We start from the raw sequence: 47772 nt of genomic DNA on the forward strand, positions 1-47772 counted from the left end.
GTTTACGAGAAGAGGGAAATCATTATCATTTGCAAAGAAATGGATGGAAAAATTCCATCCTCAAATTAAAAGTGTAATTAGTTGAGGCAAGAACTATAATTTTGTTCTAATTGATCGAGAAAAGCTGCCTCAAAACTCAAACATAGGCAATAATTACTTCAAATCCAAACAGGTGATTTTTCTGAAACTTAATTAAAATTTAATCCTTTAGTAGAACATTTTATTCCAATTGTAGAATCAAATGTAGTTTTGAGACCGTCTGAAGATAGAATTTTTCTTTAAAAAATTATCAATCTCAAAAAGTATTCTAAAGTATATGTAAACCTTACATATACTTTAGACAGTATTAGCTACAATGGTATAAATTTTTTTCTACTGTATAACCAAAGTTCAACAAACAATAAAAATAACTGGTTAGTTTCAAAATTTAAGCTTATAATTTTTTGAAGAAAAAACCTCAGCAGCTATTTAGCTCTATTATTGCTTTTAGCCCGGGCAGATGTGCTTTTATAAATCCAAACAAATTGGATATTATAATAGAGAATCGACTAGAAAAAATCAAGAATTCTGCAAGTAAAACCAGATAATTCTAAATTTTTAAAATTATTTCAAAGTTTGTAAAGCCAAAAAAAAAGCCCGCCCTGAGGCGAGCTATGGGTATTGAAATCACCCGAAGAGGGCGCCGAGACCGGCCATTCCATCTTCTTCGGAGGTGTCTTCTTCTTCTGGTTCCTCAACAGCGGCTTCTGCTGCTGCAGGGGCTGCTGCTGCTGGAGCTGCTGCTGCTGCGGGGGCTGCGAATGCGGCCTTTGCGATTGCTTCTTCGATGTCCACGCCGTCAAGGGCTGCGACAAGGGCTTTTGCCCTGGCTTCGTTTACTTCTACACCAGCTGCCTGAAGAACGGCAGTGATTGCTTCTTCGGAAATTGCTTTACCTGCGTTGTGCAATAAGAGAGCTGCATATATGTATTCCATCGTTGATCACCTAATTTTATATTATCGTAAATTGTAAATCGTAAATCTGTTTATCCGAAAAGGGCGCCGAGTCCGGCCATTCCGTCTTCTTCGGCATGGTCTTCTTCTTCCTCTTCAGGTTCTTCTTCCTTCTTTTCTTCTGCTGCTACCGGAGCTACTGCTGCTGCTGCGCTTGCGGCTGCTCCGAGAACTTCCCTCAGATCTTCATCCACAGCATCTGCGTCCTTATCTGCAGCTTCGGATGCAACAGAGGTCATCTGGACATGTGCTTTTGCCAGCAGGGCGTCCATGACTCCCGGTTCAAGTATAACAGCATTGACACCAAGGTTCTTTGATTCTGCATGTGCTTTTGCCAGCAGGGTGCCGATTGTTGCGCTTGTCGGGTATGCAGTGTTGACTGAGAGGTTGAAAGCGTTCTGAACTGCACTGATAATGTCAGAGAAGTACTTGCCTTCATCAATTGCAAGGAGTTCCGGCCCGTAAATTGTCCCTTCATCGTAGGCGGCTCTCATGTCAAGCCCTACAATGAGTGGGAATATTTCCAGCTTTGCGAGCATGGTGGCAAGCTTCTGCGGGACTGCCTCGCCTGCTTTACAGACAACCTTAGTTTCCTTTATTGCTACCTTCCCGGCTTCTATTGAAGCGGGAATCCCTGCGCTCTGGAATTCACCCAGAATCGGACCAGGTGGGAAACTGGTGGGGCCCTTCTGGACAATTATATCCACAGGAGCTATTGCGCCTCCTTTTATTGGAGAAGGTGTCTTTGTCTGCTCAAGCAATTTGTAAAGCTTGAAGGGACTTTCATTGGTAAATACCAGAGCAGTCTGTTTGTCAAGGTATTTATTCATCTCGGGAATGGTTTCCCCGAGCTGGTTTAAAGCCCGCTCTGTGAGGGTGTTCCTGGAGACTTTGAGCACCGCAACGTCCTTAAGGTCCCGGCGAATCTTCTGGATCTTGGTTGCAAGAATACCTTCGATCCCTACCATCCCGAAAACTTTGTGGGACTGGATGAGTTCCTTTATGTTTTCGATTTCATCCTTTTTCCACTGCGGGACGTGCTCGGTGTGATGCCTTTCTTCTGCCATTTACACCACCCTCTCGGATTTCCCCATGGTTGTCGTGACATAGACCGTTCTGAGGTTGTGCTTGCCCTTATCGAGGACACGCTCAAGCCTGGCCATAATAGTCTCAATATTCTCGGCAAGGTCATCAGGATTCATAGTCCTTCTGCCGACAGCCACGTGGAAGGTAAGTCTGTCTTTTGACCTGAGCTTGACTGCATTTTGCTTGCTCTGGATCAGTTCGCCTATATCCTTGTTCGGCATGAGTGGGATAGGCATCTTGCCTCTGGGTCCCAGAACAATACCAAGGTTCTTACCGATTATCGGCATGAACTGAGTTTCTGCAATAAAAAGGTCACATTCGTTTGCAAGAGTCCTGGCTCTGTTTTTGTCAGCTACCAGCTCTTCGAGCTCAACATCAGAAATAACATACGCAGCACCGGCAGCTTTTGCCTTCAGGCCAACGTCACCCTTTGCAAAAACACCGATCTTCAGCTCTTTTCCGAGCCCGTGCGGAAGAATTACTTCTTCATCGACTCTGTTCTTCGGTTGGTTCATGTCAAGGTTCTTTAAGTTAATCGCCAGATCCACGCTTTCCGAAAAATTGCGTTTTGGCGACTCCTCAATAACTTTCTTGACAGCTTCCAGTATAGTCTTTTCTACCATCTTGTTCCTCCCCGTAGTGTTTGAACTTAATGTCCAGACAGCCACTCCGGCTTACTACGGTGGTTATAGGGGCTCCCATCCGGGTCTGTTACTCTTAACAGTAAGCCACCAATAACTTTCTCTAAGCTATTCCAGTAGAACACTGTTCAAGGCTCTTGTGCTATTAGTGGTATCCAATTTAAAACTATTGGTGTGTAGGCAGACCACGGATTAAAAGGTAAAGGGAGAAGAAGGTTTACCATTCCTCGCTTGCAAGCAAATCGTCAAATTTGCCTTCATCGAGTGCTTTCTGGCAGTCCTTAGCCTTCATTCCTTCTACGTTCACGCCCATAGGGACACAGGTGCCCATTACCTCTTTCATTGTGGCTTTGAGGTCATAAGAAAGCACATCTTCCTTTTTCATACGGGCGATCTTTGCAATCTGCGGGATGGTTAGGTTTCCAACAACCTCGCTTCCTGCATTTCCTGACCCTTTCTGGATCCCCAGTTCTTTCATGACCAGGGATGCGGTCGGAGGAGTGCCTACCTCGATCTCGACGTTTTTCTTGTCGTCAACAATTATCTTCACAGGGACCTGCATTCCATTGTAGTCCCTTGTTTTTGCATTGATCTTTTCGACCACGTCTTTTATATTGACCCCGAGCGGACCAAGTGCCGGACCTAATGGTGGTCCGGGATTCGCTTTTCCTCCGGGGACAAGTGCTTCAACAATACTTGTCATCTGAGTCTCACCGGTTTTTATAGTATCAATTTTGTAGATTTATTTCAATCCACTCTGAGTACTGGTGATTTTTGTTTATTAATAAGCTGGAATGTTTCAGGCGTTTCCATCCGATTTCTGGCTTAGTCTTTCTCTTTTTTGAGTATTCTGACGGTATCGCCGCGAATCGTGATGGGGATCGGAACCACAGCATCGAAGAGTTCCACAGTAATTTCCTCATGCCCTTCGTCAACCCTTTTAACCCGGGCTTTCTCTCCCTTGAAGGGTCCAGAGGTGACCTCAATTATAGCCCCTTCCTTGATTCCGGTCACTATTGGCTTGGGCTTAAGGAAATGCTCTATTTCAGCGATTGAAGAACTCCCTTTAACAATGGCTCTTGCATGTGGAATTGTCTGGATTGCCAGTTCCACGATTCCGGATGTGGGGGACTCGACAAGGACATATCCTTTGAGCTCATCAGGAGCCAGGATTGCTCTTATGTCCAGTCTCTCTTTCTTCGAAATCCTTGCAAGGGCTGTTGCAACTGACCTTTCCTGGTTTGCCGTGGTTTTGATTACGAATATCTGGGAATCCTCACTCATTGGGCCACCCACTGGGGCAACATTGTCAGCAGTACATAGATAATAAATCCAATTGCGCCCACAGCCAGTATGCCGGCACCTGCAACTTTGGCAATGGTCAAGAACTCTTCCCTGGACGGTTTTTTCGTAAGTTTCAGGACCCTCAGGTGTGCCCGGATTGCCTGACCAACGCTTTTTGTGGTTATTTTCGGTTCAAATGTGGATTCTGCCAATTAATTCACATCCAGGTTTTTATATACATCTTTATTTTTTTCTGGAGTTTTACGCGCGGCTCTTCCCTTGTATGCTGCATCTCCGAAATTTGCTTTTATATCACAGAATATCGGATTTTATCTTTCAGGAAGGACGGACGGATTATATTATTAATTCCTATTATATGAAGATATCACTGGCACGGTCTTTGTAACATCCAAAAATTTAGACGCAGGATTATTACTCACGTAAACCCCTTATCGTGTCAGTAAATATTTATTCATTTTTGATGCCGAATTGTATCGGCATCATACTGCATTTACCATAAAAATAGTTTTCGATTGGATTTATATTCCTACGTTCCTTCTTTTTCCTTTAAGAGGAGGAAAACAGTGTTTTTTCCAACCGAGCGTTTTAACCCATTTTACTGTTTCATTCCTGATCTGATCACTCTACGAAGTCAATTCCATACTTATATGTAATGTTCTTATCGTTCCCGTGGCCGTAAATCTGGGCGGAGGTAACTCCTGTGACCACGATCATGGTACGTACTGTCTGTTCGAGGTCAGGATCGATTTGCGCACCCCAGATCAGGCGGGCATTGCTGTCTATGCGGCTGTAGACTTCCTGAACCACACTCTCGGCTTCCGAAATGGTCATGTCAGGGCCTCCAACCACATTAACAAGAGCAGAGGTCGCACCTGATATGTCCACGTCAAGGAGCGGGCTGCGCAGAGCTTTCTGGACAGACTCGACAGCTTTATTCTCGCCGTCTGCCTCTCCAAGCCCTATCATAGCAACGCCTCCGTTTTGCATCACAGTTCTGATATCTGCAAAGTCAAGGTTGACAAGTCCGGGCTTTGTAATTAGTTCGGTTATGCCCTTTACTGCTCTCATAAGGACTTCATCCGAGACTTTAAAGGCAGCCTGAAGCGGAAGTCTTGGGACCACTTCAATCAGCTTGTCGTTGGGGACAACGATAACTGTGTCGGCAACATCTCTCAGACGCTCGAGGCCGGCTTCAGCGTTTGTCCTCCTTACATGCCCTTCCACGCTGAACGGGAGGGTTACGACTGCAATCGTAAGGGCTCCTGCATCCCTGGCTGCCTCAGCCACTACAGGCGCGGATCCGGTTCCGGTTCCTCCTCCAAGGCCTGCGGTAATAAAAACCATATCTGAGCCCTGGACGATCTTGTTAATCTCATCAATACTCTCGATTGCAGCATCTTCTCCTATCTGGGGGAGACTGCCGGCTCCAAGTCCTCTAGTTTTCTTTCTCCCTATGAGAATTTTTTTGCCGGAGCGTATATGAAGAAGGTGCTGAGCGTCAGTGTTCAGAGAAACAAGGTCTGCTCCCTGGATGCCTTCGCCCATCATGCGCTGGATGCTGTTTGAACCGCCGCCTCCGCAACCTACTACTTTGATAGTTGTTTTAAGGCTTCTCAGTATTTCTTCAAGTTCAGCATCCACTTCTAAATTTTCATTAGAGTAATCTGGATTTGAGTACTCTCCCTGCCCGGCGCGTCCTTCCAGGGCAGATCGAGCAAGGGCTTCTTCCACAATGGACCTCATACTACTGTTTTCCTCCATTCTGCTGGGATGATCATTTAACGGATTGTATTAGAAACAAGTATACTACAACAAGGAACAAATTATTTTAACCATCACATATACAGTTTCCAATTTAATAGTTTTCCTTTTCCAGTTTTTGAATTTACACTGTATATGCTTAATAATTTTATTAATGTTACTCTATTTTCCTGTTTGATTTTATATTCCTTGCTCTTCGTGATTATCTGGTCTGTTTCTCTTTTCTGCCCGCACTTCTTTAATTTATTTATCTCAAATGTATATTTTTTTATTTTGTATAATTTTTGAGGCTGGTTCCTCTATTTTTATCTTTCCCTTTTTTCCTGATTTTTTTCCATGTTTCCCCTCAATCTCATATCCCGCCCGGAGCTTATTTCTGCTAAATCTTCTGCTCAGGGCTCTGCTCAAGATTCTGGTGGTTTTCTGCCCGGATCTTCTCCTGGAGTCCGACAAAAACGTTTATGTTTTCAATTATGCTTTTCCTCTTGATTCCCCAAAGATGATACCTGTTGCAATTAGATGGGCAACTCTGAGAGGCTCCGGAATATTACTTCTTATTGAAGTGAGGCGGACTATCTTTTCTGCGCTTTTTATCCCTATTCCTGCTTTCTGGATATAAGTCGGAGTTCCATTTTTTTTCGTTATCAGCTTTTCTATTTTGCCGGCTTTTTTTATTATGTCCCAGCGCACATCTCCATCGGAGAAATGCCTGAGGGCAGATCGAATCTTTTCAAAATCCGGGTAGGAACGCATGATTACAATAACAGGAAGTCCTGTCTCTCTGTAAAGCTCCTCTATATCAACAACATTAAAGCCTCCGTAAGTGATTCCATCAAGCATGATAATTCTGAGCTGGCCGTAATGCCTGCTATTCTTTATCATCGTGCTTATCACCTCGGTAGCATCAAGTCCGTCTCTGGTGATCTCCGAGCGCAGGACTCCGTCTATCCAGTCTCCTCCTCTGAAAACAGTTCCTACTATCATTACCCTTTCATTAAGAAGCGCAGAGTCGTCTATGCCCAGAATTCGGATTTCGGGTTTGATGTGAAAATCTGAACTCACAGGTATCTTTATGTCTGAATTACAAAAATAGTTTGCCGGTTCCCCATGACGCCACTCCCAGCAGAAATCAACGGGAAACAGGAATTTTCCGGTAAAAATGGACACCCTTAAAAGGTCTTTTGTGACTCCCTATTTTTTTACACGAACATTGTCGTCTCTGGAGGGCTGCTAGGCATCATTTTTTGCGTATCTGCAGCCACAGATACCTTACCCACTGCTTCGAGGAAATCTTCCATTTCAACGAGTTCCTTATCTTTTCTGACCGCGAACATGCCTGCTTCAGTGGCAATTGCCTTCAGATCTGCTCCGCTCATCCCTTCGGTAGCTTTTGCGAGCTTTTTAAAGTCGATTTCTCCCGCAAGAGTCATCCTTTCACAATGGATTTCGAGGATTTTTCCTCTGGCTTCTACTCCGGGCATCGGAACATGGACAAGCCTATCAAAACGGCCCGGCCTGAGAATTGCAGGGTCAAGGACATCCGGTCGGTTTGTTGCTGCAATGATCCGAATGTTCTTTCTCTTGTCAAAGCCATCCATTTCTGCAAGAAGCTGCATCAAAGTTCTCTGAACTTCTCTGTCTGCGCCAGTCGTCTCGTTTAAACGCCTTGCAGCTATCGAATCCAATTCATCGATAAAGATGATACTGGGAGCTTTTTTCCGTGCCATCTCGAAGATTTCCCTTACCAGTTTGGAGCCGTCCCCAATGTATTTCTGTACAAGTTCAGAACCCACAACTCTGATAAATGTCGCATTGGTTCTATGGGCTACGGCTTTTGCAAGCAGGGTTTTTCCCGTGCCCGGAAGCCCGTAGAGTAGCACTCCTTTCGGGGGCTCAATCCCTATCCGTTCAAAGCGTTCAGGCTCAATTAGCGGAAGTTCTACTGCTTCCTGAAGTTCCTGAATCTGCTCCTCGAGACCGCCTATCTGATCATAATCCACTTCAACACTTTCGATAACCTCCATTGCGGCAACAAAAGGTTCTTCTGTGGAAGGGATAACCTCTGCAATGGCAAGTGTATGCTGGTTCAAGGCAACCTTTGCCCCTGGCAGCAGTTTTTTCTCGTCAATATATTGTGAGACGTTAACCAGAAACTGAGGCCCGTTACTGCTACGGACAATTATACGATCATTCTTGATCACATCAATAACCGTACCAATGATCAACGGAGAGGTCTTCATGCGATCAAGCTCTGACTGAAGCTTTCGTATCTCTCTCTCATACTTGATCTTCTGGTTCTCTAAATAGCGTTTTTCGGACTCTATCTGGCTACACTGCTCTTCCAGAAAACTGTTGCGGCTTTCAAGTTGCCTCACTCGGTCCTGGACGCTTTCAGTTGACTCCCCCAGCTCTCCAGGCTCGATTCCGTCATACACAGATCCGGACTTCACAAGGTGACTGTGCATGCTTTCATCCTTACTTTTGGTACTTTCCGTCATGGAGCTCCGAATATTATTTAAGTTCATACCGTATATAGCGTTTTCGAAGTGATCAATATGCAGTGCGAAATATGTGGTGCAGAGATCCGTGAAAAGCCTATATCCGTTACAATTGATAACAGCGAACTCCAGGTCTGCCCGAAATGTGCACCGTACGGTAAACCCGTTGATAAACGGACGCCCGTATCAAGGAAAGTCTCTCCGGTAGTTCGTACGGTATCACGAACTGAAAAGAGGCCAAAGAAGGATTTCTTCGATATTTTAAAAGATGAACTTCTGGACAACTACGATCAGATTATCCGAGACGCCAGAGAAGCCAAAGGCTGGTCTCTTGAAGATCTGGCTGAAAACATCAAGGAAAAAGCATCCCTGATCAGAAAGATAGAGCGAAGCGAAATAGTACCCGAAGAATCTGTTAGAAAGAAACTGGAACATGCCCTTAATATCAAACTCACCGAACGCACGGATGCCGCAGGGCAGGAAGTCTCTCACATGAGGAAAGATACTACTCTTGGCGACATAGTAAAAATTAAGCGCAAATAAGTGTGGGTTTTAACTGTAAAGGTTTTAATTGAGGTTTTTTTCCAGCAGTAACAATCGTTTCCGGCAGGTTTTTCCTTCCGGAAACAATTCTAATGGAGAGAGTTTTCATTCTAATAGGTTTTCCTTTAAGCTTCTTGTAATTGTTTTGTCCTCTGCTTTTTTACCCGTCTTAATCTTTGGAGTCGTGTTAAAGCTCGATCTCTATATCATAAACCTTTTCAGGATTTTCCTTATGAATGGTCCAGAAAGGTTCTTCCCCGTGCGTTTCAATTAATTTTAGGGTCCTTCTCGGGATCGTCTTCGGGCCAAGTACCGCACCCGGCCTGTCAGGGTCATCAATATAATCAGTCTCCATCATAAAGCGAGTCCCTTCTTCAAGTGCCTGCTCGATTGCTCCTTTTACCGAGATGACCCCTGGAAAAATCCCAAGTTCTTCACACGTATTTACAAGGGGAGGAGAGTAATGTTTGACTACCCTGTACATTTTTATTCCGGTTTTTTTTGCCCTTTCTGCTATATCCTCAAGTTCGGGCTTTCCCACGCTTTCCGTATGGAGCTGGACTGCGCAGTCCTGTTCTTTTCCGAGAGAAAATGCGTGTTCCATTATCTCATTCGAGGCTGCCCATATCTCTGGGGGTACGGGATAGTGCGGGCGTCCTGATTTTATTCCAACCGCAAGACCTCTTTCCACATATCCGGCAGCAATCTCAAGACCTTTTTTCATGGTTTCCGTAGCTTCTGATAGTTCCATGTATTCCGTAAGCTTTGAGATCTCAGCAGGGTGGACCCCGAGAACCGGAAAAGCACCAACTCCAATCTCGCGGATTTTTGATGCTATTTCCACGGTTTCGTCAAAGACCGCAAGATAATCCTCAGGTTTCCTGACCGCAATTCCAAGGGACCAGCTGGGTTTGGCGACCAGGATTATATGCGTCCCGCCTGATCTCTGAAACTCTTTTACGGCTTCAAGCCCTCTGGCTCTTGGGTCTATATGCATATGGTTGTCGGTAATCGGAATTTTTGCAGGCATGTTTATTCCTCGAAAATGTCCTGAAAACTCTCTTCAAACTCTCTTCAAACTCTCTTCAAACTCTCTTCAAACTCTCTATTCAGTAGCCTGAATTCTAAATCTCTGGAATTTTTATGAAGGGCTTTCTGGATTGTAATACTATAATCTGAATACTAATTGAGCTCTTTGTTGTTTCGTGCGGGTCTCATCATAAAAACCAATGAGGCCGTGAATTGAGAATCATCCCATCCATAGAGAATGACGAAGAGCCACTAATATGTGCAGGCAACGGTTTAATTTGAACACTGTACCTATCTTTGTAGGGCACGAGGACAGGATTATATTCTGTGGACCCGTATCTATTTTCTGGATGCATTATTCTATAGTACTATTATATTATTACCCAAAAGTTGAAATATGAGCCTTACGTTGAGTACGCGGCGAGACTCAATTATTCTTCCCAAATTCTTCAAAAGTTTCCCCTTTTTAACTTTTCAATCGCTACGGTTCTTTTAACACGAACCTTATAGATCTGGTGATAACATGACTAAAACCGCAGCAGTAATCAAAGGTGACGGGGTAGGCCCCGAACTTGTGGACGCAATGCTTAAAGTTGCAGAATCCGCTGGTACTGATATCGAATTCGTGATGTGTGAGGCAGGAGCAGGCTGGTGGGAGCAGCATGGCGGGAATTCCCTTATCCCTGATGAGACCTGGCAGACCCTTGACAGCTCTGATGCCTGTTTCAAGGGCCCTACCACAACTCCCGGAGGAATCGGTTCTCCGAGAAGTGTGGCTGTATCCATCAGGAGAAAGTACGACCTCTATGCAAATGTCAGGCCAATAAAGACCTTCCCGAACTCAAGTGCACCTCTCGGGGATGTCGAGATGGTCTGTGTGCGTGAAGGAACGGAAGGGCTTTACATCGGAGAGGAAATCCAGCTCACAGACGATGTTTCCATTGCAATCAGGAAAATTACCCGCACGGCATCCAGCAAGATTGCCCGCTATGCCTTTGAGGACGCTAAAAGGAGAGGTTACGACACTGTTGTGCCTATCCATAAAAGCAATATCCTGAAATTAACCTGCGGCTCTTTCTTAGAAGAAGTCGAAAAGGTTTCAAAGGACTACCCGAACATTGAGGTCTGGCCCTATCATATTGATAACATTGCCCAGCAGCTTATCAAGAATCCCCAGATCTTCAACAAAAAGGTCCTCCTTTCCACCAACCTCTTCATGGACGTTATCAGTGAAGAATGTTCAGCCCTTGTTGGCAGTATCGGGCTCATTTATTCTGCAAATATTGGGGACAATTTTGCAATGTTTGAACCGGCTCACGGCTCAGCCCCTAAGTATGCAGGTCAGGATAAAGTAAACCCTGTTGCAACGGTGCTTGCAGGAGCCTGGATGCTGGACTACCTTGGTGAAAAGGAGAAGTCAGAAGCCATCTTCAAAGCCACTGAGCGCGTAATCTCCGAAGGCAAGTATGTGACCTATGACCTTGGAGGCAGTGCAAAACTCAGTCAGATGACAGATGAGATTGCAAAATACACAGCAGAAATCCTGAAATAAGGATCTTGAGCATCTGAAAAATGAGACTCTGAATGCAACCGAAGCAAAATAAATGATGAAGGCTGATATAAGGTTTAATAAAACTGATCTAAGATCTGAAGAACCTTATACCACTTTATCTAATTCTTTTTCGTTTGCTTTCTTTTTGTCTTTTATTGACTCTTTGTCCTTCGGTTTCTGATTTTTTTCTGTTATCCCGTATCTTCTGCTCTCTTTCGCGACTTTAATCCTTTTCTTCTTCCGGTTCCTGGATTTTTCCTTTGCTTTTTAATTTTCCTCCGCCCATATGTGCAGGGTCACAGATTGGCTGGTAGAGGAAGTATTTCTCAACGTAAGCAAGGAGCTCTTCATCTGAGATACAGGATACCCTTTCTTCTTTATCGTAGAGTTTCTGGATTTCGGTCTGGATCTTAAGCAGTCTCCTGTCATTTTTTTCGACTATGGTTTCGACATCAAGGAGGTTGTTTAAAGTTTCCTGGATCTTGTGGCGTATTACCTCAAGGCCCGAAGAGTCACCTATGAGGAGAAGCCTGGTGCCTCCTACCAGTTCAGGGGGGTAGGGTTCATAGTTGAAGGGATTCTTCAGGACCCCTGCGGCATGAATTCCTGATTCGTGGGCAAAGATATTTTTCCCGACAACAGCTTTGTTTCTGGGGACTCTGAGCCCGAGTTCTTTTTCCATAAACTCTGCAAAACGGGTAATAGGTTCAAGATTATATTTATCAAAACCTTCAACTCTGTCTGCCAGGAAGAGCAGGATTTTTTCCATCTCGCTGTTTCCTGCACGTTCTCCTATGCCCAGGAAGGTTACACTTGTCCAGTTGGCCCCATGCCAGAAACCTGTAATTGAACTTGCTGCCCCGAATCCGTAATCATCGTGGATATGAGTTTCTATATTCTTGACCCCAATCTCTTTTTTGAGGTGCTGGATAATTTTCGGAATTCCGTAAGGTTCATCAATATTCATGAACGGCATCCCATATCCAACGGTATCGCAAACTCTTATTATGCAGTTAGGGTCGATCTCCATAATCTTTTTTACCAGAGGGAAAACAAAACCGTAGTTGTCAGCTCTCGTCATATCTTCCAGATGAGCCCTTGTACGAAGCCCGTGGTCCACTGCATACTGAAGGGCATCCAGATATTTCTCTTCAGCCTCCTCCCTCCCTGAAAGCCTCATCTTTGAATGAATGTGCGTATCCGAGACAGACATCAAAATCCCGGTCTCTTCAAGTCCATCTACTTCCAGAATTTTGTCAATGTCAGCTCTTGAAGCCCTTGCCCATCCTGTGATTTCAGGACACTCATATCCCCTGTCGAACATAAGTTCAACAGCATCTCTGTCTCTTTTATTGAATACAAAGGCTTCAAGTTTCTCAATCCCTATCTCGTGCAGGTATTCATAGATTTGAACTTTGTGTTCTCTGCTCAAGACTATTCCCGGCATCTGGGAGCCGTCGCGAATAGTGCTGTCACTTATGAATATCTCGTTTCCATAAGGCAGCTTTAGCTTGGGCAGATCTTCATATGATTCGTAAATTTTCATCTATTATCCTCCTTTCTTTCAGGTGGCAGAGCCCTGCATCGAGAGAGCGGGCTTACACTGCGGGGTTTTTTCCTGTCAAAAAGATGCTGTTATGTATACAGAGTAAAAAATCAGATATTAACCCGAAGACGTTCCGCTTCTTGTTTAAAAAACATTTTATTCGGGGAATACCTATCGTTTTTTCTTAAAAGGGCGTTTTAACTTTTCCTCAAAGAGGCACTTTATCAGGAGTACCGGAAACTTAACTATCATGTGTTGTTATAGTTAAAATCTCTTTCTTTCAAAATTACTACATGTATTCTTAAATTTATACAATAAAAATATTTTGGACGTTCTCTACATTGCAGGAAATTTTCGTTCTCTCACTTCTTTTCAAAACCTTTTTACCCAGTCTTTGAAGAATACCCGCTTAAAAAGAATACTCAGTTCATTTTCGAAGAATTCCTTTTTAAGTTTTGACGAATCCCGTTCAAGTTTTGAAGAAGCCTGTTTAAGGCCAGTCTCACTACATGTCCTAACTTTTCTATATGTTTTTTCTTATTCTTTTTGGGCTTCATTAAAGTTTACTTTCCTTTACTGCCCTTCTTGTCGATAATAAGGTATATCTACAGCAAGTTATATTTATAATCGGGTAAATCTGAAACATCTAATTTATGAAAGTCTTTCTATATGCATCTGCATATGGTTTGCACCTGACAAAAATAGTATATTGAAGGCTCAAACTATTACATCATGATTTAATATAATTTTCAAATTATATCGCCATATATTTAATTCATATTCAATATATTTGCTTTACTTTTCCCGAGGTAGAACATGTCCGAAATAGTAAGTGTTAGCGGCGGTCCGACTAAACCGGAAATAATTGCAGTTTCCCTTTCCAAACTCGGACTGCAGGATGGGGATCGGTTTGCAGATGTAGGCTGCGGTACGGGTTCGGTCTCTATTGAAGCAGCCCGGATTACCCGGAACCTGACTATCTATGCAATCGATGCACGTAAAGAAGCTCTCTTTGCTACGGAAGCGAACTTTAAGAATTTCAAGATCGAAAATGCCAGGATCTTAGCCGGTGAAGCCTCGGATCTCCTTGGCTCTGGGGGGTCTATCGATTCAATTGACTGCGCTTTTGTTGGTGGAACTAAAAACATTGACACCGTACTTGAGAAGCTTGTTGAAAAAAAAGCCCGCAGCATTGTGGTAAATGCAGTTCGCATTGAAACCGTTGTCAGAACGATCGAGGCTATGAAGAGACTGGGGATTTTTGATGAGGTAGTCCACGTTGCAGTCTCGAGAAGTGCCCCGATTGCCGGAGAGACTATGTTCAAACCCGAAAACCCGGTATACATAGTTGTCGGAAAAAAGCAAGCCTGAAAATTATCCTTTAATCCCCATCAGTTTAATGAAATCACGTTTTACATTTACCTATTAAAAAAACTATGGAGCTATAATATGTTAATAGGAGTAGGACTTGGTCCCGGAGACCCTGAGCTTCTGACCCTGAAAGCAGTGGATGTTTTGAAAAACAGCGATAAGGTATATGTTCCAGGACGCCTGGCAAAAGACCTTGTAGCCCCTTATGCGGATGCCGAAATCCTTGAGTTTCCCATGATAAGGGATATCGAAGTCCTGAACGCCCTCTGGAAAGAAAATGCAGATCGGGTAGCAGAAGAGTCAAGAAAAGGGACAGTAGCTTTCGGGCTTATAGGTGACCCTAACTTTTTCTCTACTTTCACCCACCTGAAAAAGGTCATGAACAGGCACTACCCGGATGTTGAGACTGCAACAGTGCCGGGAATAAGTTCAATCACGTCTTTTGCTGCAAGGACTAATGTAGCAGTTGAGAGTTCCTTTGAGGTAAGTGACGGTTCTGAAATCGGGTATAAGATCCACCTTAAAGCCACACAGCCTAGAAAGATTATGGAACAGCTCGAAACTGAAGGGTACAGGGAGTTTATTTTTGCAGAGAGGCTCTTTTCGGATAATGAACTGATTATCAGTAAGAAAGAAGATATCCCGGAAAAAGGGAACTATTTCAGTATCATTTACGGAAAGAAATGAATCCACTAAAATGAAACTTTTAATGATCGTTATACAACTTTGAGTCTCGGCATACGAGTTTGAATTTCAGCATATAACTTTGAACCAGTTACAGAAAAGCAAAGGGAATGGTCAGATGGAAAGAAAAGTATATTTTGTAGGGGCAGGCCCTGGAAACCCCAAACTGATTACCGTATTGGGGCGTGAGATGCTTGAAAAAGCGGATCTTGTTATATACGCGGGTTCCCTGGTAAACCCCGAAGTCCTTAACTATACGAAGGGAGAGAAAGTAGATAGTTACGGGCTTACCCTTGATGAAACCACGAAACTAATTGCAGATGCCGTGGATGCAGGAAAGTTCGTGGTACGCCTTCACAGCGGAGACCCCTCTCTTTACGGGTCTGTTATAGAGCAGATGGAAGAGTTGAGAAAATACGATATAGAAGTCGAAAGGGTAGCAGGCGTCTCGTCTGTCTTTGCAAGCGCCGCCGCTCTGGGAACCCAGCTTACTCTCAACGGTGTTTCCGATACTCTTATTATCACCCGTCCTGCGGGAAAAACCCTGGAAAAAGACCTTATTCCCGAGCTTTCTGCCTATAATACCACTATGGCAATTTTCCTTGGCACCCAGAAGATCAGGGAAATTATGGAAAAAGTCCGCTGCCCTAAAGATACGCCTGTTGCAGTTGTCTTCCATGCATCCTGGGAGGATGAAGAAGTCATCACAGGGACTGTAGAAGATATTGCAGATAAGGTTAAAGATGCAGGGATCAAGCGCTCGGCAATGATAATCATCGGTGGGGTTGTTGACCCTAAAAACTACAGGAGGTCCTACCTATACGGAGTGGCCCAGGAACCGTTGTAATTACCTTTGAAAGGAACAGGGAAATTGCATTACGGATAGCAGAGCATCTTGAAGCCGACCTTCTTCTCTATGAAAAAGGCGTGTTCAGGAAAGCCTTTGAAAACTACGGGGCAATCGTTGCAGTCTTTGCTACAGGCATTGTAGTAAGGGATATTGCCCCTCTTCTCGATAATAAGTGGTCGGACCCTGCAGTGGTCGTTGTGGACTCAAACCTGAATTTCGCAATTCCCCTCCTTGGAGGGCATCACGGGGCAAACGAGATTTCCCGGAAGATTGCGGAATTGGGTGCAGTTCCTGTGCTCACCACAGCTACTGAGGTTCACGGTAAACCCTCTGTTGAGGGAATTGCTGATAGGTTTGGCTGCGAGATCTTTAATAAAGAGTCCACAATCGCTGTAAACTGTGCCCTCCTTGACCAGCAGGTAGAGGTTCTTGAGGTTAAGGGACCCAGGATTGTTATTGTGGACGAGGATGTTTCCGTGCTTGTGAGAAATAAACAAGTTGCTGAAGTAAAGGACTACAGTGCCGGAAACAGCTAACAATCTACGCTAATAGCTGACTAAATTACGAAACTGCATGAAAAAGCAGTGGATAAAAGATTACTGATGATTATCGGAATCGGAACCCGCAGGGGCATAACAAAAGAAGAAGTCATTGACGCCGTAAAACAGGCGCTTGATGAGTGCAGCCTGAGTCTCAAAGAGATCACGGGCTTTGCCTCTGCGAAACTTAAAGAAAATGAACAGGGGCTGCTGGAAGCAGGAGAATTGCTCAGTATTCCGGTTAAGTTTTTGCCGGACGAAGTGCTGAACAGCTACAACCCCCCGTCCTCATCCCAGGCTTCGCGCTTTGGGTTAAAAGGGGTTGCAGAACCTGCAGCTCTTGCTCTCTCGGAAAAACACGAATTGATTTTCAGGAAGAAAGTCTATGGCAGAGTCACAATCGCAATCGCAAGATAAGGCATCCGGCGGAAAACTCTACGTTGTAGGGATCGGACCGGGCTCCGTGGAACAGCTGACCCTCAAAGCCCGGGACGTAATCCTCAATGCTGATTATATTCTCGGGAACAGTACCTACCTGGACCAGATGGAAAGCCTTCTTGGCACCCAGGAAGTAATCCGAAGTTTCATGGGAAAAGAGGTTGAAAGAGCCCGAAAAGCCGTGGAACTTGCAAAAACCGCAAACGTGGTCATGCTCAGCGGGGGCGACACCAACGTCTACGGCATGGCAGGCATCGTGATGGAGGTCGCTGAACACGAGAACCTTGACGTGGACATCGAAATCCTGCCCGGGGTCACAGCAATCCTTGCCGGGGCAAGCATTCTCGGTGCACCCGTGGTAACGGACTTTGCGGTGATCAGTTTAAGCGATCTCTTAACTCCCTGGGAAGTCATCGAAAAGCGGCTTCATATGGCTGCCGACGCTGATTTCGTGATAGGGCTCTACAACCCAAAGAGCCGCAAGAGACAGTCCAACTTTGCAAGGGCAATCGAAATCATCCGCAAGTACAAGGCCGATTCCGTGCCTGTGGGGCTTGTCAAGAATGCCATGAGAGGCGAAGGTGAGGACCAGATCGTGACAACCCTCGGGGAAGTCATGGAGTCTGAGGACTGGGTGGACATGAGCACAGTCATTCTCGTAGGCAACGGGGATTCCCGGACCTGGAAATCTCCGAAAAAGGATCTCATCATAACACCCAGGGGGTATCATAAGAAATATGACTACTGAAAAAAGCAGTGAAGGGAAAGCAGGGGCTCTCGAAAACCTCGAAGAGTTTACCGAGCTTACAGTGGAAGTAGACCCCGAACTTGTGGGCATTTGCAGGGACTCCGGCGCAAGGACTGAAGAGGCCAAAGCCATCTATATGAAAAGCCGGACAATGATCCAGGAAATCGTCGGGAACAATACTCCCGAAGACCGTTTCCGTCAGCGCTGCGTTATTGCCACCGGAGACCTCTCCGTTGCAGACATCATGCGCTTTAACAATGACCCCATCCCTGCCGGGGTTGAAGCAATTAAAAAAGGTGCCCCTATCTTTGTGGATATCAACATGGTAAAAGCCGGGATCACAAAAGCCGGGCACAAATCCGAAATCATCTGCGTGCTTGACGAAGACCGGGACGCTGCAATCGCTAATAAGTACGGGATAACCAGGACTTCGGCAGGTTTCCTTGCTGCCAGAGACAGGCTGGACGGAAGCATCATCGCAATCGGAAATGCGCCTTCTGCCCTCATCATGGTCTGCAAGCTGATCGAAAAAGGTGTAAGGCCTGCCCTTATAATCGGGCTTCCTGTTGGTTTTGTAAACGCAGCCGAATCCAGGGAAATGGTCAGGGACCTGAAAATCCCTATCCCCTCAATCAGCTGTGTCGGGACCAGAGGAGGGACTCCGATGGCAGTTGCCTGCGTAAACGAGCTCGTAGCAATCGCAAGGGAAAGTGAAGAATAACACTTTCTACTTTCTTTTTTTCCTTTTTTCCTTTTATCTCAGCTCATTTTTTGTTTTCTCGCCGGCTTTTTAGTTCCTGCTTGCCTGACATGACGGTTCTTTCAAATAAATTTATATCTGTCATCTCTCATCTTATTATAAGAATCAAGAATAAACTGTAAAAAGTAATGCGTAGTAAAAAGTAATGCGTATATTCTTTTTTACATTATTTTCAGTGGTGAACCAATTGGGCAATACTGCTAAAAAGCTGGTTATTTTATGTATCGTTATCCTGATAACCGTTTTAATTTTCTATATCTCTATTCCCTTTGTATTTATGGGGGCTGCAGCACCTTTTTTTGTAATCCATAACCATGACATTACGAGCCATGAAGTAATGGTTGAAGTATTTGATCAACAGAATAAATCAATAGTAAACGAAACATACCGTCTGGAACCTGAAAGTGATTTATCACGAGCCCGCCCTTTAAGTCTACAGTTCCACCGGGAAAAAAGAGAGTATACGTTTAAGGTAACTATGGATAAACAAATTACAAACACAGTTAAGATGGAGATCCCGCATAGTCATACTTTAGTCGACATAAGATTATACAGTAAGAACTATGAGTCAGGTGAAATTGTTCCTATTTTCATGGAAATCGCAGAAGTGGTATGAGAAGAAACAGGTCCAATTTACTGTTTCCTCCCAAATTTGTGTTTCAAATTGTGTTTGATATGTACGCATACTGTTTACGAAAAACTTAAAGTAACCACCTTAAGTGGTTCTGGTAGATCATCGAGAGCCCTACAAGGATAAGCACTATTCCGGCTCCTTTTTTGAAGGCTACGTCATACTTTGATATGAGCTTTATTTTCGAAGTGGAGAGGTGAGCTGAGTATGCGAGTAGTAGCATGGGTACCGCAAACCCTGCAGAATAAATGGAAAGGGTTAGTGCACCGGTAGCAGCATTTCCTTCCAGGGCTACCATGGTCAGGATTGAGGCAAGGATCGGTCCCACACAGGGGATCCAGAGCACTCCGAGGGAAAGCCCTAACAGAAAGCCAGAGATCGGTCCTTCGTCTTTCATTCCTGCAAGAAGGGGGAATCTTGCAAAGGCGTTAAAAAGGCTTATATCAAAGAGTATTGCAAGACCCATTGTGATAATAAGAATCTCTGCAAGGATTTTCAGCTGCCCTATGTACGCCTGAAAAGCTGCTCCGAAAGTGGAGGTCACAACTCCCATGAGGGTAAAGGATATCGATACTCCAAGTACTATAGCAAGGGGTCTTAACTTTCCTTTTCCTGTTGAGCTTGCAAGGACTGCAGGAAGAAGGGGGAGGATGCATGGTGACAGGACGCTGAGTACTCCTGCGCCAAATGCAGCTAGAGGGGAAATCGCTTCATAATACATGGTCTGGTTCGCTGTTTTTCAGTTCGGTTTTTTATTTTAGTTTTTTACTTTAGTTTTTTACAATACTGCTTTTTTATCCGGAAATCTGTTTTCAGTCCAAACTCCGTCGAAAGCCTGAATTTTCAGCCGATGCAGGATGTTTGAAGCCGTTTTTCCGGGCAGGTCACTTTTTATTCTGCATTTACGTTCTCATAGTAAAGAATAGCCCTGTCAAGGAGCTCTTCGTACACCTGCTTTTCTCCAAGTCCCATAACTCTTGCCTGGAATCTGTCTGTGGTAACGTTTCCATCTTCCTGCATGTAAACATATTCTCCGTTTTCAATGCCTACGACTACAAAGGAATCCGGGATATAAGCTATTCTGAAATATGCTGCTAGGTGAGGGCTCTGATCTATATCTGCAGACATTACCGTGGCTCTTCCTCCGTATTCTGCTGCCAGATCGCTCAGGATGGGTTTCATCTGCCGACACGGTCCGCACCTTTCAGATCCTATTTTCAATAAAACCGGGCCTTCCTGAACGGAGGTGTTTATCTGTTCCAGATCGGTCAAATTTACAACAACACTTTCTTCCTGAATTTCCTGAGCATTTCTTAACTCTGGAGTAAGCTCGGTTGTGGAATTGTCCGGGTTTTCAGTACAGCCTGCCGTAAAAAGTACGGCTGCAAGCAGGATTAGTAATATAATTAATTTTCTCATGTTCTCAACGTTAATTTTTCATTTTGTAGTTCTTTAAGCTTTCTATATCAATAGTTCTCTCTTCTCACAAATAATTTTATTTCTACTGATTCTGAAAGCCTGAATTCTGCAATAGAATTATCCATAACACTCAAATAATTAACCGTAAACTACGTTACTAATTATCTGTAAATCCCCATATGTGAATATCTATCTGCGGACCACTCGATTAAAGGGATTCGATAGGATAAATATCAATAACTATATTAGATTCCTGTGGCAGGAATGGAATTCAAAATCCGGGAAATACATTATATAAACAAAAAATAAAAAGAAAAATAAAAAGGATCTATTCCGATAAAGGAATGCAATTCCGATAAAGAAACTTAATAATTATGAATTGTGTAAACCTTTTTACTCTGCCTTACTTTTCCTCAAGGATTTTTTCTACTGCATTCACGACATTTTCGAAATTCTTCTGCCACTCCGTGCTGTGTTTAAGCTGGTCCTGAACGATCGTACCCTTGTCTTCCATTTCTGCGATTTTGGGCTCTATAGGAAGTCTGGCAAGGACAGGGACATTAAAGTCTTCTGCGGCTTTTTCAACGCCTCCACTTCCGAATACATCTATAGGCTTATTGCAGTGAGGGCAGATAAGCCCATGCATATTGTCCACAAGCCCTATTATAGGTACATTTAGTTTTTCCGAGAATGTGATTGATTTCCGAACACTGATAAGGGCTACATCCTGAGGGGTTGTAACAAGCACGGAACCGTCACAGTTGGGGATAAGCTGGGCTACACTCAGGGGTTCGTCTCCCGTTCCCGGCGGAAGGTCGATAAGCAGAAAGTCAAGCTTCCCCCAGTAAACTTCTTCCAGGAACTGCTTGATTGCTCCCATTTTGGCAGGTCCCCTCCAGATTATAGGTGAGTCTTTGTTTTCGAGCAGGAAACCAATAGACATTATTGAGAGGTTGGGAAGCACCTGAATTGGGATAATTCCTTCTTCATTTACTTCAGGTCTTGCGGACTCCAGCCCGAAGATAGTAGGGACAGTCGGACCGTGGATATCACAGTCAAGAAGACCGACCCTGTGTCCGCGGAGGGCAAGCCCGACAGCGAGATTTGCGGCAACCGTACTTTTTCCTACTCCGCCTTTCCCGCTCATTACCATTATCTTACGTTTGATGCGCCTGAGGCTGACTACGATTTTTGGCTCCTCGGGCTTTTTCGATAAGCTTTCCAGTGATTGAACCTTATCTTTCATTTTTTATCGCCTGTGTAAAAATTTCGCATTTTTCAGTTTTTCCCCGTTTCAAATATCTCTTTTACGCGTCAATATCTTCTCTAACGTCAGTACCCTCAGCCCTGATATAGTTACCGCCTTTTATCTCAATCGCTTTTCCTGTGCTGAGGGCGAGTGCTACTTTCATTCTGGCGGCTTTCAGGTCTTCCCAGAACGCTCTCCTTGATATCCCTACCTTGGTGGCTGCGTCCTCCTGTCTAAGGCCTTCAACATCCACAAGCCTCAGGGCTTCAAGCTCTTCTACTGTGAGGGACACCACTTCAAGATCCGAAAGTGGAACCCCACGGGGCTTGAAATATGTGACATCAGGGGTTTGCTCAACGCGCCTCGGGCATTTTGGTCTTCCTCTGCATTTTTTCATAGGTTACTTATGTACATTGTTGAATAAATATATAACAATTTCTCTTTTCAAATAGAAAACTATAAATATTTATACTCATATGGGTGAAATTGTACTTTCTATATCTCTGACTTCTCTGCGTTTGTGCGGGGCTGATGTGCCTCCACTTTATTCGAAAAATCTACAGAGAAATGTATGGTTTGAGAGTCAGCGGATTTTATATTGGAGCATAAAATATGAAAATCTGCATAAGTGCCTTTGGAAAGGATCCTGATTCTGAAGTGGACCCTCAATTCGGAAGATGCAATTATTTTGTGATCATTGATCCTGAGACAGGATCAGTAACATCACTCAAAAATCCCGGTTCAGAAACCTCCAGTGGCGCGGGGATCCGGGCAGCAGAGGCAATTGTGGGCGCAGGGGTAGACATTCTCTTAACGGGAAGTGTGGGGCTGAACTCTTTTTCCATACTCTCCGAAGCAGGTATTGAAACCCACTCTGGAATCAGAGGTACGGTATCCGTTGCCCTTCGGGAGTATCAATCCGGAAAGCTTTCCCTCCTTGAGAGCCCGAATGCTTCCACTCATATCGGTATGAGGAAGAGTTGAGTTAAAGGTCCAAAATATCAAAAATACGAAAAATTTTGTAACAACATTTTATGTGAAATGTCTGGAAATTTAAAGGTGAGCTATATGAAAGTATGTGTACCTACAAGAGATAACAACGGCATGGAAGGAACTATAGAACAGCACTTTGGAAAGGCTCCCACTTATACTATCCTGGATACTGACAGTGGAGAAGTTTCCGTAATCCCTAATACTAGCGAGCATATGGGTGGAGTAGGCCTGCCGCCTGAGTTCCTTTATAATAATGGGGTGAATATTATGCTTTGTTCTGGACTGGGGTACAAAGCTGTCAAGATGTTTGAGTCTTATGGAATCAATGTTTTCGTGGGTGTCGAAGGTACGGTTCAGGATGCGATCGGAGCCTGGAAAGCAGGTCAGCTCCGTAGTGCCAGTGCCGAAAACACCTGTGCAGAACACGAGCACCATCACTGAGATATAGGCTCCTCAGTTTATGTACAGGGTGAGAAGGCGCAGCTCATGAAAATTGCAATTGCAAGTGGCAAAGGCGGTACAGGGAAAACCACGGTTGCAGTAAACTTTGCTCTTGCTCTCAAAGATGTTCAGCTTTTTGACTGCGATGTGGAAGAGCCTAATTGCAACCTGTTTCTGGGTTTTGAACTGGAGCCTGTAGAAGAAGTAACCTGTCTGGTTCCGGAAATTAATCCTGATAAGTGTACTCTTTGCGGGAACTGTGCTGATTTCTGTAAGTATAGTGCTCTGGCTGCCCTTCCCAAAAAAATCATGTTCTTTCCTGCCCTCTGTCACGGCTGTGGTGGCTGCAGTCTTGTCTGTCCGGCAGGAGCCATAGAAGAAAAGCCCCGGTCTATCGGAAGGATCGAAAAAGCATCCTCTGAAACCCCCCTCCAATTTTTCCGTGGTATCCTGAACATAGGAGAAGCTATGGCAACGCCGGTCATCAGGTCGCTTCAGCGGCATCTCGATGACAGCAGGCCTGCAATCATTGATTCTCCTCCAGGAACGGCATGTCCCGTCCTTGCAGTCATTGGGGGTGCGGATTACTGTGTGCTTGTGACAGAGTCGACTCCATTCGGTTTCCATGATTTCCTTCTTGCCCTGGAAGTTACAAGGGTTCTTAATGTTCCTGCGGGGGTCGTTCTCAACCGTGACGGGCTTGGAGATTCAAGGGTGGAAGAGTTTTGCAGAGCCGAAGGGATTCCTATTCTGCTCCGCATTCCTAATGATAGGATGATTGCCAGGCTCTATTCAGAGGGCATTCCCTTTGTTAAGGAAATGCCTGACTGGAAGGAAAAGTTCGAAGATATGTTCGAAACGATAAAAGCACTGGCTTGTAAAAGTACGGGGGTACAATGAGGCAGCTGGCTATAATTAGCGGAAAAGGTGGATGTGGAAAGACCACCCTTACAGCTGCCTTTTCTTCTCTCTCCGGAAATGCTGTACTTGCTGATTGTGATGTTGATGCATCCGACCTGCCTCTTATCCTTAAGCCCCAGGTACTTAAAACAGAGGATTGCCTGGGACTGGAACTTGCTTCCATTGATCTGAATCTCTGTACTGGCTGCGGCATCTGCCGGGAAACCTGCAGATTCGGGGCAGTCCTTGAAAACTTCACGATAAATCCGTATGGCTGCGAAGGTTGTGCAGTCTGTACTGTCGCCTGCCCTGAAAACGCGGTTTCCCTGATGCCGAGAGTTTCCGGGCAGGCAGTTTCCTCCATAACCCGTTTCGGGCCAATGGCTCATGCAAAACTGGGCACTGGAGAGGAAGCAAGTGGAAAACTTGTGAACCTGGTCCGAAAAAAGGCCGTAGAACTTGCAGACAGATATTCCTGCAAACTCGTTCTTATTGACGGCCCCCCCGGCACTGGCTGCCCTGTTATGGCAGCAATTACCGGAACAGACCTTGTCCTTGTGCTTAGCGAACCCACTGTTTCCGGACTCCACGACCTGAAACGGGCAATCGAACTTACCGCACATTTCAGAATCCCGACTGTTGCCTGCATTAACAAATATGATCTCAACGAGAAAAAGAGCCTTGAAATTGAGGCTTTTTGCAGGGAAGCCGGAATTCCTCTTCTTGCCCGTTTACCTTATGCGGACATAACTACAGAGGCAATGATGATGGAAGAAACCGTGATCGAATATGCTGCTCATTCCGGGGACACCGGGGCTGTAGAGTTTGCAAATATTGTACGTAACCTCTGGGCAGAGATCGAAATAAGGCTTTCAGAAACTTTCAATAACGAAATGTGCCCAAAAGTCCTCCGGATCAGGGAACCTTAACTTTTCGGAATAATTTTAACTTAAATGTTCGAAAGTTAAATAATATGGCAACTGTTAACTGATATTGCAGTCTGTCCTTTGAATCTTATTCATAAACAGTTTATGAATCTGGTATTAATTCGGTAGTCATTTCAATAATTCTGTAGTGATTTCAATAATTCGGCAGTGAGTTAAATAATTCTATAGTGAGTTCTATAATTCTATAGTGAGTTCAATAAGTAGTTGGTGAGGGAATAAAATGGATTATACTCAACTTGCAGAGAAACTGGTCAAGTTCCTTGACCTCAGGTACGAACCGGTGGCAGTGAAAGTTGTTAAAAAAGGAGAGCCTATGCCCGAAGGGTATAAAGAGCCCGAGAAAAACCTCAGGCACTGCCAGTCTATCATGAAAGCCAGGAAAGGGGAGTCTTTCATAATTCCTGCAGGTAAACATGCCTGCGTGGTAGGAGCCTCAAGCCTTGGGATCATTCCTTCGCCTGAAAAGGTGGCTTCAGGAGAGTTTCACCATAACCTTGGGATGTTTGATAGTGTGGAGGCAGCAGCAGGAATGATAGCAAACCGTCCCGTTTTTGAGCCCGAAAGTAGAACCGCAACTGTTGTAGGGCCTCTGAAGGATGCAAAGGTCGAGCCCGATGTAGTTATTCTTGTGGACAGGCCGGAAACCGTTTACTGGATAGTCCCGGCAAGTACCTACTATAAAGGCGGGAGGGTAAACTTTAGCAGTGCAGCTTTTCAGGCAACCTGCGCCGACACAACTATCCTGCCGACCTTGACTGGGGAAATAAATATCTCTTTAGGCTGCTTCGGATGCAGGAAAGCTACTGACATCGAAAATGATGAAATGCTTATGGGGATTCCTTTCAATAAACTTGAAAACATTGTTAATGCCCTTGAAAAACTCTCCGAAGGTCCGTTGCCGAAAGCAAGGCAGAAATAAATCCTTGATTTTTCCATTTTTTCTTTTCTCATTGAGTTTTTTCTTTTCTCATTGAGTTTTTTCTTTTCTCATTGAGTTTTTTCATCTATTTTACTTATCATCAATTCTACCAGTACATTTTCTGGCTCTCATAGAAATATTTATACCTGCAAAGTTTATTTATGATTATAGTATCCTATTGGTGTTAAAAATCCCGTGGAGAAAAAGTGTGCAGTGTGCGTTGTGCAGAAATAAGGAATGTTTGATAGGCAAAAACTGCTCTGTTATCAAATCGAGACTCGAGTATAGCGGCGATGATCTTAAATCGATCCAGATGGCCGCCTGGCTTGAGTCAGACTCTGCAAAAAGGACAAAATTAGAAGAAATTGCAATTTACTCAAAGAGGCTTGGGTACCGGAAGATAGGAATTGCTTTCTGTATTGAGCATGAGAGGGAAGCAAGGCTGGTTTATGATCTACTTTCAAGATATTTTGAGGTGTTTTCAGTTTGCTGCAAGGTTTGCAGCCTCGAAAAAGAAAGTCTTGGTCTCAGAAAAACCGGCAATTTGGAATTTGAAGCTGTCTGCAATCCTATAGGGCAGGCCCTCCTCCTTAACGATGATCACACTAACCTGAATATCATGCTGGGGCTCAAGACCGGCTATGATATTCTCTTTGCAGAATACTCGGAAGCCCCTTCGATAACACTTCCGCTCCTGGAATTGCCCTATCTCGGGGATTCCGAAATTGATTTTATAGAATGAATTTGTAGAAAGAATTCTTTAATTTTTGTGATTTTAAGCCCTGGAGAAATGCATGTCTGAAAAATCGAAATGTAAATCTGAAACTGACTCTAAACCCGATTCCGAACTCCTGAAAATCAGGGCTCATCACCTCTGTTGTATCCAGGGATTCCAGGGATATGGATACAGCCCGGCTTTTGTTGCCAATATGCGGGCTGTGATTTCGGATCTTGAGACTCTTCCTTCCAGACTTCTCAAGCTTGTAACTGTGTGTGATGCAATCTGCGTTTCCTGTCCCAGTAAAAGGGAATGCACCATTCAGGAATCTGCTCTCTCCCGCGGGATCAGGCAAATGGACCTCGTTGTCCTGGAGAAATTAAGGATAGATGACGGAACTGTTATAAAGGCAGATGAAGCCTTCAGGCTCATAAATTCAAAACTTAACAAAGCTTCGGATATCGAAGATGTATGTGGGGCCTGCAAATGGAGGCAGAAATGCCTCTGGTATATGCAGGAAGAAAGATAAGACGGCCTGGATTAAGTCCTCGAGGGGATGTCGAGGTCCCGGCTTAAAACACTTTCTTAACCTTTTTTCTTAAACCTCTTTTTCAAGCGTTCTTCCTGATTTCCGGTTATTTACCTCAAGCCTGCACTGATTTCATAGATTTTTGCAAGAAATTCAATGTTCTGGACTGCATTCTGTTCTATCCCCAGCTCGTCCGGAGAAAAGCCGAGAGCAAGGCCAAGGAGCTGGGAGTAATGGAGAACGGGGATAGAGTAGTCAGTTCCGAACTTCTCATTGACTGCAAGCTGCCCTTTGTCAAACTGAAGGTGGCAGAAGGGGCATGCATTGACAATACAGTCCACTCCTGCATTCCGGATGCAGGCAAGCTTATGTTCAAGCATTTCCAGGGATTCGGCAGCATGCCCTGAACGGACGCCTCCTCCTGCTCCGCAGCACATCATTTTGTCTGTATAATCCACACTTTTTGCACCAGTGGCTTCAACCAGCTCATCAAAGAATACCGGAGCTTCCGTTTCTCCAAGGTTTCTGTCCTTTGAGGGCTTGATCAGGTGGCATCCGTAATGAAGGGCTACTTTCAGGTCAAGGGGGGTTGTGATGCAGCCCTTGAGTTTTTCAGGTCCGAATTCCCTGTACAGAAACTCGATTATGTGCCTTACCTCTGTGGTCCCCTTAAACTCCATGCCTATCTCTTTGAGGCAGGTGTTTGTACAGGCTTTCATTTCAGGGTCTTTTTTAAGTTCTATATTTGCGTCTGCCAGGGACCCATAGCAGCCGTTGCAAACTGTCAGGACATCTCTCTCCATTTTTTCCGAGAGGGCGATGTTTCGGCTGGCAAGGGCAAGCCAGGTTGCTTTATCAAAAGACTTGAACACTCCCGGGGCAGGGCAGCAGGAGGCTCCTGGCAGATCGGATGCATCAACTTCAAGTTTTTGCAGGCAGAGTTTTGTTGCTTTCTCAATTCCCGGGTAGCGGTTGGGTACGATACAGCCAAGAAACAGCGATAGTTTTGCCATATTTTTCTGCCTCCTTATTTTTCAGCCACAAGCTCGTCGAATTTGCAGGTTTTGAGAAGGATTTTCAGCCCTTCAAGAGCTTCCGGATATTTCTGGACGGTTTCAGGTATCGGGTCCAGCCCGAGTTCTTCCCTCTTTTTCTTTGTTTCCTCATCGAGGGGGACTGCATGTCCACACTCAAGCACCATTTCCGAAACACGGCGGTGTTCGGGAAGCATGAAACCTTCCCTGACTGCGAGCCTCCTTAACTCAAGAATAGCATCTGTAATTGGTATTCCGCGTGGGCAGCGCTCCTGGCATGTGTAGCAGGTTGTACAGAGCCACAGGGCGTCATCTGAGAGAACAGTAACTCTGTTCTTGCGTGCATCTCGAATTATTCTTCGGGTATTGAGCCCGGTATGCCGTCCCGAAGGACAGCTTCCTGTGCATGTGCCGCAGTGCATGCAGGAAAGTACCTCAAGTCCTGCCGCCTTTAACACTTTTAGCAATTCTTCACTCATACAGGTTCACTGTCTGGTTTTGAGTCTGGTTTTTATATTGATTCTTCCGTTTTAAAAAAGCAAATATGATCGAAAGAAACAGATCGGAGTAAAACACTGAAATCAGAGTAAGACACTGAGATCAGAGTAAAACACTGCACTCAGGGGTAGTTGACATAAATTCTCTACTATATGTTCGTATTACTCTCATAATATTTAACCTAAACTAAATCTATTCAGGGTTAAAATCCGAGATCGAGAGATGAATCACAGTTCCTGAATACTTATTGGAGACTTTATTGAAATCAAAAATAGAGTATCTCTTTTCAGGAGTTGTTGTAACCTTATTTTTAAATATCATTTTTCAGGTCCGGTTTAACGTTCATGGGCAAAGGTTATATTTTTCTATGCCCCGTAAAATCTGTGATGGTTTCTAATATTTCTCTTATCATATAATAATCAAGTTACCTGCCGTAAATCCCACATCCCCATATAGGTTTCTATTCTTTCCGTGCAGCTTTTGCCCTGATATGTTCTTCCGGCTTTTTTTCGATTTTGTTTCGATTTTATTTCTCAAGAGAAGTTTATCCCAAGGTCTTTAAGCCCATTCAGTTTTGCGAGATTGATCAGTAACGGTGTCAGAGATTCCATGGTGTTTGCCTGCTTAAGAGGGCCGCCGTCCAGGGGTTTGAGGCATCCCATATGCCGTGTAAGCTCCATAACAAGTTTCTTTGCTTCGGCGTCGTCGCTGCATACAAGCGCATCGTGTACGGCTGTGCATTTAACAACATCTTTGAGCTTTCCTGCAGGGATGTTGTGGAAAGCTGCAACAACTCTGGCAGATTCCGGGGCATTTTTCTTGATTGCAAGGGCTGCTGAGCCTTCTTCCGGAGGTTTGTATGCCATAAGGCCCCCTTCTTTTACCATTGGAACCACAGGTGAAATAAGAATCTTATTTTCAATGGCTTCTTTTATCTCTTCCAGCAAAGGCAAAACGTGATCAAAACGGATTGTAAGTATTATAACTTCGGCTGCCTGCGCGGCATCAAGGTTGCTCATACCGATAATTGTTGTCCTTGATGTATCAAAACCGCAATTTTCAAGCTCTGATAAAGCTTTTTTTGCAGCCTCATCTGCAGTTTCCAGAGACCTGGATCCGATAATTATCTCATTCTTCACACCATCAGGCATAAGGTTTTGAAGGGCAAGCCTTAGCACCATTCCTTCTCCGATGTTGCCGGTTCCTCCAAGAACAGCTATCTTAAGCTTTTCAGAATTCAATTTGAACAAGACCTCCAGTTTGCTATGTCTTCCCATAACATATGTCCGGAAGTTAATATATCTTCTGTCTTCAATCATTTAATTATATTACTTAATGTTATAAGCTAATTATTTTACCAAGTAATTCCTGTTTTTGTTAAGCACTTAATAATTTAGTTTCTTATTAGATATCGTTTATTTTTAATTCTTGTTCTAGATTCATATTAATAATTAGTAGAAATATTTATAATGTATATCGATATATGTTAAAATAAGTTGATTCTGTTCAGTTCTTGCTGCAGGAATTACTTTGCATATACCTGTATCCTGTTTGCATCCTTGACTTACTATCTAAGCAACATCGGGGGGTAGTGTATCTGGGGAGTTACACCAGGAGTGTATTATATCTGTTAATATTAGTCGTAGTCTTTACAGGCACAGTTTCTCATTCCAATTTTATGGTATGTGGAGGAGTCGGATTTATCGAATCTGAACCGGAAACTTCTGATCTAACTTCTAATTTAACTTCTAGCCTATTATCTTCCGGACTGTTTTCCTCAGATTCAGGAGTATTGCGCTCCCCATCATCTCTTTCGGAACTGCCGGAAGGAGATTCAGGCAGAATCTACAATGAAGAAGTCGAAGAGAATCTTACTGCATATGTTCGGCTTTTTCCCGGTACGGATGCAGGGGTGCTGGACTCCTGTTCCAGGGTTGAAGAATGGGATGAAGAATCCAATATTGCTGCAGTTTGCGTTAAACCGGAATCATTTGAAGAACTATCCTCTCTTAAAGGAGTACATTCAGTCCAGCCTGCTATTTCTCCTGTTATAAGAAAGGTGGACCGGGAAGAAAAAACAACTTTTTCTTCTTCTGAAGAGTTCTGGAAACCGGACGGTGTAACAGGAGCCGGAATTAAAATCGGGATAATTTCCGATGGAGTAGAAGACATATCTGAAGCCATGGCATCAGGAGTTCTGCCTGAGGATGTACACGTACTTTCTCCAGGGAAAGGAAAAGAGGGTACTGTAATGCTCGAAATAGTCCATGAGACAGCTCCTGGCGCAGAACTGTATTTCCATAGTGCAGGCCGCAACAAGCTTGAGTTTAACAGGGCTGTTGATACCCTCCTTGCCGAAGGTTGCCGTATTATATGCGATGATGTGGGCTGGCCTGATGAACCTTTCTTCGAAGATGGAATTGTAGCTTCCCATATTAAAGAATTAATAGAAAGCCAGGACATTCTCTATGTGAGCGCAGCAGGTAATGACGCAGGTCGCCATTATCAGGGTATGTTTTTCGATAACGGGTCAGGCTGGCACGATTTCAGTTCCGGAACCCGCACTTTCAAAAATATTTCAATGGATGTCCCTCCCGGCGAGAAAGTTACTGTAGTCCTCCAGTGGAATGACCCCTGGAACTGTTCCGAAAACGACTACGACCTTTACCTCTATGACTGCTGCAGCGGAAAAGAAATTGCTGCAAGTGAAAAGGCTCAGAGTGGCACAGATACCCCTCTTGAATATATCAAATACGTCAACAGGGAGGAAGCTGTACAAACACTGGGTATTTCTGTCAAAAAACATTCCGGAGAGGATAGGGTACTGGAAGTTTTTATTTACCCTAACTCCTCCGTAAAGGTTCATCCTGACAATCTGGTTGAGGAGGACTCGGTCTTCGGGCATCCTGCTGTTCCGGGCGTTATCTGTGTTGGGGCGGTTGATTCAGGAAATCCGGAAAACAGGGAGATCGCAGCCTACTCTTCCCGCGGGCCTGTAAGCATCTACTATCCGGAACCAGAACTCAGGAACAAGACCGACCTCAGTGGGCCCGGCAGTGTGAAAGTTTCAAGCATAAACGGAAAGGGCAGCTTCTTTATGGGTACAAGTGCTTCCGCCCCCTCTGTTGCAGGGGTCGGAGCTCTTATCTGGAACATGTACCCCGAAAAGACCGGCAGTGAAATTCGCGAGATCCTGTGTTCCTCAGCCGAAGATCTCGGAGAACCGGGGTACGACACTATTTTCGGGTACGGTTCAGTTAACGACCGCACAGTCCACCTTCTTGAAAACCTCTCTCCCGGCGGCAGTTTATTATTGGAAAAATCCGAAGCTTCGCCTGTGGAAACAAAAGGAATCTTTATACTGAAACTTTCCATGCCCCTTGAACGGATCTACTCTCTGGCAAATTTACCTGCCAGAGCAGCAGTAAAGGGATCTCGTTGATGGGGGACAGGCTGAAAAAGGACGGCAGGATACTATTCAAAGGCTGTGAGTTTTTAATTAGGGGCTATAACCTGAACTCCATTAACTTAAACCCGCTCGGACTCACCCTGATTTTCACTCCAGCAGTAAAATCCCAACACATGCAGTTTTTTCAGGCTTACAGAACTCAAGTACAAGCCCTGCCCCTTCCATTGCCTTCTGGACATTTATTCCGACAGCTTCAGGTGCAAAACGCCTCATTTCCGGCTTTACGCATTTTTCAAGGTTGCAGACCTCACATTCGTTGCAGGAGCCGGGCCTTAAGAGCTGGGCGAAGACGAAGCCGTTCCTGAAAGCTTCCTGTTCGAGCTCGTACATTTTCCTGAACGAGGCTTTCCGGAGTTCTCCCCAGGCTTTGAGGGCGTCCTTCCCGGAGGCGTCGTGCTCTTCCATAAGAAGAAGTGCATTTTTGTATTCCTGCAGGACTTTTCTGAATTCCTCAATAGAAAGGATGTGGGGAGGGCAGCTCAACCGTTTCCCGTAGCTCCGGCAGCCATAGGCGCATTTCAGGGCTATCCGGTTTTCCACCGGGATATCCGCTGTATCCAGTAGATAGGCTTTAAGTCCCAGGTTTGAGGCTTTTTCAATCAAGCTGTTGAAATTTTCTGACAAATACAATCCCCCTAACTTCTAACTTTTTAATTCATGCTTGATATAATTTAGTAACTACGCCCTGATAACTTTACCCTGAAAAGTTATGGGAACACTTTTCACTACCCAGGTTACACTTCTATAATTGGTAGCAGATAACTTAGTAAAGGGATACCCATGACGAAGAAAGTACCTTTTACTGAACTGGAATACCGTATGACCCGTTTCAGAAAACGGATGGACGCATCAAATCCCGACTGGGAAATCGCTGTTATCTTCAGCAAAATTAACCTTTACTATTTTACCGGTACGATGCAGGACGGAATGCTAATTGTCCCGAGGGACGAAGAGGCAACATTCTGGGTCCGGCGCAGTTATGAAAGGGCTCTTGATGAATCGTTATTTTTCAATATAGAACCCATGAATAGTTTCCGGGACGCTGCAGGGAGCATGGGCAAGCCAGATAAAGCAGGTAATGAAAGCAAGCTTCCGGATGCGGTATATCTGGAAACTGAAGTGGTCCCTCTGGCTTTATATCAGCGGTTTCAAAAATACTTCCCCTTTAAGAATGTTAAATCCGTTGATACCCAGATTGCCTCTGTGAGAGCTGTAAAAAGCGAATACGAACTGTCCCTGTTGCGAGAATCCGGCAGGATTCATCAGCATGTGCTCGAAGACCTTGTGCCTGAGATGCTGCGGGAAGGGATGAGTGAAGCTGACCTCTCAACCGAATTGTTCTCAGTGCTGGTAGAGGAAGGGCACCATGGAGTATCCCGCTTTGGTATGTTCGATACGGAGATGATTCTGGGAAATGTTTGTTTTGGGGAAAGCTCCATTTATCCTACTTATTTTAACGGGCCCGGCGGAAAGCTCGGATTGTGCCCTGCAGTTCCCCTTCTCGGGAGCCGGGACCGGAAATTAAGGAAAGGCGACCTGGTCTTTGTTGATGTCGGGTGCGGGGTTGAAGGTTACCATACGGATAAAACCACGACATACATGTTCGGTTCTTCCCTTCCGCAGTATGCCATAGATATCCACAATAAATGCGTGGCTATCCAGAACGAAGCTGCAGCAATGTTAAAACCCGGGGCTATCCCCTCGGAAATCTACAATACCATAATGAATGGGCTTGATGAGGAATTCCTGCAAAATTTTATGGGCTTTGGGGGCCGTAAAGTAAAATTCCTCGGGCACGGGGTTGGCTTATTGATCGATGAAACCCCCGTAATTGCCGGTGGGTTTGATGAGCCTCTGGAAGAAGAAATGGTATTTGCCCTGGAACCCAAAAGAGGAATTGAAAACATCGGAATGGTGGGAATTGAAAATACCTTCATAGTAACCTCTGAGGGTGGAGAGTGCATTACAGGAGATAATCCGGGCTTGATTCCTGTATTTTGAATGGTGAAAATCCCGGACAAACTTATCTCATATGGAGCTTTTGCGGAGGCTTGTCCTGAAGAAAGTCCAGCAGTTTGCTGGACATTTACCCTGGAAAGTAAATAAAAAAGGCTGATATCCCCATTTTCCTGATTCGATCGATAACTGCAAAATCAAATTTGCATTTTTATGAACTCTGCCTGCCCTTTACAATACCCAAAAAGCCTCTCTCCCCATTCAATGGCCTTCGGATCTAAACTGAATAATCCTGTAGTGATGTCGTATTCAACGCCGTCTTTTTTGTACAGGCTCAGAGAAAAGCGTTTATCCGTAACAACGAGCCCCACTTTAATATCTTCATCCACGACAATTAATTTGAAGCTTTCATAATCTGTCAGTGCATTTATCTTTTCCAGATAAGGTGATTGCTCCAATTTTTCCGCAATATGAAGAGGAACTATAAGCTCGACAGGGATTCCTTCTTTCACTCTTTCAAAGATAGAATCAGCATACCCTTCTGTTACCACGGACGATATGCCATGTATATGACCTGCCTCTTTAATCATTTTTAACTGGTTGTTGTAGACATTAAGGATCTTCGTACCTTTATCCTTGAGGACTTCGGACTCGTAAAGACATCCGATCTTTTTTAAATGGGAACAGGGAATTCCTTCAAGGTAATGTCCCGACCAGAAATGTTTGAATTTATTAATTGTTCCTACTGTTGCAAAAGAGTCAGATAATCTTGAAGCCACAACTTTTCCTGTTTGAGTCAGGTAGTACTCATGTTCTTTTGCTTCTATCAGATGATCCGCTTCGAGTTTTCTGAGTTTTGGAATTATTGCCTGGGATGTACTCCCGGTAATCTCACGCAACTGGGAAAGCTTTCTGCTGCTTTCGTTTAACGATAGAAGTATCTCGGTTATAAGTCTGGATCTGTATATGCCTTGGACATCATCTCCAATTTCTTTATAGATTTTGAAGCTGTTCATTTCCTGTCGCCACATCTACAGATTTTTTCTTACTTTCTTATTGAATTGTTCTAACACAATATATTCTTTTATCTTCTGTTAGGCATGTATGTTGATATCACTTTTGCCAATTTTATGGTTTAGTGAAAAAAAGAATATTCAGATTATTTGCTAAAAGTGAGGTCAAATTCCTGACGCCAATTAGGACTCTGAATCTTCATTATTTCGATGAAAAAGCTGATCGTATGAGTGAATGTTAATCAGACTGATGAATATTCGTCGTCGTAATTAATGTATAGGAGAAGGTTAATAAAGATTTTTGGATGTGAAGTTCAAACGAACTTTCCAGAGTGGATTTGAACTCCACGTTGCCCGGAGGCATGAGTTAGTGTTAGCCTTGCAATTATTTAAGGCTTGCTTGATCCTGCCTCCTGGGAAATGAACAGGAGTGAGTATGAAATGAAGACGAAATTTGTATTAAGTGTACTACTTGCCACAATGATGCTGATGAGCATGGCACTTGTGCCGGTAAGCGCACAGGAAGAAAATGATTATTCTGTAACTGCTGAGGAAGCCTTTAAGCACGCAAATGCACACATGATAAATTATATAGTAACAGGTGCACCTTATTTTGAAAAGTGGGAAGGAGCATCTATTGATCCCAATCCACTGGAACTTTATGACCCAAGTGGTCAAAAATTGTACTACCAATTTTCTGCATATAAAAATAATAACCTAATAGGTATAATCGACATTGGTGCAGATAAAAGGCTTGGGCAAACGGTCCAACTTGTTGAGTTCGATCCAAAACCGTTTGATGCCACTGAAGCCATGAAAAAATCAATAGAAATTGCCAAAAGTGAATATCCAGATGGGGAAATTAAGTCAACTAAGATGGTTGTATACGATTATCCTGATATTGGAGCGATGACCATAGTAAAGGACAAAACAACAGGAGATGAACATCGGATATTTGTAGATGTATATACCCTTGATGTAGTACCAGATGAACCTGCAACCGAAACAAAGCGTGGAATCTGGTCAATATATGAACAGAGATTGAAGAATGGGATAGACAAAAATTTAAATGACTGGCAGGAAAGTGATGATCTTACTATATCGATAGAACAAAAAGCAACCAGTATGGAAATCAATATATCTACACCAATCACCGAAGAACAGATAGAAAAACTAAGTGACAATATAATGGTGACAGCTACAACTGCTACAACTAAGACACTCAATGTTCCTTTATATGGACAAGAAACAAGTTATTACTGTGCAGCGGCAACTGGCCAAATGATTGCCAAATACTATGGAGTATCTTATACCCAAAATCATATCTATGGAGTAATGGGTGGAGTAGCTCCAGATGGATGCACTCTTAATGGACAGTTATATTTCTATAAGTTAGCTCAAAGCTCAGGGGGCTTAGGTAAATCTGGTTCACTACTAAAAACTTCGGGTTTCACTTTTGATGATGCAGTTTCTGAAATTAACAATAATAGACCTTTCAAAAGTGGGACTGGATCCCATGCTCGAGCTTGTGTAGGATACTATTCTGCTCCTGGGGATCAAGTTCTGGCAATCAATGATCCAGCGCCTGTGGGGTCTGGTAGTTATAAGCTAGAAGCATTTGGTTCAGAAGCTAATCGGATATATGTAAAATAAAACATGTGAGGAGCTAAACTCCTCTTTTTTTAGTTGTGGTGATATGACTAAAAATAATAAGATAATTGTTATCCTTGGTGTTTTTATGGTTCTCATAGTACTTTTGGTACTATTTATAAAAACACCAATTGATTTGAAAAGTCCAGTAGATACAAAAGTGCCAGTTGATAATATGTCAGTTAATGAACCGCAAGTAGCTGGTTTTCTTGTTCAATTTGAAAATGGAACAACTGAGCCGGAAGTTAAAGCCATTCTTGAAAATTACAATATGATATTGAGCTATAACATAGATTGCAATAGTGATAATGGGGGTTATAAATACTACATAAAGGTGGACAAAGATAATATGCCTGATGTAGTAAAAGATGGATTGAAAAATGATGAAAATTGGACTGATCCTGTTTTACCTTCTTTTACAAAAGGAGATTATATTATATATCCGGTAACAGAACAAGCTATTCATGATAAAGATTTTCTTGAGATACTGAAAAGACATAACCTTCAAGTAAAAACATTCGTCTGGTGTTTAATTAGCTACAGAGATAATTCAACTGGGCATTATATTCTGGGGAAGAATTGTATTACAAAGAAGGATGCAATCAGAATAACAAATGAGCTTGAAATGAATGAGAAAGTTTGGACTGTAATGCCTGATTATATTGAAGGGTAAAAATCCATAATGATTTCGGGTTCTAGAGTAAAAATAGAGTAATGTTGACTGGTTCTAGTTTGTCTTTTTGCTACGGGCTTTCCAAGCACTCCAAAAAGCCATAATTCATCCAATTATCTATCTAACACCTCTATAAATCTCCAAAGAACCCGTATTTAGATTTGACTATACTTTCAGTTGGACGATTTAGCCATAAATTAATTATAAGAGTAAATTCATGAAAATAACGAACATTTAAAAGATGTTTGGTGGAGTTCAAATTTGCTCTGGAAAGTCTATTTGAACCCCAGGTTGCCCGGAGGCATGAGTTAGTGTTAGCTTTGCGAATATTTAAAGCTTGCCTGATCCTGCCTCCTGGAAAACTAAGCAGGAGTGATAATAATGAAGAAGAAATTTGGAATAGGAACGCTAATTTTGGCAATGTTGCTGGTAAGTGTTGTTGTGCCGGTTGCTAGTGCAGATGTTAAATCAAACTTGAATGTAGATACTTCCGAGAGCAGTGTGGGTTATACTGCCGCAGAACTTCAAGATCTGTATTACAGGTATAACATAAGTGAAAATGATATTAAATTTGCAAAGAATGAGCTGCCTAATTTCTTGGAAGGAACAATTCTATGTAGTGATAAAAGAGTTATAGTTACCGAAGATGGAAATCCACCTAAAAATATGAAGCAGGAAGTAAATTTTGATGTTATAATAAGCGAGCAGGAAATGAGAAATATAATAGAAGAGGCTAGAAAAAAACATATTGAAAAATATAATGTTGATCCAAATAATCCACGAGTGGATATTGTAGATGGTTATGCATTGCCTGAAGAAGAGGTAACGAAGCTCGTTGAAAGCGGTAAGTTATCGGTAAAAGCTGAAAAACCATTAACGGAATTTGATACTTTTTTAGTAAGTACAGGGACTTTTGCTACAACATTCACTCATGTTTATAGAAATCCATATCAGATAAACAACAATATAGATGTAAATATATTCATTGCAAAAGAAGACAGCAGTCATCATGCGCCAACAGAATCATATTATCAAGATACAGTTGATGCTTTGGGGAGATTTGGAAGCTACGGTATAACTGTGAATCGGATTTGGCACTATAATTTTTGGGATGCAAGTGATGTAACACCGACTGAGCAATCATCCTCACTTCTCGATGATCTGGAAGAAGATACTACTTGGGTAATTGAAAGTCCAAATGATATTGTTATAGGCTGGGTAAATAGTATGGATAATAACGGTAGGGCATGGAGACCAGGTTCATTTAGTGTTTGTGCAGTTAAAGCACTTGGTGTTGACTGGCCTCATGACAGTATAGTTCAGCATGAAGTCTCTCATAATTTTGATGCAGATGATCAAAATTCCTTGCTCCATCCAGAATGCATAATGAATTATCTTTATGCTCAACAGGGTACGAATATCTGGTGTACTTCCTGTCGGAACACTGTTGATTATGGAATAGATCACTGATAAGCACAGATAAAATATGTTTGGTGGAAACATGAGAGAAGCCAATAAAAAACTTCGCTATATAGGAATAACTCTTCTGATTTTGATAGGATTTTTTATAATCCTACCGTATATTTTCATGGGCCCACCGACATCTTTATTTTCTGTTTACAATGGAGACGGAACTAGTCACATAGTAACTATTGAAATTATCGATTCGAATAATAAATCAATATTTGAAAATACTTACAAATTATCTCCTCAAGAGAAAATAACAGAATCTAAAGGTTTATGGTTGTTATTTAATATGTCTTTACCATTGAATAAAGATAATTATATTATTAAAACAACTTTAAATAATAACGTAAGCAAGGAAACAAGCATGTCTTTGAATCCCTGGACTACATTATTTATCTCAATAATAGATTCATCTACTTTCATTGATGCAAGCCAAGTTTAACAGAAGCATAAGTATTGAGATTTTTAATAGTCATCATGCTTCTGTTTTCTTCTTATAATTCACAGTTTTTGAAAAAATGAGTGAACTACAGGGTGATTTAAATTTTTTATTTCCCGTCATTTTTATGGAAGAGGGATTAATCCTTACAGCTGGAATTAAGGTTCTAACTGTAGGAGAATACAATAAGTAGTAAAAGGATTGGTTGATTATGGAAAAATTAGCTAAAGCCATTATAGGCTTCATAGTATTGTGCGTTGTGATTTTTGTTCTTTTTATGATATTCACTTATAGGTAGTGTTTTGGGACTATTCTGTATCTAGATTACAATCTTTCTAATTTGTAGCGATATCGACAGCATGGGAGCATCTATAATAAATATTCAAATGTTGGTAATTTACTTAAATAAACGAATTTTCGCCATCTGTGGCCATACTTCTAAAACGTGAATAGTTACAATTACACAAATTAAAAAGTCAAAAAAGCACAAAAAAGAATGAAATAAAGATGAAGCCCAAAGCTTCACCTTTCAAGTTTATTCTGTAATTTTATTTCTGTTTCCTTGCCATCTTCTTCGTGGCAAGTTTCTCGATAATGCCGAGGTTAACCTCGCCGCCGCCTACGCTCAGCTTCCCGCTGGCAACTGCGCTTTCCAGGAGGTGCTGTCCTACGAGGGTGCGGACGATAAGGGTTGTGTAGCCTTCAGGGCTTCCGACCGAACCTGCTGAGATGTCTGCTTTGAGGGCGGTAAAGTCCGTACAGACGTTGCAGCCCGGACGGATAGTGTCCTCAAGTTCGGCAAGGGGGATCACGTACTGGGTCCCGTCGTTGAGGGTGATTTCGAGTTTACCCTTAACATCAATGCGGCAGACCTTCATGGGTTCGAGGGCGTACTCGCTTTTCAGCTTGCCTGCAATCAGCTTTTCGTAGTCGAAGCTTTCGGTACAGAAGAGCCCGAGCACGAAGCGGATGGATTTCTTGTAGGGGCTGACCAGCTGGTGGTCGGTCTCAAGCATCTTGCGGACTGCCTGGACGACACAGGGGACTCCTACCACTGCGATGTTCCTGTGCTTCTGGGTAACAACGGCTTCTTTAAGTGCCGAGACCAGGGGTACCCACCAGTTGTAGCGGCTTCCTGCCTGCCCGATGAGGGCTTCACTTCTGGTAATTACCATGGAGTGTGGCTTGAGGGTCCAGGGGTCTTCGGTGACCGTAACCACAGCATCTACAAGGCCGGTTTCCAGGGCGTTTGCAAGGATTGCGGTAACGGCTCCTCCGCTCTGCTTTCTCGGAATGTCGAATTCTGCCTTTCCGGTAGTGATCTTCAGGTAGTCTCCAAGCAGGCTTGAAGACTGTTCATCGAGTCTCGGGCATACCTCATAGCAGGCTCCGCAGGGCACGTCATCAACAGCGGCTTTACAGTAGCCGTTGCTTTTCGGAGTTGTGGAATCGCCGCCGGTTTCAAAGTACAGGGCGTCAGCAGGACAGACTGCAATGCAGGCCCCGCAGCCTGAGCAGAGGCCGGTGTCCCAGACTTTTGATTTCAGGTCAAGGTAAGTCTTACTGATTTGTTTCTTTTCTGCCATTTCTGATCACTCCCAGACGTATTTGCTTGCAAAAGGCCGGCTGCTTGCAGGTCCGATCCTTGTGTAATTGGTGTCCAGGAACTCTGCGGGGTCATATCCGAATTGCTCGCAGAAGCTCTTAATGATCGGGGCTATGCGTTCCAGGTCGGCTTCCGTAAACTCGAACTTCTTGGCTCCGACTCCGAGCAGGTAGTCATCCACTTCACCGCGGATGATGATTTCTCCGCCGTGGATTCCGCTGCCAATTCCCCTGTCGGTCATGGATTTCTCCTTGCCGATTCCGAGCACAAGCACAAGGCCTCCTGCCATGTATTCTCCGAGGAAGGAGTGGGCTGTGCCGCCTACGACAAGTACGGGCCTGGCTTCCACTTCATATTGCTTCATGTGGATGCCGCCGCGGTAGCCTATGTTGTTCTTTATAAAGACCTTGCCTCCCCTCATGCTGTGGGCGACGGCGTCTCCTGCGCTTCCGTGGATCACAAGCATACCGCTGTCCATGGTGTTTCCAGGAGCGTGTTCGGCGTTCCCGTGGATTATGCAGGTGGGCCCGCTCATGAACATTCCCAGGTCTCCTCCGGGGACCCCGTTGATTATGATGCGGGTATTGCCTCTAACTCCGTCCCCTATAAAGCGCTGGCCGAGCACGTTATCGAGGATGATTTCCTCTGCCCCGTCAGCAACTGCTGCCCTTATTTTCTGGTTTAAGGGGGTGTAGTGCATGTCCTTAGCATCAATTCTTACCGTCTTCATATTCAGGCCCCCGCTGGCTGTACGTCCAGGATTTTAAGCATCCCTTCGTCCAGCATATATCCGCGCAGGCGGTCCCTGTTTCCACGCAGGCTTTCAATACTGTTGATGCCTGCTGCACCCATAAGTTCGCTGAGTTCCAGGGTCCAGCCGTGTATCAGGTTTGAAACCTGTGCTGCTCCCGCTTCGGGATCAAGCCTGCTCACAAGGTCCGGGCGCTGGGTAGCAATGCCCCAGGGACAGAGGTTTCTGTAACAGTTGCCACAGACCCTGCATCCCAGAGCGACCAGGGCTGCAGTTCCTATGTAGACGGAATCCGCTCCGAGCGCAATGGACTTGGCAAGGTCGGCGCTGTTCCTTATCCCGCCGCTCGCAATGATGGAGATCTCGTTCCTTACTCCCTGTTCCCTGAGTTTCTGGTCAACGCTGGCGATTGCAACTTCGATGGGGATTCCCACATGGTCCCTGAAGACCTTCGGGGCTGCCCCGGTCCCTCCACGGAACCCGTCAATGACCACTGCGTCTGCAGAGGACCTGGCAATGCCTGCGGCGATGGAGGCCACGTTGTGCACTGCTGCAATCTTAACAAAGACCGGTTTCTTCCATTCGGTTGCTTCTTTCAGGCTCCTGATAAGCTGGACAAGGTCTTCAATGCTGTAAATGTCATGATGAGGTGCAGGGCTGATTGCATCGCTTCCGAGGGGGATCATACGGGTTTTGGAGACTTCTTCGTTTACCTTTTCTCCGGGGAGGTGCCCTCCTATGCCCGGCTTTGCTCCCTGTCCGATCTTGATCTCAATGGCAGCGCCCCTTTCGAGGTAGTCGATGTTCACACCGAAACGGCCTGAAGCGACCTGGACGATCATGTGGTCCTGGTAGGGGTAGAGCTTCTTATGCAGTCCACCTTCTCCTGTCCCCATGAAGGTTCCGGTTTCAGCTACGGCTTTTGCCATGCTGAGCTGAGAGTTAAGGCTGATGGCTCCGAAACTCATGTGCCCGATCATGATAGGGGTATCGAGTTTCAGGTTTGGGGCCAGCTTTGTTTCAAGCTCAACGTCTCCACTCTCGGTTTTTCTGAAATTGAGTTTGGACGGCTTCTTCCCTATATAGGTCCTGAGTTCCATGGGTTCTCTCAGGGGATCGATGCTCGGGTTTGTGACCTGGCAGGCATCAAGGAGAAGGCGGTCATAGATAATTGGCAGATCTCTGGCGTTTCCCATCCCTGAAAGGATGATCTTTCCACTGCGGGCCTGGTTGATGATATCTTCCCTGGCTTCCCGGGTCCAGATGGGGTGGGAACGGTAGTCGATGGGTTTTTCCGTAATATTAATTGCGTCCCTCGGGCACATTGCAACACAGCGGAGGCAGGCGGTACATTTCCTGGACTCTATCAGGATCCTGTCGCCTTCTCTCCTGTATACACCGTAGGAACAGTTTTCAATGCAGCGCCCGCAGTCCATACACTGGTCGCGGTCGATGCTGACTTTAAATTTTGGGGGTACGCTTCCGAGCGTCATTCGATAAACCTCCCTATGATGGGTTCTCCTGCCCTGGGAGTGTAGATATTCTTTACTTCGGGGTCAAGGGTCCTTATTGCGGCTTCTTCGCTGGATATGTAAAGCCTGCTTCCGTTTTCGCCAACGACCAGGGGGCGCAGTTTAATCCTGTCAGTGAAGCCTACAATACCGTTCTCTGTCCCAACTACAATAGCAAAAGGCCCGTTCATAAGGGCAGACCCGTAGGTAAGGCGGATTGCTTTGTTCAGTTCGGCTTCCTTTGCAGGCATACGGTCGATATCGTCCCAGAAGGGGGGGGCAAGGGCCTTGACAATCATTTCATGGGAGAGCTCATGCTGTCTTCCGAGCAGGTCAAAAAGGTAAGCTACAACCTCTGTGTCGGTAAGTGCAGTGCATTTATAGCCGTAACCCTCCACATAGCGCTGGTTTGTGCCGTAAGAGGTTATCTCCCCGTTATGCACCACTGACCAGTTAAGAAGATTGAAGGGATGGGCTCCTCCCCACCAGCCCGGTGAATTTGTCGGGTAGCGGTTGTGGGCAAGCCAGATGTAGCCTTTGTAGTCCTCTATCCTGTAGAAGTTTGCTACATCTTCGGGCCAGCCGGAAGCCTTGAAGACTCCCATGTTTTTCCCCGAGGAAAAGATTGTGGCTCCTTTTATGTTGGCATTTACTTCCATGAATATATGCGTTACAACATCGTTTTCAGAAGCTACTCTCCCCTCCATCAGGTTTTCTGAGGGTTTAAAGAAGTATCTCCAGGGAATATGGACCTTTTTTAAGCCTGGCTGGGGGGTGGTCGGGATCTCTTCCTGGTGAACGATTTCTCCCCACTGCTGGAGGATTTCATCAACCTTCTTTTTTGGTTCTGCCATGTTGTCAAAGAAAACATGAAGAGCATAACAGTCTGCATATTCGGGGTAAATCCCGTATGCAGCATAGCCTGCCCCGTCTCCACTGCCTCTTTCGTTCATGAGACTGAGGGCGGCTTTTATGCTCGATCCGTCCATTCTGGACTTTTTTCGATCTATAAAGCCTATTATTCCACACATTTTGATCACTCTAGAGATGAATAAAAATGAACATAATGCAAATGTATTTTGTTAATGTCTTCCTGGATGATTTCTGCGGCTCATTTTTGAGAAATAGTTCTAAAAATTTGCCAGCTGGAGAAACTGGGTTTCAGGGGATATTTTATAAGTTTTCGTAAGTTAAAGGAATATTCTATTTATATTAATTTAATCTTTATTATATAAATAATTTGAATTCATGACAGCGTTCCTGCCTCTGCTTTTAGTTCTCTTAAATAAATTGAGAGGGTCGCCGCTAAGGGAAGTAAGTAATTTAGTACCTATTTGACAATATATATATGTTTCTTTTTTCAGGATCAGACCTGCTTACAGTAACACTGCAAAGCATGACGTTTTAACGCTTTATTTTTCTTTCTTCCCGCTTGATATTGTTTGTATTGTTGGGCCTCTAAGCAGTTTACAATGATTGTCCTGCTCAGAGCTGCCAGCCTTTTTTGCGTAAGATGAATTTTATATACAGCCGCCTGCCAAAAAAGTAATAAGCCAAACTTGAAAAGGTTGAACTGAAATTGCAGTATTTATTAAGGAAAGCATTTTTATACTGAAATCCTTTTCAGGTCCTGTTTTTCTGACGAAAATTGAAACTCAATTTCTCTCAATGAAATGAATTCCCATTTTTCTACGAAGCTTCTTTCCCTTTTTCAATCAACTGGATGTTTTTTTAGAATCCCGGAGCACACCTGCCGGATAAAGTGTGCCTCCCGAATCCGTATTGGAATGTTTTTCTTAGTTTTCATAAAACCTCAGCAGGAAACCCGTTAAATCTTTCGATTTAGCGGATAGTTGACTAAACGATTTTCCGGCGTACTATAAACACTTCAGGCTGATTATCCTTACAGCATGTGGAGGTATTTGTTAAGTTCCCAGGGGTGGACCATGGCTTTGTATTCGTCCCATTCTGCGATTTTTGCGCAGAGGTAGTTTTCAAAGACATGAGGTCCGAGCACTTCCTTTACGAACTCGCTCTTTTTCATTTCATCCGTTGCTTCTTTGAGGTTTGCAGGGAGGGAAATTATACCTTTTTCCTGGCGCTCTTTTTCCGTGAGATGGAAAATATTCACGTTGGTTGGCTCTCCGGGATCGGTCTTGTTCTTAATCCCATCAAGGCCGGCTCTCAGCATGAGGGCGAAGGCCAGGTATGGGTTGCAGGCCGGGTCCGGACACCTGAGTTCTACCCTGGTCCCGTTGCCTCGGGTTGACGGAATCCTTATCAGGGAGCTCCTGTTGCTGGCGGACCAGGTGATATAAACAGGGGCTTCATATCCGGGGACTATTCTCTTGTATGAGTTTACCACGGGGTTTGTTACTGCTGCAAATTCCCTTATGTGCTTCAACAGCCCGCCTATATAGTACATTGCATCTTCGGAAAGCTGGGTAGGAGTGCCCGGGTCATAGAAAGCGTTTTTTCCGTTTTTGAAGAGGGACTGGTTGCTGTGCATGCCTGAACCGTTTACTCCGAAGAGGGGCTTTGGCATAAATGTCGCATAGTATCCTTTGTGATAGGCAATGGACTTGACCACGTACTTGAAAGTTACTACATTGTCTGCCGTGCTAAGTACGTCGCCGAACCTGAAGTCGATTTCGTGCTGTGAAGGTGCTACTTCGTGGTGGGATGCTTCTATCTGGAATCCCATGTGTTCCAGGGCATAGTCAATGTCTCTGCGTACGTCCTGTGCACGGTCAAGGGGTGCGAAGTCGAAGTATCCGCCCTGGTCGGTAAGTTCGGTTGTAGGGTTTCCGTTTGCATCAAGCTTGAAAAGGAAAAATTCAAGTTCCGGTCCGACGTTCATTGAGAAGCCCATTTTCTCGGCTTCTTTGATTGCGCTCTTCAGGACGTATCTGGGGTCTCCCTTGAAGGGTTTCCCATCAGGGAGGTATACGTCTCCGAGAATTCTTGCGACTGCGCCCGTCGCGGGTCTCCAGGGGAGGATCCTGAACGTTGACGGGTCAAGCACGAGTTTCATATCAGATTCTTCGATCCTTGTAAAGCCCTGGATCGAAGATCCATCAAACATTACGCCGTTTTCAAAAGCTTCTTCCAGTTGTTCTACAGGAATTGCCCAGCTTTTGATGATGCCGAGGGTATCCGTAAACTGAGTCCGGATAAACTTTACGTCTCGTTCCTTTACAGTCTCTAATACGTCTTCTTTAGTCGTACACTTTTTCATCTGCACCATTTTATTCCATCCTCACCAGGCATTAGGTAATCATTTACCGACCTAATATTATATATATATTTCTATGTTTTGTGGCATAGACTGCGCTTAAAGCTCCATATATATCTAAAAAGTTTCTAAAATTATTTGTGAAATCCATCCCCACTTCACTACGTATATTTCTAATATCCTGTATATAAATTTCATTCCAGAAGGACTGAATTTCTAAATAGGGTTTAAATTTTAACTTTCCGCTCTGGAATATTTTCCAACATACTTCAAAAGATATGAAAAAACAAATTAAATATTCTTCGGACCTTACAATTAATTAGTGTTGAAGTACAGTATCTCTTTGGGGTCTTATATGTTTAAAGTGAATGTATTCAGGCTTCTGGTCTCCATAATTATCTGCCAGTTCGCGGGGGCAATTGGTGCTATATTTACATCTTCTTCTCTTGAAAGCTGGTATCTTTTGCTTGAAAAGCCGGCTTTTAATCCTCCCTCCTGGGTCTTTTTCCCTGTCTGGACAACGCTTTATACGCTTATGGGAATCTCCCTTTATCTTGTGTGGGAAAAGGGGCTGCAGCAAAAAGAAGCCAAAGTGGGTATTTTCCTTTTCGGATTACAGCTGGGCCTTAACATACTCTGGTCTCTCCTGTTCTTCGGACTGCAGTCTCCTTATACTGCCTTTCTTGAGATTCTCCTGCTCTGGCTTGCAATCCTGCTGACGGCTATACAATTCTTGAAGATTTCAAAAGCAGCTTCCTATCTCCTTATCCCTTATCTTCTCTGGGTCAGTTTTGCGGCGCTGCTTAATTACCAGATCTGGGTCCTTAACCCATGAGTGTATGTTCCCATGAGTATATATTTCAGATAAGGATTGAGTCCGTTAGTATTACAATATGGGCTCAGCCCGAGTCCTGTTCTTTACTGAATTGCTGAAAACCGCATTCACAAAAAAACTCTGAAAAAAAGGTCTATACCCGGGAGACCCAGGGTAAGCTGTGAAGTTCGTGGAAGCTTAAATATTAGAGGGCACCGCAACCGCAACTTCTTCCTAGAAGGGTTGATACACGATGCTTCAGGTGGTGAATGTCATCTTCGGACATCTTTTCAAGTTCTTCTTTATGTTCTTTTTCTATGTGGTCAAACATAGTTTTTTCGACTTCTTCCAGCTCATTACCAGTAGCCATAAAGTTGCACTTGAATCCCAGATCGCCGCACTTAACAATTTTCATGGTAGCTCCTCTTGCAGTAAAAACTGATCAAAATAATCTTCTTCTATTCAAAGTGAACTACCCCTCCCTGCTTTCTGATGAAAGCGAGGAAGGGGCTTCTTGCTTCATCCCTCGAACTACTGTTCGCAAGTCCACAAGCCCATCCCCTGCG

Annotated in this window: 51 protein-coding genes; 24 read left to right on the forward strand and 27 right to left on the reverse strand. The window is 44.1% G+C overall.

The features are described from left to right. Positions 1-666: 666 nt before the first annotated feature. The 10 genes from rpl12p to EO92_RS13705 all read right to left on the reverse strand — a co-directional run bounded on the left by rpl12p (position 667) and on the right by EO92_RS13705 (position 8311). A complete protein-coding gene (rpl12p, locus tag EO92_RS13665; protein WP_048131553.1) occupies positions 667-975 on the reverse strand; it encodes a 50S ribosomal protein P1 in 309 nt (102 codons plus the stop codon). Positions 976-1025: 50 nt separating this feature from the next. After that, a complete protein-coding gene (locus EO92_RS13670; RefSeq protein WP_048172429.1) occupies positions 1026-2060 on the reverse strand; it encodes a 50S ribosomal protein L10 in 1035 nt (344 codons plus the stop codon). Then, complete coding sequence (locus EO92_RS13675; RefSeq protein ID WP_048131550.1) at positions 2061-2702, reverse strand: 50S ribosomal protein L1; 642 nt, start codon at positions 2700-2702, stop codon at positions 2061-2063. It lies immediately after the preceding gene. Between the two features lie 235 nt (positions 2703-2937). Beyond that, positions 2938-3423, reverse strand: coding sequence for a 50S ribosomal protein L11 (locus tag EO92_RS13680; RefSeq protein WP_048172431.1), 486 nt, complete (start codon positions 3421-3423; stop codon positions 2938-2940). A 122-nt stretch (positions 3424-3545) separates the two neighbouring features. Next, positions 3546-4004, reverse strand: a complete 459-nt coding sequence (locus tag EO92_RS13685; RefSeq protein ID WP_048131548.1) for a transcription elongation factor Spt5 — start codon at positions 4002-4004, stop codon at positions 3546-3548. Beyond that, positions 4001-4216: a protein translocase SEC61 complex subunit gamma gene (locus tag EO92_RS13690; RefSeq protein WP_048131547.1), complete on the reverse strand. Its 216-nt coding sequence runs from the start codon at positions 4214-4216 to the stop codon at positions 4001-4003. Before EO92_RS13690 ends, EO92_RS13685 begins: the two co-directional genes overlap by 4 nt. Positions 4217-4643: 427 nt before the next feature. Continuing rightward, positions 4644-5768 (reverse strand): cell division protein FtsZ, encoded by a 1125-nt coding sequence (ftsZ, locus tag EO92_RS13695; RefSeq protein WP_048131542.1) that lies wholly within the window; start codon positions 5766-5768, stop codon positions 4644-4646. Between the two features lie 270 nt (positions 5769-6038). Then, positions 6039-6194 (reverse strand): hypothetical protein, encoded by a 156-nt coding sequence (locus EO92_RS17920; RefSeq protein ID WP_156165838.1) that lies wholly within the window; start codon positions 6192-6194, stop codon positions 6039-6041. Positions 6195-6257: 63 nt separating this feature from the next. After that, entirely contained in the window at positions 6258-6848 is a 591-nt protein-coding gene (locus EO92_RS13700) for a DUF99 family protein (RefSeq protein WP_048131540.1), read from the reverse strand. 137 nt (positions 6849-6985) lie between these two features. After that, complete coding sequence (locus EO92_RS13705) at positions 6986-8311, reverse strand: proteasome-activating nucleotidase (RefSeq protein WP_304413388.1); 1326 nt, start codon at positions 8309-8311, stop codon at positions 6986-6988. A gap of 30 nt (positions 8312-8341) precedes the next feature. On the opposite strand from EO92_RS13705, the gene EO92_RS13710 reads away from it, so the two are divergent. Beyond that, complete coding sequence (locus EO92_RS13710; RefSeq protein WP_048131538.1) at positions 8342-8827, forward strand: multiprotein bridging factor aMBF1; 486 nt, start codon at positions 8342-8344, stop codon at positions 8825-8827. Positions 8828-9014: 187 nt separating this feature from the next. Here the strand turns inward: EO92_RS13710 and EO92_RS13715 are convergent, their stop codons facing one another. After that, complete coding sequence (locus tag EO92_RS13715; RefSeq protein WP_048172435.1) at positions 9015-9857, reverse strand: TatD family hydrolase; 843 nt, start codon at positions 9855-9857, stop codon at positions 9015-9017. A gap of 522 nt (positions 9858-10379) precedes the next feature. Between EO92_RS13715 and EO92_RS13720 the strand changes: the two genes are divergently transcribed. After that, complete coding sequence (locus tag EO92_RS13720; RefSeq protein ID WP_048160797.1) at positions 10380-11408, forward strand: isocitrate/isopropylmalate dehydrogenase family protein; 1029 nt, start codon at positions 10380-10382, stop codon at positions 11406-11408. Between the two features lie 223 nt (positions 11409-11631). On the opposite strand, the gene EO92_RS13725 is transcribed toward EO92_RS13720, so the two are convergent. After that, a complete protein-coding gene (locus EO92_RS13725) occupies positions 11632-12954 on the reverse strand; it encodes an isopropylmalate synthase (protein WP_048160795.1) in 1323 nt (440 codons plus the stop codon). 816 nt (positions 12955-13770) lie between these two features. Here EO92_RS13725 and cbiT point away from each other — a divergent pair. From cbiT to EO92_RS13765, 8 genes are all read left to right on the forward strand, one after another. Beyond that, positions 13771-14325 carry a precorrin-6Y C5,15-methyltransferase (decarboxylating) subunit CbiT gene (gene cbiT, locus EO92_RS13730; RefSeq protein ID WP_048131534.1) on the forward strand — a complete coding sequence of 185 codons (555 nt, stop codon included), beginning with the start codon at positions 13771-13773 and terminating at the stop codon, positions 14323-14325. A gap of 78 nt (positions 14326-14403) precedes the next feature. After that, on the forward strand, positions 14404-15012 hold the full coding sequence (locus EO92_RS13735; RefSeq protein ID WP_048172437.1) for a cobalt-factor II C(20)-methyltransferase: 609 nt from the start codon (positions 14404-14406) through the stop codon (positions 15010-15012). A gap of 115 nt (positions 15013-15127) precedes the next feature. Continuing rightward, positions 15128-15856, forward strand: a complete 729-nt coding sequence (locus EO92_RS13740; RefSeq protein ID WP_048172438.1) for a cobalt-precorrin-4/precorrin-4 C(11)-methyltransferase — start codon at positions 15128-15130, stop codon at positions 15854-15856. Positions 15857-15936: 80 nt separating this feature from the next. Beyond that, entirely contained in the window at positions 15937-16395 is a 459-nt protein-coding gene (locus EO92_RS13745) for a cobalamin biosynthesis protein CbiG (protein WP_235283341.1), read from the forward strand. Positions 16396-16461: 66 nt separating this feature from the next. Next, a complete protein-coding gene (locus EO92_RS13750; RefSeq protein WP_048131530.1) occupies positions 16462-16815 on the forward strand; it encodes a cobalamin biosynthesis protein in 354 nt (117 codons plus the stop codon). Further along, entirely contained in the window at positions 16784-17584 is an 801-nt protein-coding gene (gene cobJ / locus EO92_RS13755) for a precorrin-3B C(17)-methyltransferase (protein ID WP_048131529.1), read from the forward strand. The genes EO92_RS13750 and cobJ overlap by 32 nt, the downstream gene beginning before the upstream one ends. Next, positions 17574-18305 (forward strand): precorrin-8X methylmutase, encoded by a 732-nt coding sequence (locus EO92_RS13760; RefSeq protein WP_048160791.1) that lies wholly within the window; start codon positions 17574-17576, stop codon positions 18303-18305. Before cobJ ends, EO92_RS13760 begins: the two co-directional genes overlap by 11 nt. 184 nt (positions 18306-18489) lie before the next feature. Next, positions 18490-18960, forward strand: a complete 471-nt coding sequence (locus EO92_RS13765) for a hypothetical protein (RefSeq protein ID WP_235283342.1) — start codon at positions 18490-18492, stop codon at positions 18958-18960. Between the two features lie 85 nt (positions 18961-19045). Here the strand turns inward: EO92_RS13765 and EO92_RS13770 are convergent, their stop codons facing one another. The 4 genes from EO92_RS13770 to EO92_RS13785 form a co-directional block, all read right to left on the reverse strand. Next, the gene (locus EO92_RS13770) at positions 19046-19696 is read right to left on the reverse strand and encodes a cytochrome c biogenesis CcdA family protein (protein ID WP_048172442.1); all 651 of its coding nucleotides are present in this window, start codon (positions 19694-19696) and stop codon (positions 19046-19048) included. 170 nt (positions 19697-19866) lie between these two features. Next, positions 19867-20394: a co-chaperone YbbN gene (locus EO92_RS13775; RefSeq protein WP_048172444.1), complete on the reverse strand. Its 528-nt coding sequence runs from the start codon at positions 20392-20394 to the stop codon at positions 19867-19869. Positions 20395-20797: 403 nt separating this feature from the next. Then, entirely contained in the window at positions 20798-21640 is an 843-nt protein-coding gene (locus tag EO92_RS13780; protein ID WP_048131524.1) for an Mrp/NBP35 family ATP-binding protein, read from the reverse strand. Between the two features lie 61 nt (positions 21641-21701). Further along, positions 21702-22040: a DUF134 domain-containing protein gene (locus tag EO92_RS13785; RefSeq protein WP_048172446.1), complete on the reverse strand. Its 339-nt coding sequence runs from the start codon at positions 22038-22040 to the stop codon at positions 21702-21704. 215 nt (positions 22041-22255) lie between these two features. Here EO92_RS13785 and EO92_RS13790 point away from each other — a divergent pair, with 215 nt between their 5' ends. The 7 genes from EO92_RS13790 (at position 22256) to EO92_RS13820 (ending at position 27090) form a co-directional block, all read left to right on the forward strand. Further along, the gene (locus EO92_RS13790; RefSeq protein WP_048172448.1) at positions 22256-22627 is read left to right on the forward strand and encodes a NifB/NifX family molybdenum-iron cluster-binding protein; all 372 of its coding nucleotides are present in this window, start codon (positions 22256-22258) and stop codon (positions 22625-22627) included. Between the two features lie 84 nt (positions 22628-22711). After that, on the forward strand, positions 22712-23077 hold the full coding sequence (locus EO92_RS13795) for a NifB/NifX family molybdenum-iron cluster-binding protein (RefSeq protein WP_048172450.1): 366 nt from the start codon (positions 22712-22714) through the stop codon (positions 23075-23077). A gap of 45 nt (positions 23078-23122) precedes the next feature. Further along, positions 23123-23977 carry an ATP-binding protein gene (locus tag EO92_RS13800; RefSeq protein WP_048172452.1) on the forward strand — a complete coding sequence of 285 codons (855 nt, stop codon included), beginning with the start codon at positions 23123-23125 and terminating at the stop codon, positions 23975-23977. Then, positions 23974-24906: an ATP-binding protein gene (locus EO92_RS13805; protein ID WP_048172455.1), complete on the forward strand. Its 933-nt coding sequence runs from the start codon at positions 23974-23976 to the stop codon at positions 24904-24906. The genes EO92_RS13800 and EO92_RS13805 overlap by 4 nt, the downstream gene beginning before the upstream one ends. A 238-nt stretch (positions 24907-25144) precedes the next feature. Continuing rightward, positions 25145-25843: a DUF169 domain-containing protein gene (locus EO92_RS13810; protein WP_048172457.1), complete on the forward strand. Its 699-nt coding sequence runs from the start codon at positions 25145-25147 to the stop codon at positions 25841-25843. 208 nt (positions 25844-26051) lie between these two features. Continuing rightward, a complete protein-coding gene (locus tag EO92_RS13815; protein WP_048160779.1) occupies positions 26052-26585 on the forward strand; it encodes a DUF1847 domain-containing protein in 534 nt (177 codons plus the stop codon). 52 nt (positions 26586-26637) lie between these two features. Next, positions 26638-27090: a DUF1284 domain-containing protein gene (locus tag EO92_RS13820; RefSeq protein ID WP_048160778.1), complete on the forward strand. Its 453-nt coding sequence runs from the start codon at positions 26638-26640 to the stop codon at positions 27088-27090. A 110-nt stretch (positions 27091-27200) separates the two neighbouring features. On the opposite strand, the gene hdrB is transcribed toward EO92_RS13820, so the two are convergent. From hdrB to npdG, 3 genes are all read right to left on the reverse strand, one after another. Continuing rightward, positions 27201-28103 (reverse strand): CoB--CoM heterodisulfide reductase subunit B, encoded by a 903-nt coding sequence (hdrB, locus tag EO92_RS13825; protein WP_048172459.1) that lies wholly within the window; start codon positions 28101-28103, stop codon positions 27201-27203. 14 nt (positions 28104-28117) lie between these two features. Beyond that, entirely contained in the window at positions 28118-28603 is a 486-nt protein-coding gene (hdrC, locus tag EO92_RS13830) for a CoB--CoM heterodisulfide reductase subunit C (protein WP_048172460.1), read from the reverse strand. A gap of 552 nt (positions 28604-29155) precedes the next feature. Beyond that, a complete protein-coding gene (gene npdG / locus EO92_RS13835) occupies positions 29156-29863 on the reverse strand; it encodes an NADPH-dependent F420 reductase (protein ID WP_052734369.1) in 708 nt (235 codons plus the stop codon). A gap of 551 nt (positions 29864-30414) precedes the next feature. Here npdG and EO92_RS13840 point away from each other — a divergent pair. Then, positions 30415-32064, forward strand: coding sequence for a S8 family serine peptidase (locus tag EO92_RS13840; RefSeq protein WP_235283343.1), 1650 nt, complete (start codon positions 30415-30417; stop codon positions 32062-32064). Positions 32065-32178: 114 nt separating this feature from the next. Here the strand turns inward: EO92_RS13840 and EO92_RS13845 are convergent, their stop codons facing one another. Then, entirely contained in the window at positions 32179-32715 is a 537-nt protein-coding gene (locus tag EO92_RS13845) for a DUF2284 domain-containing protein (RefSeq protein ID WP_048172467.1), read from the reverse strand. 156 nt (positions 32716-32871) lie between these two features. Here EO92_RS13845 and EO92_RS13850 point away from each other — a divergent pair, with 156 nt between their 5' ends. Further along, entirely contained in the window at positions 32872-34092 is a 1221-nt protein-coding gene (locus tag EO92_RS13850; protein ID WP_048172468.1) for a Xaa-Pro peptidase family protein, read from the forward strand. Positions 34093-34244: 152 nt separating this feature from the next. Here EO92_RS13850 and EO92_RS13855 read toward each other — a convergent pair whose 3' ends face one another. Further along, a complete protein-coding gene (locus EO92_RS13855) occupies positions 34245-35063 on the reverse strand; it encodes a winged helix-turn-helix domain-containing protein (RefSeq protein ID WP_048172471.1) in 819 nt (272 codons plus the stop codon). A 438-nt stretch (positions 35064-35501) separates the two neighbouring features. Here EO92_RS13855 and EO92_RS13860 point away from each other — a divergent pair, with 438 nt between their 5' ends. The 4 genes from EO92_RS13860 (at position 35502) to EO92_RS13875 (ending at position 39292) form a co-directional block, all read left to right on the forward strand. Next, a complete protein-coding gene (locus EO92_RS13860) occupies positions 35502-36713 on the forward strand; it encodes a C39 family peptidase (protein ID WP_156165839.1) in 1212 nt (403 codons plus the stop codon). 43 nt (positions 36714-36756) lie between these two features. Further along, a complete protein-coding gene (locus tag EO92_RS13865; RefSeq protein WP_048172473.1) occupies positions 36757-37383 on the forward strand; it encodes a UPF0228 family protein in 627 nt (208 codons plus the stop codon). A 381-nt stretch (positions 37384-37764) separates the two neighbouring features. Then, complete coding sequence (locus tag EO92_RS16800; RefSeq protein WP_052734370.1) at positions 37765-38853, forward strand: hypothetical protein; 1089 nt, start codon at positions 37765-37767, stop codon at positions 38851-38853. A 31-nt stretch (positions 38854-38884) separates the two neighbouring features. Next, positions 38885-39292: a hypothetical protein gene (locus EO92_RS13875; RefSeq protein WP_156165840.1), complete on the forward strand. Its 408-nt coding sequence runs from the start codon at positions 38885-38887 to the stop codon at positions 39290-39292. A 545-nt stretch (positions 39293-39837) separates the two neighbouring features. Here the strand turns inward: EO92_RS13875 and EO92_RS13880 are convergent. The 5 genes from EO92_RS13880 to glnA form a co-directional block, all read right to left on the reverse strand. Further along, a complete protein-coding gene (locus EO92_RS13880; RefSeq protein WP_048172477.1) occupies positions 39838-40875 on the reverse strand; it encodes a Coenzyme F420 hydrogenase/dehydrogenase, beta subunit C-terminal domain in 1038 nt (345 codons plus the stop codon). Positions 40876-40881: 6 nt separating this feature from the next. Further along, positions 40882-41625: a hypothetical protein gene (locus EO92_RS13885; protein WP_048135674.1), complete on the reverse strand. Its 744-nt coding sequence runs from the start codon at positions 41623-41625 to the stop codon at positions 40882-40884. A gap of 2 nt (positions 41626-41627) precedes the next feature. Further along, a complete protein-coding gene (locus EO92_RS13890) occupies positions 41628-43139 on the reverse strand; it encodes a glutamate synthase-related protein (protein ID WP_048160768.1) in 1512 nt (503 codons plus the stop codon). Beyond that, positions 43136-44188, reverse strand: coding sequence for a glutamine amidotransferase family protein (locus EO92_RS13895; protein WP_048160766.1), 1053 nt, complete (start codon positions 44186-44188; stop codon positions 43136-43138). Before EO92_RS13895 ends, EO92_RS13890 begins: the two co-directional genes overlap by 4 nt. An 872-nt stretch (positions 44189-45060) precedes the next feature. Beyond that, positions 45061-46404: a type I glutamate--ammonia ligase gene (glnA, locus tag EO92_RS13900; protein WP_048172479.1), complete on the reverse strand. Its 1344-nt coding sequence runs from the start codon at positions 46402-46404 to the stop codon at positions 45061-45063. Between the two features lie 343 nt (positions 46405-46747). Here glnA and EO92_RS13905 point away from each other — a divergent pair, with 343 nt between their 5' ends. Continuing rightward, positions 46748-47227 carry a TspO/MBR family protein gene (locus EO92_RS13905; protein WP_048136052.1) on the forward strand — a complete coding sequence of 160 codons (480 nt, stop codon included), beginning with the start codon at positions 46748-46750 and terminating at the stop codon, positions 47225-47227. A gap of 184 nt (positions 47228-47411) precedes the next feature. On the opposite strand, the gene EO92_RS13910 is transcribed toward EO92_RS13905, so the two are convergent. Next, the gene (locus EO92_RS13910) at positions 47412-47621 is read right to left on the reverse strand and encodes a DUF1059 domain-containing protein (protein WP_048136050.1); all 210 of its coding nucleotides are present in this window, start codon (positions 47619-47621) and stop codon (positions 47412-47414) included. Positions 47622-47772 lie beyond the last annotated feature (151 nt).

The organism is Methanosarcina sp. 2.H.A.1B.4, assembly GCF_000979385.1.
Classification (GTDB): domain Archaea; phylum Halobacteriota; class Methanosarcinia; order Methanosarcinales; family Methanosarcinaceae; genus Methanosarcina.

Excerpts from the sequence above, each read along its gene's own strand:
- rpl12p (WP_048131553.1), bottom strand. The coding sequence starts at position 975 with ATGGAATACATATATGCAGCTCTCTTATTGCACAACGCAGGTAAAGCA.
- EO92_RS13670 (WP_048172429.1), bottom strand. The coding sequence starts at position 2,060 with ATGGCAGAAGAAAGGCATCACACCGAGCACGTCCCGCAGTGGAAAAAG.
- EO92_RS13675 (WP_048131550.1), bottom strand. The coding sequence starts at position 2,702 with ATGGTAGAAAAGACTATACTGGAAGCTGTCAAGAAAGTTATTGAGGAG.
- EO92_RS13680 (WP_048172431.1), bottom strand. The coding sequence starts at position 3,423 with ATGACAAGTATTGTTGAAGCACTTGTCCCCGGAGGAAAAGCGAATCCC.
- EO92_RS13685 (WP_048131548.1), bottom strand. The coding sequence starts at position 4,004 with ATGAGTGAGGATTCCCAGATATTCGTAATCAAAACCACGGCAAACCAG.
- ftsZ (WP_048131542.1), bottom strand. The coding sequence starts at position 5,768 with ATGAGGTCCATTGTGGAAGAAGCCCTTGCTCGATCTGCCCTGGAAGGA.
- EO92_RS13705 (WP_304413388.1), bottom strand. The coding sequence starts at position 8,311 with ATGAACTTAAATAATATTCGGAGCTCCATGACGGAAAGTACCAAAAGT.
- EO92_RS13710 (WP_048131538.1), top strand. The coding sequence starts at position 8,342 with ATGCAGTGCGAAATATGTGGTGCAGAGATCCGTGAAAAGCCTATATCC.
- EO92_RS13715 (WP_048172435.1), bottom strand. The coding sequence starts at position 9,857 with ATGCCTGCAAAAATTCCGATTACCGACAACCATATGCATATAGACCCA.
- EO92_RS13720 (WP_048160797.1), top strand. The coding sequence starts at position 10,380 with ATGACTAAAACCGCAGCAGTAATCAAAGGTGACGGGGTAGGCCCCGAA.
- EO92_RS13725 (WP_048160795.1), bottom strand. The coding sequence starts at position 12,954 with ATGAAAATTTACGAATCATATGAAGATCTGCCCAAGCTAAAGCTGCCT.
- cbiT (WP_048131534.1), top strand. The coding sequence starts at position 13,771 with ATGTCCGAAATAGTAAGTGTTAGCGGCGGTCCGACTAAACCGGAAATA.
- EO92_RS13735 (WP_048172437.1), top strand. The coding sequence starts at position 14,404 with ATGTTAATAGGAGTAGGACTTGGTCCCGGAGACCCTGAGCTTCTGACC.
- EO92_RS13740 (WP_048172438.1), top strand. The coding sequence starts at position 15,128 with ATGGAAAGAAAAGTATATTTTGTAGGGGCAGGCCCTGGAAACCCCAAA.
- EO92_RS13750 (WP_048131530.1), top strand. The coding sequence starts at position 16,462 with ATGATTATCGGAATCGGAACCCGCAGGGGCATAACAAAAGAAGAAGTC.
- cobJ (WP_048131529.1), top strand. The coding sequence starts at position 16,784 with ATGGCAGAGTCACAATCGCAATCGCAAGATAAGGCATCCGGCGGAAAA.
- EO92_RS13760 (WP_048160791.1), top strand. The coding sequence starts at position 17,574 with ATGACTACTGAAAAAAGCAGTGAAGGGAAAGCAGGGGCTCTCGAAAAC.
- EO92_RS13765 (WP_235283342.1), top strand. The coding sequence starts at position 18,490 with ATGCGTATATTCTTTTTTACATTATTTTCAGTGGTGAACCAATTGGGC.
- EO92_RS13770 (WP_048172442.1), bottom strand. The coding sequence starts at position 19,696 with ATGTATTATGAAGCGATTTCCCCTCTAGCTGCATTTGGCGCAGGAGTA.
- EO92_RS13775 (WP_048172444.1), bottom strand. The coding sequence starts at position 20,394 with ATGAGAAAATTAATTATATTACTAATCCTGCTTGCAGCCGTACTTTTT.
- EO92_RS13780 (WP_048131524.1), bottom strand. The coding sequence starts at position 21,640 with ATGAAAGATAAGGTTCAATCACTGGAAAGCTTATCGAAAAAGCCCGAG.
- EO92_RS13785 (WP_048172446.1), bottom strand. The coding sequence starts at position 22,040 with ATGAAAAAATGCAGAGGAAGACCAAAATGCCCGAGGCGCGTTGAGCAA.
- EO92_RS13790 (WP_048172448.1), top strand. The coding sequence starts at position 22,256 with ATGAAAATCTGCATAAGTGCCTTTGGAAAGGATCCTGATTCTGAAGTG.
- EO92_RS13795 (WP_048172450.1), top strand. The coding sequence starts at position 22,712 with ATGAAAGTATGTGTACCTACAAGAGATAACAACGGCATGGAAGGAACT.
- EO92_RS13800 (WP_048172452.1), top strand. The coding sequence starts at position 23,123 with ATGAAAATTGCAATTGCAAGTGGCAAAGGCGGTACAGGGAAAACCACG.
- EO92_RS13805 (WP_048172455.1), top strand. The coding sequence starts at position 23,974 with ATGAGGCAGCTGGCTATAATTAGCGGAAAAGGTGGATGTGGAAAGACC.
- EO92_RS13810 (WP_048172457.1), top strand. The coding sequence starts at position 25,145 with ATGGATTATACTCAACTTGCAGAGAAACTGGTCAAGTTCCTTGACCTC.
- EO92_RS13820 (WP_048160778.1), top strand. The coding sequence starts at position 26,638 with ATGTCTGAAAAATCGAAATGTAAATCTGAAACTGACTCTAAACCCGAT.
- hdrB (WP_048172459.1), bottom strand. The coding sequence starts at position 28,103 with ATGGCAAAACTATCGCTGTTTCTTGGCTGTATCGTACCCAACCGCTAC.
- hdrC (WP_048172460.1), bottom strand. The coding sequence starts at position 28,603 with ATGAGTGAAGAATTGCTAAAAGTGTTAAAGGCGGCAGGACTTGAGGTA.
- EO92_RS13850 (WP_048172468.1), top strand. The coding sequence starts at position 32,872 with ATGACGAAGAAAGTACCTTTTACTGAACTGGAATACCGTATGACCCGT.
- EO92_RS13855 (WP_048172471.1), bottom strand. The coding sequence starts at position 35,063 with ATGAACAGCTTCAAAATCTATAAAGAAATTGGAGATGATGTCCAAGGC.
- EO92_RS13860 (WP_156165839.1), top strand. The coding sequence starts at position 35,502 with ATGAAGACGAAATTTGTATTAAGTGTACTACTTGCCACAATGATGCTG.
- EO92_RS13865 (WP_048172473.1), top strand. The coding sequence starts at position 36,757 with ATGACTAAAAATAATAAGATAATTGTTATCCTTGGTGTTTTTATGGTT.
- EO92_RS16800 (WP_052734370.1), top strand. The coding sequence starts at position 37,765 with ATGAAGAAGAAATTTGGAATAGGAACGCTAATTTTGGCAATGTTGCTG.
- EO92_RS13875 (WP_156165840.1), top strand. The coding sequence starts at position 38,885 with ATGAGAGAAGCCAATAAAAAACTTCGCTATATAGGAATAACTCTTCTG.
- EO92_RS13880 (WP_048172477.1), bottom strand. The coding sequence starts at position 40,875 with ATGGCAGAAAAGAAACAAATCAGTAAGACTTACCTTGACCTGAAATCA.
- EO92_RS13885 (WP_048135674.1), bottom strand. The coding sequence starts at position 41,625 with ATGAAGACGGTAAGAATTGATGCTAAGGACATGCACTACACCCCCTTA.
- EO92_RS13890 (WP_048160768.1), bottom strand. The coding sequence starts at position 43,139 with ATGACGCTCGGAAGCGTACCCCCAAAATTTAAAGTCAGCATCGACCGC.
- EO92_RS13895 (WP_048160766.1), bottom strand. The coding sequence starts at position 44,188 with ATGTGTGGAATAATAGGCTTTATAGATCGAAAAAAGTCCAGAATGGAC.
- glnA (WP_048172479.1), bottom strand. The coding sequence starts at position 46,404 with ATGGTGCAGATGAAAAAGTGTACGACTAAAGAAGACGTATTAGAGACT.
- EO92_RS13905 (WP_048136052.1), top strand. The coding sequence starts at position 46,748 with ATGTTTAAAGTGAATGTATTCAGGCTTCTGGTCTCCATAATTATCTGC.
- EO92_RS13910 (WP_048136050.1), bottom strand. The coding sequence starts at position 47,621 with ATGAAAATTGTTAAGTGCGGCGATCTGGGATTCAAGTGCAACTTTATG.